The organism is Vicinamibacterales bacterium, from assembly GCA_035699745.1.
Classification (GTDB): domain Bacteria; phylum Acidobacteriota; class Vicinamibacteria; order Vicinamibacterales; family 2-12-FULL-66-21; genus JAICSD01.
Genome location: DASSPH010000070.1, coordinates 1 through 57671 on the forward strand (window position 1 = coordinate 1; position 57671 = coordinate 57671).

Here is a 57671-nt window from a genome sequence, read left to right on the forward strand (position 1 = left end):
GGATGGCGGTCGAGGATGTCGCCGCCGCGCACCTGGCTTTCGAACGGGCGTCAGAGCGGGGTCTGGGACGCGGCTTCGTGCTCTGACCCGCGTCCCATTGGCGATTGCCGATTGGCGATTGCCAATCGCCAATCCGTCGATCGCCAATCGCCAATCGCCAGTTGTCGATCGCCAATCGCCAATCGCCAATCGCCAATTACATGAGCCCCAACCGCCTCGCCCTGAGTGCCGCCTGGGTGCGATCGCGAACGTCCAGCTTGCCCAGAATGTTCGTGACGTGATTCTTGACGGTGCCCTCGGCGAGATTCAGCCGGTCGGCGATCTCCTTGTTCGATGCGCCGGTCCCGAGCAGCGCCAGGATCTCGCGCTCGCGCGGGGACAGCGGCAGCACGAGCGCCTCGGCGCGCCCGTGCCCCTCCTCCATCAGCCGCGCGAACGCGGCGACGACGCGTCCGGTGACGGTGCTCTGCAGGAACGATTCGCCGCGGGTCGCCGCCTGCAGCGCCGCGACCAGCGTCTCCGACGAGACGTCCTTCAGCAGATATCCCGCGGCGCCGGCGCGCAGCGCGCCGAACAGGTTCGCGTCGTCGTCGAACGTCGTGAGCACGAGGACCGGAATCCCGGGGTGGCGGTCGCGCATCCGCGCGGTCGCCTGGATGCCGTCCATCTGCGGCATCTGCAGATCCATCAGCACCACCGCCGGCTGCAGGTGCGCCGCCATGGCCAGCGCCTCGAGGCCGTTCGCCGCTTCGCCGACGACCTCGACTTCCGGGCGCGTCGAGAGCAGCGTGCGCAGCCCTTCGCGGAACAGCGCCTGATCGTCGGCGATCAGCACGCGGATGCGCGGCGCGCCGCCGCTCATCCCGGCAGCTCCATCCGGATGGCGAACCCGGCACCCGGCGCGGTGCGATAGGCCACGGATCCGCCGAGCTGCTCGGCGCGCTCGCGGATGCCGACGAGGCCGAATCCGCCGTCCGTGCCTGCCGCCCCGCGGCCGTCGTCTTCGACCAGCAGCTCGACGCGGCCGTCGTCGCGATACGCGAGCGTGAACGCGACGCGCGCCGCCGCGGCGTGGCGGCGGACATTGGTCAGCGCCTCGAGCGCGGTGCGGTGCAACGCGAGGGCCACGGCGGCGCTGACCGGACGCGGCTGTCCCGTGCAGGTGAAGGTGGCGCGAAACGTCTCGTCGCGCGAGGCGTCGACCAGCGAGGCGAGCTGCTCGGCGATGCCCTCGACCCGCGCGTCCTCGCGGAGCGCCTTCACCGACTGCCGCACGGCGGTGAGGCCGTCCTTGGCGAGGGTCTGCGCCCGATTGATGGCGAGCAGCCCGCGCTCCGGATCGGACCGGACCAGCGCGCGCGCCGCCTCGAGCTGCACGTGAATCACCGTGAGGTAGTGCCCGAGGGTGTCGTGGATCTCGCGCGCCAGGCGGTTGCGCTCGTTCGCCGCGGCCAGCTGCGCGACTTCCCCGGACAGCTTCTCGACGCGCTGCCGCGCTTCGCGCTCGCGCGCCGCCACCCCGACGTAGACGACGACGAACACCACGGCGGCGGTGGCGGACGCGAGATTGCGAAACCAGATCGGCCAGGTCGGGACCCACGACAGGTTGCCGCTGACGCCGGCGATCACCAGCATGCACATCAGCGCCGCCCACGCGCGCGGCAGCAGCGCCACCGCCTGGGCCGCGAGCGGCAGCAGGATCAGCGGCAGCAGACCGCCGGGCGCCATGCCGGTGAGCCGCATCCCGATGCCGAACTCGATGAGGAGATAGGCGAGCGACACGGGCAGCCGTCGGACGCGCTGCGCGAACTCGAAGCCCCAGATGCCGAGCGCGAGATACAGGACGCTGAGCGCCGCGAGCGGCCAGAACGACGGGCGCGCGCCCCACGTCCGCGGCGTGAGCGCGATCAGCGCGAAGTAGTTCACCGCGACGATGGCGACGAACGTGCGGTAGCCCGCGATCGCTCCCGCCTGCGGCGAGGGATGAACGGTTTGACGAACGGCGTGATGAGCGTCGGGCACGTGTGGCCAGTATTGCAACCGGCGGCGCGATCGGCAAGACGCACGAAGCCACGGTGACCACAACGTGACCTGCGGCACATGCGCGGCGCGAACCGCTTCCGTAGCATCCGCACCATGACATCACGTGCGGCGCGGCGGCTCGCACTCGCCATCGCGGTCACGGCCGCCGCCGCGCCGCTCGCCGCGCAGGAGGCGCCGCTCGAGCTGCCCCGCCTTCCCGCGCCGATCTCCGTCGACGGCCGTCCCGACGAAGAGGTCTGGCAGCGGATCCCGGTGCTGCCGCTCACCATGTACACGCCGGTGTTCCGCGGCCAGCCGACGCAGCGCACCGAGATCCGCGCCGCCTACGACGACGAGTACTTCTACGTCGCCGGCTGGTTCTACGACACCGATCCCGCCGGCATCCGCGTCAACTCGCTCTATCGCGATCGCTGGAACGGCGACGACGCGCTGGCGATCTACATCGACGCGTTCAACGACAACCAGAACGCGAAATGGTTCGGAACGACGCCCAGCGGAATGCGCTTCGATCTGCTGGTCTCCGACGACGGCAACACGAGCAACGAGAGCTGGGACACGTTCTGGACGTCGCGGACCTCGATCACGGGAGAAGGCTGGTTCGCCGAGGTGCGGATTCCGTTCTCGAGCCTCGGCTTCCAGGCCGGCCCGGACGGCCGCGTCGTGATGGGACTGACGGTGACGCGGCTGGTGTCGCGGCTCGACGAGCGGGTCACGTTTCCCGCCATCGATCCGAAGTTCCCCTTCCGGCGCCCGTCGGTGGCGCGCGATGTGGTGCTGCGCGGCGTGCACAGCCGGACGCCGCTGTACGTCACGCCGTACCTGCTTGGCGGCGGATCGGTTGCGGCGCTGCCGGCCGTCCCGGCGGTCAGCGGACCGGCGGCGCCGTTCCGCCGCCAGCGCGACGCGTCGCGCGAAGCGGGCCTCGACGTCCGCTATCCCGCCACCGGAAAGCTGACGCTCGACTTCACCGTGAACACCGACTTCGCACAGGTGGAAGCCGACGGGCAGCAGGTCGCGCTCGATCGCTTCCCGCTGTTCTTTCCCGAGCGGCGGCGGTTCTTCCAGGAGGGCAGCAGCCTGTTCGACTTCAACAGCGCGAACGGCCTTCGGCTGTTCCACTCCCGGCGCATCGGCCTGACGCCGGACTTCCAGCCGGTGCGCATTCTCGGCGGCGCCCGCGCCGTCGGACGCGTCGGCGCGTGGGACGTGGGAGCGCTGGAGATGCAGACCGACCGCCACGGCACCACGGCGGCGGAGAACTTCGGCGTCCTGCGCATGCGCCGTTCGATCCTCAACGAGAATTCGACGGCGGGATTCCTCGCCACCTCCTACGTCTCCGCGGACGGGCGATCGAACGTCGCGCTCGGCGCCGACACGTCGCTGCGGGTGTATCGCGACGAGTACGTGGGTGTGAAGTGGGCCGCCACCGCCGGCAGCGGCGAGCGCGGCGGCCTCGGCCTGGCCGACCGCAGTCTCTTCGACACCACCTGGGAGCGCCGCAGCCAACGTGGACTGTCGTACACCTGGCAGGTCTCCCGCGCCGGCGAAGGGTACCGGCCGGAACTGGGCTTCCTGCCCCGGCGCGACTTCACGACCGCCAACCTGGTCGGCAACTACTTCATCTACACCGACAAGCACCGCTACTTCAAACGCGTGTATCCCGGCGCGCTGGCCTTCTCGACGTTCCGGAACCGCGATCGCGTGCTGGAGTCCGGCACCTACGCGTTCTGGGTCCAGTGGGACACGAAGGCGGGCGGCGGCGGCTGGATCGAGCCGAAGTGGTTCCGCGAGAACGTGCTCGCGCCCTTCGTGATCGGCAACAAGGTGCACGTTCCCGCCGGGTCGTACGACTTCGCGGATCTCCAACTGGTCTACCTGATGCCGAGCGGCGCCCGCATGCGGACCAGCGCCGACTTCCGCACCGGGTCGTATTTCGACGGCCGGCGGACCCAGTTGATTCTCTCGCCGACCTGGAACGCATCGCGGCATCTCGAAGTGGGCGGCGACTACCAGATGAGCCTGCTGCGCTTCGGCAGCCGCGGCGAAGCCGCGAACATCCATCTGGCGCGCCTGCGCATCCGCACGGCGCTCGACGCGCAGGCGTCGGGCAACGCCTTCGTCCAGTACAACTCGACGACCAACCGCCTCGATGTCAACGTGCGCTTCCGCTACAACGTGGCGGAGGGGACGGACCTGTGGGTCGTCTACAACGAGGGGCTCGACACCGATCGCGCGTTCGAGACCGTCGCGCGTCCCGCCGCGCCGCTGTCGGTCTCCCGCGCCGTGATCGTCAAGTACTCGCACACGTTCGCCTTCTGAGCGCCGTCGTGCCGTCGGCCCGGTCAAGCACGCTGTGGGCACGCGGCCGGTCACGGCGCTCGTCACGAAAAGTGTCCGCACGTCGCAAATCCGCACAGACTCAAACCTTTAGCGCGATCGCCCGTCTAACGTCCCGAGGATGCGTGAGAGGACAGCCCGGACGGGAGGTCCCATGCTGCCGATCGCGCCATTGCTTCTGGCCGGCCTGCTCTTCTCGCGGCCGTCGCTACCGTTCGAACCGCTGACCGAGGCGCACGTGCTCGACGCACCGACGCGCCACATCCGTGCGAGCGATACCGGCGTGCGCAGCCTGCTGCGCCGCGGCTTCCGCAACTCGCCGACGTTCGCCGCGCTGATCATGCGGCTGCAGCGCAGCGACGTCATCGTCTACGTCGAAGGGGTGCCGCGGCTGCCCGGGGCGCTCGAGGGGCGGATGATGATGCTGCCGCGCGTCAACGGCTATCGCTACGTGCGCATCCAGATCGCCCCCCGCGGCGCGCCCGAGGATTCGATCGCCGTGCTCGGCCACGAGCTGCAGCACGCCGTCGAAATCGCCGACGCGATGGAGGTGATCGACAGCGACGGGCTCGAGCGGCTGTACGCGCGCATCGGGGTGCGCAGCGGTCCGCAGGTCTACGACACCAACGCGGCGCAGCAGACCGGCCGGGTGATCCGCCGCGAGCTCGGCGTCATTTCATGATGCCGAGGAAGAACAGCACCAGCTCGAACAGCAGGATCAGGACGATGACCAGCTCGAGGAAGTGGCCGCGCGCGATCGACACCTGCTCCACCGCGAAGCGATAGACGTCGTCCAGCGTATCGAGCTTGTCCTCCACGCTCTGCTTCCAGCGCGCCAGCCCGAGGCGGGAGGCCGCGAGATCGAACACCCGCGCGGCGTAGATGTCGCCGACGATCTTCAGCGCGTTCTCGGTGCGATCGGTCAGCTCGTTGACGTCGATGAACAGCGCATGCACCTGGCCGGCGGCGCGCACGTAGCCGCGGCCGAACAGGCTGGTCCACCAGCGCGAGCGCTGCAGCAGGCCGTAGATCCGCCCCAGCTCGCTGTCGAGCAGCGCCTCGTAGTAGCGGAACTCGAGGAGCTGCGAGTTCGCGAACTCGAACAGCTCCAGCGCGGCGGCGGCGCCGGGCTCGGCGTCGTAGATGAACGCGCAGTTCCAGGTCGGCACGATCAGGTCGCTCCGCAGATACGACAGGCGATGCGCCAGCACCGACGCCTGCTCCTGCGCGCTGAGCGGCTGCCGCTCGCCGCGGACGATGCGCGCGATCGCCTCGCCGTGGTGCGCGAGCAGCTCGTCGGCCGTCGACGGCGGGTCGACGGCGGTGACCGCAATGGCGAGGTAGTCCTCGGAAACGAACGGGCCGCGCCGCTTCGTCATCGCCGCCGCGCAGCGCTCGACCAGCCCGAGCACCGCCGCTTCGGCGCGCGACTCGAGCGCGTCGTTCTCGATGTAGGTCTGGCTCGCCGCGATCAGGTCCGCCCACGACCCGTGAAACGGGCGGGTGAGCGCCAGCGAGACCACGCCGTAGTCGAAGAACTTGAGCCTGGCGGTGAAGCCTTCGACCGCGGCCAGGCCGACGTGGTCCCCTTCGACGACGAGCGGCGGCACCTGGTACTGCAGGTAGGACGGCGTGATGGCGGCGGGCTGCAGCCTGGCGGAGGCGCCGGTCCGGAGCGTCGCGCGCAGCGCCGCCAGATCGATCTGTTCGGCGACGTCGTAGAGATAGAAGGCGGTGACGGAACCGGTGATCTGCACGCGGTCACCGCATCGGCATCATTCGCCGAGCTTGCGCAGCATCTTGGGCGTCAGGAACCAGCGCAGCATGCCGCCCCCTTTCGGCGGCAGCATGTCGAAGTCGATGCGGCAGACGCCCCCCTTCTTGAACTCGAGGGGATTGCGCGCGCCGATCAGCTGCGCCGCCAGCTCGCCGAGATTCGGCTCGTGGCCGACGAGCGCCACCCGCGCCTTGCGGACGTGCCGGGTGATCTCCTGGATCACCAGCGCCGGGGATCCGGCCGGCGCGAGCGCGTCCGACGTGACGATCGGCGGCCGGGTGTTGAGATCCTCCGAGAACACTTCCGCGGTCTGGCGCGTGCGGACCAGCGGGCTGGTCACGATCTGATCGAAGCCGATCTCCATCGCGTTCAGGCCGCGCGCCGCCTTGTGCAGCCGCGCGATGCCGTCGGGCGTGAGCGGCCGCTTCGAATCATCCGGCCATTCCTTGCCGCGCTCCTCCGCCACTCCATGCCGGATCAGGTACAACTCGAGCATCGCCATGCGTTACCTTCGCCCTGTCTAGCCGTCTGCCGCGCGGCGGCGCCGGGCCGCCAGCGTCATCTTCGCCGATCGCTTCCGCGCCGTGAGGCGCACCGGGATGTCGCGCCGCGCCGCCGCGGCCGCCGTCGCGAGATCCGGCAGCGATGCCACGTAGCGGCCGTGCAGGTGCCGGCACTCGTCCTCGATCAGGCGCGACAGCACCGCCAGGCCGGCGTCGGGCGTGCTGCGTCCTTTTCGCGGGGCCGCACCGACCGCAGCCACATGATGCTGCAGGACCTGCAGGTCGTGCAGCCGCCCCAGCGTATCCTGCACCCGTTTGATCGTGCGAAGCGCCTCGGCGCACGGAGCGGCGCCGCTCTCGTCGGCGATCTCGAGCGCGTAGCGCAGCTTCTTCGAGGCGATGCGCACCTGGTGCAGACCCTCGGGCTCGTAGATTTGCCCCGCGGCGGCGATCGCCCGTTCGAGCCGCCGGCCGCGCCGCGCCACCCGTGCCGCCAGCGCCGCCCGCCAGGCGTGCGTCGGCGACGGCTTCAACAGCGATTGCCGCACCGCTTCGAGCCGCCGCGCGAGCTTCGCCGCGTCGACCGTGTCGAGCCGTTCCAGCATCAGGCGCCGCCGCTGCTCGCGCTCCTCGATGACCAGGGCCCGCACCTCCGCGAGCGCGCTGCGCGGGATCGCCGGGCGCTCGGCGAGCTCATCAATCATGTGCAGCGTGACGTCGAGCTCGCGGACGGTGCCCAGCGCCTGGGTGAGCCGCCGCACCTTGCGGTTCGCCTTCCCCGCCTTCGTGTGGTGCAGCCCCTCGGTCAACACGGGCAGCGCCTCGCGCAGGCGGCGCGAGGCGACGCGGGCCTGGTGAACGCCGGTATCTTTCCCGGCAACGGCGGCGGCGAGCTGCCGTTTGAGCGCTCGCGTGCGGCGCAGCAACAGACGGACGAGGGCGGGGGCGGACGGACGGTTCATGGTAGGATTCGGCCCGGTTCGACCGAACGCGCAGTATATAACGGTGATGTAACGCAAATCTTTCGCCAGCCCTGCCGTTCCTCCCGCCCCAGCAGATGCGTATTGCCGCGATCGACATCGGCACCAACTCGATCCATATGATCGTGGTGCAAGTCCGGGCCGACCTCTCCTTCGAAGTTGTTGATAGAGAAAAGGAAATGGTTCGCCTGGGGGCCGGCGGCCTGGACGGCCGCAGCCTGACCCCCACCGCCGCCACCGCCGCGCTCCAGACCCTGACCAAGTTTCGCCGGCTGGCCGATTCGCACAAGGTGGACGAAATCGTGGCAGCCGCCACCTCCGCCATCCGCGAGGCCGACAACGGTGGGGATTTCATTGCCGAGGTTGCGCAAAAAACCGGCATCCAGGTCCGGGTCATTTCCGGCAGCGAAGAGGCCCGCCTCATCCACATGGCGGCGGTCTATGGCGTCCAGCTCGGCGGCAGCCCCGCGGTGGTCATCGACATCGGCGGCGGCAGCATCGAGGTCACGCTCGGCACCGGATCGCACCTCTCGCATGCGCGCAGCTTCAAGCTCGGGGTCATCCGGCTGACGGAGCGGTTCGTCCGCACCGACCCGCTGGCGGATCGGGACGAGCGGCGCATGGTCAAGCACATCAACCGCGAGCTCGGCGACTACCTCGACACCATTGCCGAGAAGCGCTTCGACCGCGTGATCGGCACCTCGGGAACGATTCTCAGCCTCGGGGCGCTGGCGCTCAGCGAAAGCGGCGTCGTCCGCGACGATGCGCTGCGGAACCGGCGGGTGCCGGCCAAGGCGATCCGCAGGCTCAGAAAACGGCTGAGCGGCGCGGATCTTGAAGCCCGGCTGCATATGGACGGGCTCGACCCACGCCGCGCCGACATCGCCGTGGCCGGATCGATTCTGCTGGACTGCGTGCTCCGCCGGCTCGGCGCGGACGACATCACGCTGTGCGACCTCGCGCTCCGCGAAGGGCTCGTGCTCGATTACATCAACCGCAACACCGCGACGATCCGCAAGATCGAACGCTACCCGGACGTCCGGCGGCGGAGCGTGATCGAGCTCGGCGAGCGCTGCGGCTACGTCCCCGCGCACGCGCGGCACGTGTCGCAGCTGGCGCTGTCGATCTTCGACCAGACCCGCGCCGTCCACAAGCTGGGCGACCGCGAGCGCGAGTGGCTCGAGTACGGCGCGCTGCTCCACGACGCCGGGGTCCACATCAGTTACGAACGTCACCACCGCCACTCGTATTACCTGATCAAGAACGGCGAGCTGCGGGGCTTCGATCCGCAGGAGATCGAGATCATCGCGCTGCTGGCCCGCTACCACCGGCAGGCGACGCCCAAGAAGGGGCACGAAGGGTACGGGACACTGAAGGGGAGCCTGCGCCGCACCGTGCGGACGCTGGCGGCGATGCTCCGTCTGGCCGAGGGGCTCGACCGGAGCCATGCGCAGGTGATCACCGCTCTCGACGTCGTGCCGAAGGGGGACGCCTACGTCATCCGCCTGCGCGCCGCGGGGGACGCCGAACTGGAGTTGTGGGCGGCCAGCCGGCACGGCCAGCCGCTGCAGAAGATGCTTCGCCGGCCGCTGCAGTTCGAGGTCTCGGGACGCCGCGTCAAGAAGGAACGCGCATCACATGCTGAACAACCTCACCACGCCGCACGAGTATCCGGGAAAGCTGTTCGTCGTGGAGGGCATCGACGGCTCCGGAAAAACGACGCAGCTCGCGCTGCTGGCAAAGTGGCTTAAGAACGCGGGGCATCCCGTCTTCCAGACCGAGTGGAACTCGTCCGCGCTGGTGAAGGCGGCGACCAAGACCGGCAAGAAGAAGAACGCGCTCACGCCGATGACGTTCAGCCTGCTGCACGCCACCGACTTCGCCGACCGCCTGCTCTACAACATCATTCCGCCGCTCAAGGCGGGGATGATCGTGCTGGCCGATCGCTACACCTACACCGCCTTCGCGCGCGACACCGCCCGCGGCGTCGATCGCCGGTGGGTGCGGGAGCTGTACAGCTTTGCCGTGAAGCCCGACCTGGCGGTCTATTTCCGCGTCCCGATCGACGTCTCGCTCGATCGCCTGATGGCGCGCCGGGTGAAGCTGAAGTTCTACGAGGCGGGCATGGACATGGGCTGGAGCTCGCAGCCGCTCGAGAGCTTCCGCATCTTCCAGGGGAAGGTGCTCGACGAGTACGATCGGCTCGTCGACGAATTCGGCCTCAGCGTGGTCAACGCGTCCGGCAGTATCACCGATCAGCAGCGCGTGTTCCGGCGGCTGGTCTCGCAGCACCTGGAGATCGAACACCATGACGAGCTCATCGATGAATCTGCCTGAAGACACCGGCGCGAACGGCGGCGGCAAGCCCGGGCAGTACTACAGCTACGGCATCCCGTATCTGAACATCTCCAACTACCCGGGCAAGCTGATTGCGGTCGAGGGCACGGACGGCGTCGGCCGTTCGACGCAGATCACGCTGCTGCGCGAGTGGCTCGAGGTGCAGGGCTACGGGGTGATCGAGACCGGGTGGACCCGCTCGGAGCTGATGTCGCCGACGATCGATCTCGCGAAGTCGAGCAACACCCTCAACAAGCTCACCTTCGTGCTGCTCTACGCCACCGACTTCGCCGACCGGATGGAGAAGGAGATCATCCCCGCGCTCAAGGCCGGCTTCATCGTCCTCTCCGATCGCTACATCTTCACCGCACTGGCGCGCGCCGGCGTCCGCGGCGTCGACCGCGCCTGGATTCGCAACTTGTACGGCTTCGGCATCGCGCCGCACCTGGTGTTCTACCTGCGCATCGACGAGAAGACCCTGATCCGCCGCGTGCTGCAGTCGCGCGGGATGGATTACTGGGAATCGGGCATGGACATGAAGCTCGGCGACGACATCTACGAGAGCTTCCGCGCCTATCAGCGCGCGCTGCTGAAGGAATATGCGTCGATGGCCGACGAGTTCAACTTCCGCATTCTGGACGCCCGGCGCAAGGTCGAAGTGATCCAGGACGAGCTGCGCCGCCAGATCGCCGCGTTCCTGGCCGAATCGGAGGCCCCCGCCCCGCTGCCGGCCCGAGTCGAATAAAGGATCGACCCTCGACCCTCGACCCTCGACCCTCGACCCTCGTTACACAGACGTTACACCGCAGAAACGGCCGCGAAACCGCCGCCCGGTAGCATCGGCCCATGGCTTCCCTGGCCTCGGTGCTGCAGTCGAGACCCGCCCCGCCCGCGGCGCGGCCGGCGGCCGATCGCGCGTGCAAGATCGCGGTCCGCGGTCTGAATTTCTATTACGGACCCAAGCGCGCGCTCGAAGACATCTCGATCGAGATCCCGGAGCACGTCGTCACCGCGTTCATCGGTCCGTCCGGGTGCGGCAAGAGCACGTTCCTCCGGACGCTGAACCGGATGAACGACATCATCCCGGGCACGCGGGTCGAGGGAGAGATCCGGATCGACGGGCGCGACATCTACAAGGGGCAGACCGATCTCGTGTCGCTGCGGCGCCGTGTCGGCATGGTGTTCCAGAAGTCGAATCCCTTCCCGAAATCGATCTTCGACAACATCGCCTACGGCATCCGGATCAACGGGCTGGCGGACAGCCGCGCCGCGCTGCGCGACCGCGTCGAAGAGAGCCTGCGCCAGGCGGCAATCTGGGATGAGGTGAAGGATCGGCTGCACGAGTCGGCGATGGCGCTGTCGGGCGGACAGCAGCAGCGCCTGTGCATCGCCCGGGCGCTGGCGGTCAGACCGGACGTGCTGCTGATGGACGAGCCGGCGTCGGCGCTGGACCCGATCGCCACGCAGCGCATCGAGGAGCTGATCTACCAGCTGAAGGCGCAGTACACGATCGTCATCGTGACGCACAACATGCAGCAGGCGGCGCGGGTCTCCGACCTCACCGCCTTCTTCTGGCTGGGACGCCTGATCGAGACCGGTCCGACCGATCGCATCTTCACCAACCCGGCGGAGAAGCTCACCGAGGACTACGTCACCGGGCGGTTCGGATGAACCAGGTCCCCCACTTCCAGGAGGAGCTGGATCAGCTCAAGGCGCGGCTGCTCGAGATGGGCGGCCTCGCCGAAGAGCGCGTCCGCGCCGCCGTCCGCGCGCTGGTCGAACGCGATCCGGGGCTGGTCGACGCGGTCCTCACCGGCGACGCACCGATCAACAGGCTGCACATCGAGATCGACAGCCGCTCGGTCAAGCTGCTCGCGCTGCACCAGCCGATGGCGGTGGATCTGCGCGTCATCCTTTCTGCCGTCAAGATCAACACCGACCTCGAGCGCGTCGGCGACCTGGCGGTGAACATCGCCGAAGCGGCGGTGCGCTACCTCGCGCATCCGCCCGTCAAGCAGCTGATCGACATCCCCCGCATGGCCGACATCGCGCACGGCATGCTGCGGGACGCGCTCGACGCCTTCGTCCGCCGCGACACCGCCCTCGCCCAGCAGGTCCTCGACGCCGACGACGCGCTGGATGCGCTGAAGACGCAGGTCTTCCGCGAGCTGCTGACCTTCATGCTGCAGGACCCGGGAACCATCGAGCCCTCACTCGACCTGATCCTGGTGTCCCGCCACCTCGAGCGCATCGGCGACCATGCCACCAACATCGCCGAGGACGTCATTTTCATGGTCTCCGCCCGGGACGTCCGACACCACGCCCAGTGAATTTGGAAATGTGCGAATTTGGGAATGTGGAAATCTGACGTCCTCTAAAGCGGGGCCGCCAGGCCGCGCCGGCCAGATTTCCAGATTTCCAAATTTCCAAATTTCCAAACTACAATTGGGGGGTTTGGGCACCTCCGAAGACGCGCGGTGCGTCTACTGCCGGACCAAGCCGGTCGACCCGGCGTGGCGTCCGTTCTGCAGCGAACGCTGCAGGATGGCGGACCTCGGACGGTGGCTCGGCGAGGAATACCGTGTTCCTGTCGAGCGGCGCGACGCTCCGCCAGACCCGCCGGGCCCGCCGGACGCCGATCCGCGGGACGGGTAGCGTCGGCGCCGGCGAGCGAGACGACATGGCTGACACTCTCACGATTACCGACAACCGCACCGGCAAGACCTACCAGGTGCCGATTCAGGACGGCACCATCAAGGCCACCGACCTGCGCCAGATCAAGGTGACCCAAGACGAGTTCGGCCTGATGACGTACGACCCGGCGTTCATGAACACCGCGGCCTGCAAGAGCCGCATCACGTTCATCGACGGCGACAAGGGGGTGCTCCTCTACCGCGGCTACCCCATCGAGCAGCTCGCGGAACAGAGCGACTTCCTCGAAGTGGCGTGGCTCATCCTGTTCGGCGAGCTGCCGACCGAGAAGCAGTACCAGGAATGGACGCGGCAGGTCACCCTGCACACGATGCTCCACACCAATCTCTCGAAGCTGATGGAGGGGTTCCGGCACGATGCCCATCCGATGGGCATGTTCATCAGCACGGTCGGGGCGCTGTCGACGTTCTATCCCGACGCCAAGGACATCTTCTCGCAGGAGTCGCGGCGCCTGCAGACGATCCGGCTGATCGCCAAGGTGCCGAGCATCGCCGCCTACGCCTACCGCCACTCGATCGGCCGCCCGTTCAATCTGCCGGACAACGACCTGACCTACGCCGGCAACTTTCTCAGCATGCTGTTCCGGATGACGGAGCTGAAGTACAAGCCCAATCCGGTGCTCGAGCGCGCCCTCGAGGTGCTGTTCATCCTGCACGCCGATCACGAGCAGAACTGCAGCACCAGCACGATGCGCGCGATCGGCAGCTCGCACGCGGATCCGTACTCGGCGCTCGCCGGCGCCGCCGCGGCGCTCTACGGTCCGCTGCACGGCGGCGCGAACGAAGCGGTGCTGCGGATGCTGCACGACATCGGATCGATCAACAACGTCCCGGGCTTCATCAAGCGGGTCAAGGGGGGCGAAGGGCGGCTGATGGGCTTCGGCCACCGGGTGTATAAGTCCTACGACCCGCGCGCCAAGATCATCAAGCGGATGGCGGACCTGGTGTTCGACGTCACCGGCAAGAACCCGCTGCTCGAGATGGCGCTGGAACTCGAGCGCATCGCGCTCGAGGACGAGTACTTCGTCTCGCGCAAGCTCTATCCGAACGTCGACTTCTACTCCGGCCTCATCTATCAGGCCATGGGCTTCCCCGTCGACATGTTCCCCGTCCTGTTCGCGATTCCGCGGACCGCCGGCTGGATCGCACAGTGGGAAGAGATGCTCAACGATCCGGACCAGAAGATCGCGCGGCCGCGGCAGATCTATCTCGGGGCGGCGACGCGCGACTATGCCCCCCGGGACCGGCGCCAGCTGGGCTGACCTGCGAAGGGGATCATGAAGATCGCCGTGGCTGCCCTCATCGGCGTTCTGGCGTGTGCGACCCAGGCGCCGCCGCCGGCGGCGCCGAAGTTCGATGGCACGCGCGCCTTTGCCGATCTGACCCGCCTGGTCCAGATCGGGCCGCGGCCGGCCGGCTCACCCGCGCTCGACCGCGCGCGCGACTACATCCGCAAGGAACTGAAAGCGGCCGGTCTCACCGTCGAGGACCAGCCGTTCGAGGCGCGGACTCCGCTCGGCGCGGTGCGCATGGTGAACCTGCGCGCCACGCTGCCCGGCGCCGCCGCCGATCGCGGCCGCATCGTGATCGGCGGCCACTACGACACCAAGCTCGAGAAGACCTTCCGGTTCGTGGGCGCCAGCGACGGCGCGTCGAGCGCCGCGTTCCTGCTCGAGATCGCCCGCGCCTTGAAGGGCCGGTCCAACCCGCTGCCCATCGAGCTGCTCTTCCTCGACGGCGAAGAGGCCGTCGTCGACTGGCACCACCCGAGCCGCACCGATCACACCTACGGCTCGCGCTACTACGTCGAGCAGTTGAAGCAGGCCGATGCGGTGAAGGACGTCCGCGCGTTCATCCTCGTCGACATGATCGGCGACAGGGATCTCGGCATCCGTCGCGAGCAGCATTCGACCGGCTGGCTGAAGGACATCATCTGGGAGACCGCCGCCGGTCTCGGACGCGCCGAGTTCATCGCCGAAGAAACCGCGATCGAGGACGATCACCTGGAGTTCCTTGCCGCCGGAATCGATTCGGTCGACATCATCGATCTCGACGACGCGGAGTGGCACACCGCGGCGGATTCGATGGACAACGTCTCCCCCCGCAGCCTGCAGGTCGTGGGCGACGTCCTGCTCGCCGCGCTGCCGCGGATCGAACAGCGGTTGAAATAGGCCCGCCTACAACTCCACCTGCACGCCCAGCTCGACGACGCGCTCCGGCGGCAGGCGGAAGAACGCCGTGGCGCGGCCGGCGTTGCGCGCGATCAGGACGAACAGGCGCTCGCGCCAGGGCGCCATGCCTGGCGCGCGGGTCGCGATCAGCGTTTCCCGGCCGAGGAAATAGGTCACGTCCGACTGGTCGATCACCAGCCCCCGATCGGACGCCTGCAGCAGCGCGGCCGGCACGTCCGGATCTTCCATGAACCCGTAGGTCAGCGTCAGCTCGAAGACGCCCGCGCCCAGCTCGCGCACGGCGCAGCGGTCCGTTTCCGGCACGTGCGGCACCGGCTTGGTGACCACCATCAGGATCACCACGTGCTCGTGCAGTACTTTGTTGTAGCGCAGGTTGTGCGCCAGCGCCGCCGGCGTGCCCTTCGGCTGCGCCGTCATGAACACCGCGGTGCCGGGCACGCGCGCCGGCGGATGCTCGACGATGTGCGTCATGAACGTCTCGAGCGGCACCGCGCGGGCCATCAGCCGATCCGCGACCAGGCGCCGGCCGGTCTTCCAGGTCGTCATCAACGTGAAGATCCCCCACCCGATCACCAGCGGCAGCCAGCCGCCGTGCGCGATCTTCAGCACGTTCGCGCCGAAGAACGCCAGATCGATGACGAGGAACGCGCCGGTGACCGCCGCGGCGACGGCAGCCGGCCAGCGCCAGCGCTCGACCGCGACGACGTACAAGAGCACCGCGGTGATGACCATCGTCAGGGTGACCGCGATCCCGTACGCCGCCGCCAGCGCGGTCGACGATCCGAAGCCGATGACGATCAGAATCGTGCAGATCATCAACGCCCAGTTCACCTGCGGCACGTAGACCTGTCCGATCTCCTCCGACGACGTGTGCGAGATGTCGAGGCGCGGCGAGAAGCCGAGCTGGATGGCCTGGCGGGTCAGCGAGAAGGCACCCGAGATCAGCGCCTGGGAGGCGATGATCGCCGCGGCCGTGGCCAGGCCGACCAGCGGATACAGCGCCCATGACGGCGCCAGCAGGAAGAACGGCTGATGCGCTGCGGCCGGGTCGAGGATCAGCAGCGCGCCCTGGCCGAAATAGTTCAGCAGCAGCGCCGGCAGCACGAGGCCGAACCACGCCAGGCGGATCGGCCGCTTGCCGAAGTGCCCCATGTCCGCATAGAGCGCCTCTCCGCCGGTGACGACCAGGAACACGGCGCCGAGCACGGCGAAGCCGTGCAGCCGGTGCGCCTCGAAGAATCCCACCGCGTGTCGCGGATCGACGGCGGTCAGCACGATCGGCGCGCGCACCAGCCACACGATGCCGAGAATCGCGATCACGACGAACCAGACGACCATCACCGGGCCGAACAGCGTGCCGACCCTGGCGGTGCCGTGGCGCTGAATCGCAAACACGGCGACGAGGATGGCGACGGTGACGGGCACCACGAACCGGTCGAACAGCGGCGTCGCGATCTTCAGTCCCTCGACGGCGCCGAGCACGGTGATCGCCGGCGTGATCATGCCGTCGCCGTAGAGCAGCGCGGCGCCGAAGATCCCCATCATCACCAGCAGCGGCCACTTCGGCTGGTTCGGCGACCGCTGCGGCAGCAGCGCCGTCAGCGCCAGGATCCCCCCCTCGCCCTGGTTGTCGGCGCGCATCACGATGGCGATGTACTTGATCGAGATGACGATCAGGAGCGAGTAGATGATGAGCGACAGCACGCCGAGGACGTTCGCCGCGGTCGCCGGCACCGAGTGGGAACCGAAGAAGCATTCCCGCATCGCGTACAGCGGGCTGGTGCCGATGTCGCCGTACACGACCCCCACGGCAGCGAGCGTCAACGGCAGGAGTGGACGGCGGACGCCGGTCGACACGAGGACCCTCCAATTCCGCCGCCGGGGTTAGCTGACGGGCTCGAGGTTGGAAGTCCTCTACCAGCTTACCCGTCCGCGCCCGCGGCGCGCCGGCGGAACGGCTGGATACGCCCCACTAGTGGGTCCCCCGTGGCGCCGCGCGGCGCCCTAGGCGTTGTCGTCCACTATCGTAGCGCCGATTGGCGCCCGGCGTGCAAGGGGAACTCAGCAGGAGGTCGTGTCGGGCATGTTCAAGGCGAACGGGCTCTCGATCGTGCTCATCGCGCTGTTTCTCGTCACCATGGGCGGCCAGGCGGTGACCGGCTGGAAGGCGCACAACCAGGATCTGCTGGATCACGGGCGGGCGCCGGCCCCCTTCGCAGCCTATCTCGGCAGCGGACACTTCCTCGAAGCGACGGGCGAGAACTGGGAGAGCGAGTTCCTCCAGATGGCGCTCTTCGTCCTGCTGACGACGTTTCTCTATCAGAAGGGATCGGCGGAGTCGAAGCGTCCGTCGGTAGTGGAAGAGGTGGATCTGGATCCGCGGCGCTTCCAGGACGACCCGGAGGCCCCCTGGCCGGTGCGCCGCGGCGGGTGGCTCCTCCGCGTCTACGAGCACTCGCTGGGCCTCACGTTCGTGATCCTGTTCTTCCTCTCGCTCTGGATTCACGCCGCCGGCGGCCTGCAGGAGCTCAACGAGGAGCAGCGCGCGCACGGCCAGCCCGCCGTCTCGATGACCGAGTACGTCGGCGGCGCGCAGTTCTGGTTCGAGTCGTTCCAGAACTGGCAGAGCGAGTTCCTCTCGCTGGCGGCGATGGTCGTCGGCACGATCGTCCTGCGCCAGCGCGGGTCGGCGGAGTCGAAACCGGTCCACGCCTCGCACCGCGACACCGGTCGGGCCTAGCAGGGTATCCTAGGGGCATGAAGCTCCTGATTCTTGCCGTCGCGCTGGCGTTGGCCGCGCCCGCGGCCCCGGCGCAGCAGAAGGCGGCCGCGCCCGCGAAACCACACCTGCTCGTCTACAAGAGCCCGACCTGCGGCTGCTGCGCGAAGTGGGTCGAGTACATGGAGGCGCACGGCTTCACCGCCGCGGTCACCAACATGCCGGACGTCACGCCGGTCAAGATCACGCACAAGCTGCCGCCGAAGCTGGCGTCGTGCCACACGACGCTGGTGAACGGCTACGTGATCGAAGGGCACGTGCCGGTCGAAGACGTGCGCCGGCTGCTCAAGGAAAAGCCGGCCGACGTGGCCGGCCTCGCCGCCCCTGGCATGCCCGCGGGGTCGCCCGGCATGGACGTGCCGAATTCGCCGCCCTACGACGTGATGGCGTTCGACAAGGCCGGCGGCACCCGGGTGTTCGCCACGCACCGGCCCCGGTAGGATCCGCTCGCGTCAGAACGACGCCGTGAGTCTCACCCCGGCGCTGCGCGGCGGCGCGAGCGCGGTGCCGGAGAACAGGCCCGCGAAGTTGATCACGTCGAACCGGTTGGTCAGGTTGCGGACGTCGGCGTAGAGGCGCAGCGATCGCCGCGCGCCCTCCGCGAGCGCGACACCGCCGGCGACGTCGAGGCTCGCGGCCGGCTTCACGCGGCCGGTGACGAAGTCGACGCGCGCCACCGTCCGCGCGCCGTACTGCTCGAGCGACTCTTCCAGCGAGTCCGCCTCTTCGAACGGCAGCCCGCTGCCAAACGACGCCGACACCGCGATCCACGAGCGCGGCAGCGCGAGTCGCAGGCGGCCGCGCAGCGTGTGCCGCTGATCCTGCGAGATGGGAAACGCCTGCCCCTCCGTTCCCGCGTCGTCGTCTTCGAGCAGCAGCCCGCCGGTGACCGGGAACTCGCCGGTGGCGCGCATGTAGGCGTAGGCCAGCGAACCGGACCAGCGCGCTCCTTCCCGGACCTCGAGCTTCAGCTCCGCGCCGTTGATTCGCGCGCGGCGAAACGCCATCGGGAAGCTCACGCCGGTGTTCAGCAGCAGGTCGTCGTCTGCGAAGTTGTCCAGCCGCCGCATGAAGTAGCTGGCGTCCAGACGGCCGCGGCCCCGCAGGGCTTTCGAGAGCCCGGCCTCGACGAAATGACCGCGCGACGGCCTCACCGGCAGCCGCACCGCTTCGTCGCTGAGATCGGCGGTCTCGGCGGAACTCGCCAGCAGCAGGTTCTCGACTGCCGGCGTCTGGAAGATGCGATCGTACGAGGCCCGCACCAACAGTCCGCGAGCATCGAACGCGCGCGCGGCGGCGAGCCGCGGGCTCCATGCCGATTCGTGGACCAGAAAGCGGTAGCGGTCCCAGCGAAGGCCGGCATTCAGCGTCCACGGGCCGCTCCGGATCTGATCCTGAACGAAGAACGCCTGCTCGCTCCCGGTTGCCTCGTCCGCGAAATCGAACGTCCGCGGCGTCCCGTCGTCGAATCGATCCGGATCGGTAATCGCGTAGGCAAGCGCTTCGCGCGCGCGCGCCAGATCGGCGTCGGCGCCGGCCTTCAGCTCGTGGACGCCGTGGTTCAGGGCGACGGTCGCCTTGACGTAGCCGTTCGTCAGCGATCGTGACTGATCGACGATCAGCGGCGTCGCCAGCGCGTTCGACTCGAGGCCGGCCGACACGCGGCGTCCCATGCCCACCACTTCGGCGACGGCGCGCGGCGACAGGATGCTGCGGTACGAGAACTGCGCCGCGGTCTCGCGGCCGGTCCGGGTCTGTTCCTGGCCGGCGGCCTGCTGCACCAGCTCGTTCGGCACCTGAAAGTCGAGGCGGCCGTGGCGCGCGATGAGGCCAATGCGATCGGCGCCGGCGACATCCGCTTCCCACCGGGTCGACGCGCGCGACGACGTCCCCCGGTTGGTGAAATTGCGCTCGACCGGCGGATCGAGGAACCGATTCGTCGACGACGCGCCGGCGCTGACCTGGACGGTCTGCGCATCGGTCGCGTAGCCGGCGGCGCCCTCCGCTTCGCGCGTCGCGAAGCTGCCGACGGTCAGCGCCGCGCTGCCATGCGCGCCGCGGCGCCCGCCGGCGTCGGTCACCACCTCCACCACGCCGCCGAGCTTTCGTCCGTACTCCGCCGGATAGCCGCCGGTCAGGATCGCGAAGCTGCGGACCGATTCGGCCCCGAGCGGCGGCGCGAACGCCGGCGATCGGTTGTCGGTGAGCGGCAGCCCGTCGATCACATACTGCGTGTCGTACTCGGATCCGCGGGGATGCAGCACGCCGTTGGCTTCGAGCAGCCAGCCAGGTTCGGCGTTCACGAGGTCGACGAGGGCGCGGGACGCCGTCGCCGCCGGCCGCTCCTCGATGCGCTCGCGACCGATCCGCTGGATCGCGCCGGCCTGATGCGGATCCAGGAACGTGTCGGCCGCGACGGTGACGGACGCCTGCACCGGCGCGATCGTCAGCCCGATCCGCGCCTCGGCGGGGACCGCGGAGCGGATCTCCACGGTCACCGTCGACGCGGCGAAGCCGGCGGATGACGCGGTCACGCGATAGGTGCCGTACGGCAGCCGTCTGACCGTCGCGACGCCGGTCTCGTCGGTGTCGGCGCGTTCGCGCACGTGGACGCCATCGCTCGACACCTCGATCGCCGCGCGCGCGACCGGCAGACCGGCGGCATCGGTGACGGTGACGCGCAGTTCGCCGGTGTAGCTCGCGGAAAACTGCGCCAGCGCGAGGAGCAGGGCCGGAATCATCCCCCGCTAGAATGCCACAGCCGTGAGCGGGGCCGGACCGGCGGCTGTCAACCGTCTCGCGGGGACCGCTGTATCTCTGCCAGAGGTCAACATGCACATCGGGATTCCTGAGCTCATTCTTCTCTCGGTCGCGTTCGTGGCGGTCGCCGGGACGATCGCCGGTGCGGTGGTGCTGATTCGTGCCTTCGCCGGCAAGGCGAAGCGGTTCGGCTACCCCACCACCCGCGCGTACCTGAGGGCGGTCCCGCGAACCGACGCCGAGAAGCAGGACGCGACCGACCTGGCCCTCAAAGGGGGAGTGTTCTGCATCCTCGGGGTGCTCTTCCCTCCTTTCATCCTGATCGGTCTCGTGCCGCTGTTCTTCGGCGCGCGGAAGATCGTATGGACGTCGATGGGGTTGGGCCTCGTGGACGACGCCGACCAGCGTGAGGCGTGAGCGATCCGGATCGTGGCGCGATTCGCGAAGTACGCGCGGGCGACCGTAACGCGTTCGGCCGTCTCGTCGAGCGTTATCAGGGACGGCTGTTCGGCCTGGTCGTTGTCGTGCTGCGCGATCGCGCCGCGGCCGAGGAGGTGACACAGGATGCGTTCGTCCGCGCGTATATGCGGCTCGATCGCTATGACGAACGGCTGCCGTTCTATCCCTGGTTGGCCACCATCGCGGTCAGGCTGGCGCAGAACCGCCTGCATCAGCAGGGGCGGACGCTGCGCCGGGAGGGAACGCCCCTCGACAGCGACGCCGGACCGGGCGCCGAACGGTCTCCCCTCAGCACGCTCATCGCAGAGGAACGCAGCCGCCGCCTCCGCCGCGCCGTCGGCGCGCTGTCCTCGGGAGAGCGCACGGCCGTGATGCTCTATTACGCCGACGAGTTGCCGGTGCGCGAGGTCGCTCGCGCGCTGGGCGTCAGCACTGGAACGATCAAGACGCTGCTGTTCCGCGCCCGCCGCCACTTACGGGAGATGTTGACATGACCTGCGCCCACGTCCTCGATTTGATCGATGCCGGTCCGTTTGCCGTTCATTCCGCGGCACACCTGGCCGCAGCCCGCGCGCATGCGCGCAACTGCGCGACCTGCGGGCCGGCCCTCGCGGCGCTGCGGCAGATCGAACCAGAGCTGAAGGCGCTTGGAGATCAGTCAGGGGCGCCGGATGTGAGGATGGCTGTGCTGGCGCGGATTGAAGGCATCCCGCGGGTCGAGGCCCGGCCGCTCGAACGTGAAACGGCGTCACCCGCCCGGCAGCCATGGTTGGCGTGGGCCGGCGCATTCGGCGCCGTGGCCGCTGTCGTCGCCACTCCGTGGACCGGCTCCGCGCTCGTCGACACTCTCGCGCCCCGAACCGGCACGTTCACCGCGAGCCTCGTCGGCCTGCCGCCCGCGGGGCCGGCGGCGCTCGTCGTCGCGCTCGGGCTGTTTCTGTATGCGAAGGGGCTGTTCTCGCTGGCCGCTACCGCGGCGCCAGCTCGCCGCGCCGGAGACGTCGATAGAGATTGAGCGCCTCGTTGATGATCTCCACCGCCGCCTCGGGCCCGAGCAGGTCTTCCACGATCACCTGCTTGTGCTCGAGGACCTTGTAGTCCTCGAAGAACCTGCGCAGCATCCGCAGGACGTGCGCCGGCAGCTGCGCCTTGTCGCGGTAGTCCGCGTAGGCGGGGTCGCGGACGCTAATCGCGACGATCTTGTCGTCCACGCCCTTCTCGTCCCGCATCCGCATCACGCCGATCGCCCGCGCGTCGACGATGGTCAGCGGGAACACCGGCTCCTGGCCGAGCACCAGCACGTCCAGCGGATCGCCGTCGTCGCAGAACGTCCGCGGGATGAAGCCGTAGTCCGCCGGGTAGTAGACGGCGCTGTAGAGCACGCGGTCGAGCCGCAGCAGCCCGGTCTCCTTGTCCAGCTCGTACTTGTTGGTGCTGCCCTTCGGAATCTCGATGATCGCCGGAAACGCCGTCGCGACCTGCGTGTCATCGACGTAGGTATCGTGCCAGGGATGCATCGATCAGGATCCCGCGAGCGACGCGTCGATCTCGGCGACGATTTCGTCGGCCGTCAGCACCGTCGCGGAAGACTTCGCCTTCTGGAAAATGCGATCGACGAGCTCGTCGGTCGCGGTGTAGCCGTGGCGCTCGAGCCAGAACACGACGTTGGATTTCCCCGACATCGGCCCGACGTCGATCTGCTGCTCGCGGCCGACCAGACTGGCCGGCACGCCTGAATACACCGCGTCGATCAGCGCCCGGTCGTTCTTGCGGAACGCCTTGATGACGGCGGCGGCGTGGACCCCGGTGGCGGTGCGGAACGCATCGCGGCCGACGACGGGATAGTTGGCGGGGATCGGAACGTCGGTGGCCGCGGCGACGGCGTCGCAGTACTCGCAGAGCGCCGAGAGATCGCGGTCGATGCAGCCCATCAGCACCAGGTTCATCAGCAGCAGCTCCATCGGGGTGTTGCCGACGCGCTCGCCGAGGCCGATGGCGGCGCCGTGCAGCCGGGTCGCGCCCGCCTCGAGCGCCGCGAGGGTATTGATGACGGCCAGGTCGCGATCGCGATGCCCGTGCCAGTCGATCCCGACCCCGCCGCCGCAGTCGTCGATCACCGACTGGATGAAGCGCACCACGGCGGCGGCGCCGTGGGGGGTGGCATGGCCGACCGTGTCCGCGATGCAGACGCGCCTGGCGCCGGCGCGGATCGCGGTGGTGTACAGCGCACGCAGCGTGTCGGGATCGGCGCGGGTCGTGTCTTCGGTCACGTACATGACCGGCAGCCCTTCTCCGACCGCGAACGTGATCGCCTCGTCGGTGAGCCGGAGCAGTTGCTCGAGCGTCCATCCCTCCGCGTACTGGCGCAGCGGGCTGGACCCGATGAACGCGCCGACCTCGATCGGAATGCCGGCGCGCTGCGAGATCTCCGCAATCGGCCGGATGTCGGCGATCAGCGTCCGCGCCGCGCAGTTCGCCGCGACCCGCAGCCGCCCATCCGCGATCTCTCGGGCGAGCCGCTCGACGTCGCGAACCACGTGCGGCCCGGCGCCGGGCAGGCCGATGTCCGCCGTGTCGATGCCGAGGCGATCGATCAGATGCAGGATGCGCAGCTTCTCGTCGATCGACGGACAGCGCACCGACGGCGACTGCAGGCCGTCGCGCAGCGTCTCGTCGTCCAGCATGACGACGGGCGGCCTGGGGCGGTCGGTCCGGTTCCAGTCGTGGATCAGCGGGTGCACAGATACCTGCGATAGGTGTACATCGTCGCCAGGCCGGCAAGGAACACGCCGCACGCCCAGGCCGACGAGAACGCGATCGCGTCGACCCGGCCGCGGGCGAGATAGGTGCGCATGTCGACGCCGCGGCCGAGCCCGGCGTCGGCCCGCGTGGTCTCGATCAGGTAGCCGCGGACCGTATCGTGCTGGCGCATGTCGTAGACGCCGTTCCAGACGACGAAGCCCAGCGCGAACCAGAGAATCAGCAGACGCTTTTCGATCCGGGTCATGGTTGCATCCGCCTTCAGGCGGCCGGACGCGGTCAGGCGGCAGGTCCGTACCGCAGCACCATCGCGGTGATGTCGTCGCTCTGGGCGGCTCCTTTGGAGAACTCCCGGACGTCGGCGAAGATCGCCTGCAGCAGGTCGGCCGGGGTGGCGCCGGGATGCCGCCCGGCGGTGGCGATGATCCGCGCTTCGCCGTACTCCTCGCCGTCCGCCGACAGCGCCTCCGAGACGCCGTCGCTGAAGACGAGCAGCACGTCGCCGGCCGAGAGCTGCACCGTCTCTTCCTCGAATGACGCCGCCTCGAACAGCCCGACGATCGGGCCGCCGACTTCCAGCCGGCGGACGCCGCCGGCGCCGAGCACGAGCGGCGGATTGTGGCCGGCGTTGCAGTAGGTCAGCCGGCCGTCGGGTTCCAGCGTGCCGTACATCAGCGTGACGAACCGCGACTCGATGCCGCGCTTGTAGAGGGCGTGGTTGACGCGCTTGATGGTCTGCGACGGCGTGTCGCTCGCCGCCGCCTGCGCGGCGAAGATGCCCTGCATCATCGCGCTGAGCAGCGCCGCCGGCGGTCCCTTGCCCGCCACGTCTCCGAGCGCGAAGCCGAACGCGCCGGTCGGCAGGTCGACGTAATCGTAGAAGTCGCCGCCGATCGAGCGGCACGGAAGCGACGAGGCGGCGGTGCGGAAGAAGCTGCCCGCGTGGCCGGCCCGCGGCAGGAGCGCCTGCTGGATCTCGGCGGCGATGCGCATCTCCTGCTCCATCTTCGCCTTCTCCATCGTCTCGCGATAGAGCCGGGCGTTCTCGATCGCGACCGCCGCTTCGGTGGCCAGCGTCTCGAGCGCGCCGCGCGTCGAACCGGAGAGGAACGAGCCCTTCTCACGGCTGTCGAGATAGAGCACGCCGATGCGCCGCTCCCCCGCCACCTCGTCGGCGCGATCGACGTAGCGCACCAGCTTCAGCGGCACGCACTGCACGTTGCGGATGCCGAGCGCCACCGTGCCCATGTGCACGTTCGCCAGGTCGCCGTCGAGCAGGTCGGCGAGGATGGCCGGCTCGCCGGTGCGGAAGACTTCTTCGGGGATCTTGCGGCTGGTCGCGAAGCTGGTGCCGGAGAGCGTCTGCGCGCGGCGGCCGCGGGCGAGCTTGAACTCCAGATCGTTGGAGCCGGTCGCCATCATGATGAACCCGCGCTCGGCGCCGGTCACCTCGATCGCCGAATCCAGCACCAGCGCCAGCACGTCGTCCAGCACGCGGCCGCTGCCGAGGGCGCGCAGGCCGTCGAGCAACGCCGCGATCTGGCGCAGGTCGCCGATCGCCGTGGTCGTCGCCTTGTCCTGGTTGGGCGGGTTGTCGGCGAGCAGGAACACCAGTTCGGCGCCGCCCGTCCGTCCCAGCCGGATGCGGTCGCCGTGCGCCAGCACCCGCTCGGTCACCTGCTCGTCGTTGACGTAGGTGCCGTAGCGGGACTGCTTGTCCTTGACGACGAAGCCGCCGGTGGCGGCGACGATTTCGGCGTGATCGCGCGAGACTTCGCTGCCGGCGAGCCGAAGATCGTTGGTCTCACGCCGGCCGATGCCGAACGCCTCCTTCGAGATCGGCACGATCCGCCGGCCCAGCGCGTCGGTGACTTCGAGACGGGCGTCGGGCATGTGCGACCCAGCAGTGTATCAAAATGGCAGAGGAACCAGGCCGAGGTAAACCCCGGCCAGCACCACCAGGATGATCAGCAGGAGCAGCAGGATGAGGGGCGTGACCTTCCGCCGGCGCCGGACGTTGACGGGTTGCCGCACCGGATCGGTCGTCGCCGTGCCGCAGCGATAACAGACGATGGCCTTGTCGGCGATTTCGGTTCCGCAGCTGCGGCAGATCACGCCATCGATTCTAGGTCACCGCGCGGCGGCGAAACAACGGCCGCACCGCCGCCATCGCCACGAGCACCAGCCCGAAGGTGCAGACGATCGTCGCGCCGGTCGGCAGATCGAGGTGCAGCGACAGCCAGACGCCGAGCGCCGACACCACCGTCCCCATCGTCCAGCCGATCGCCAGCCGCGGCCCGATGTCCTCGGCGTAGAGCATGGCGGCGACCGACGGGACGATCAGGTAGCAGAACACGAGGAGCACGCCGGCAATCGCCACCGAGGAGGTGACCACGAAGCCGAACGAGGCGTAGAACAGGAAATCCCAGAGCCGGTAATTCAGGCCGGTCGCCTCCGGGTTGCCGTGGCTGCGCGAGATGGCGAGGAACTGCCTGCGGAAGACGTAATGGAAGATGCCGATACAGCCGTAGAGAATCGCCGTCTTGATCACTTCCGGCCACGACACCGCCAGGATGTTGCCGACCAGCATGTCCTTCAGGTGCTCCGACTCGGAGGTGGACTTGCTCATCGCCAGGATCGACGCCGCCGAGGCGACGGCGTAGCAGATGCCGATGAACGCTTCCTGCGGAATCCGCGCCGTCTTTACCCGCACGTTGGCGAAGATGGCGGCGCCGATGAAGGTGAACACCAGGCTGACCCAGTAGACCTGCGGCGAGTGCGGATCGCCGCCGGAGAACGGGAGCAGCAGCGCGATCGTCGCCCCCAGCGCGGCGATCTGCGCCAGCGACAGGTCGACGAAGATCACGCCGCGCTCGACGACGTGCACGCCGAGATAGGCGTGGATGCCGGTCAGGATCAAGCTGGCGACGAACGGCGCCGCCAGGAACTGCAGAACGGTCAGCTCGCTCATCGCGCTACTTCGCGCCGGCGGCCTTGATCGCCTCCAGCAGCAGCGCGATGTCGGTGTCGAACAGTTTGAAGTAGTCCGACGCCGCCGGCACGCCGCCGACCGAGGGGGGCAGCACCACGACCCGGCCGCCGGTCTTGTCGGCGATCGAGTTCGGTGTCTTGAGGTCGAAATAGGGCTCGACCAGGATCAGCTTCACGTTCTGCGCCTTCATCGCGTTGATCACGTCGAGCGTGTGCTGCGGCGTCGGCGGAATGCCCGGCTTCGGCTCGACGTAGCCGATCACCTCCAGCCCGAACGCGTCGGCGAAGTTCGCCCACGAACGGTGGTAGGTCACCACCTTCAGCCCCTTGTACGGCGCCATCTGCGCCTTCCAGCGCTGCTGCGCTTCGGTCAGGCGGCGCCCGAAGTCCGCCTCGCGCTGGGCGTAATACGCCGCGTTGGCGGCGTCGAGCTGCGACAGGCGCGCCTTGATCGCCTGCGCGATCCGCCGGCCGTTCTCGGGATCCAGCCAGTAATGCGGGTTGCCGAGCGGATGGACGTCCCCCATCGCGCGGGTGATCGTCCCGGTGGGCAGCTCGAGAATCTTCGCCCCTTGCGACGGATCGAGATACCCGTTCGAGCCCGGCTGGATCCTCGCGTTGCGGCTCTGGGTGATGAGCGGCGGCAGCCACCCGAGCTCGAGGTCCCGGCCGACCACGATGAGCAGGTCGGCGCGGTTCAGCGTCAGCACGAAGCTCGGCTTGGCTTCGACGAAATGCGGATCCTGATAGCCCTTGGCGAGCGGCGTGACCTTGATCCTGTCGCCGCCGATCTCCTGGGCGATCGACGCCAGATCCTGCGTGGTGGCCACGACGTTGAGCGCGGCCCGGGCGGGCGCCGCGGCGAGCAGGATCGCCGCGGCCGCAAGTGCGAGACGGATGAATTTCATGATGATGCCACCCCTAGAACACGTGCGCGCCGTGCGCGCCGATCGAAAACAGGAACTGGAACAGCAGCTCGTTGCCCTTCACCCCCTCGGCGTACGACGTCCGCCGGTACTGCGCGCGGACCTGGCTGAACTCGCTCGGCCAGAACGTCAGCAGCAGCGATCCGCTCTTGTCGCCGAGCGCCGTGTCGATCGCGCGATCGGAGAAGTCGTACCGGCCGCCGGCGAACCAGCGCCGGGCGAACTGGTATTCGCCGCTGACGTAGGCGCCGAACGCCTTGCCGCCGTCCAGCCCGTCGTCGCGCTTGCTCCAGAACAGCTCGGTCCGGCCGAGGAACCGCCGGTAAATCGCGCGCCGCAGCGGCCGGTAGCGGAACGTCGCGTCGATGCCGAACACCCGCGTCATCGAGTCGGGACCGCCGTCATTGCGCCCGTAGACGAACGACGTCCCGAGATCCACGTTGGTGGACTCGGTGATGTCGCGATAGCCGCGCAGCCGGCCGAGATAGGCGAGATCGCTCCGCTTCTCCCCGGTGAACAGATCGTTCGTGCCGTTGTAGATCTCGCCCGTCGCCTCGAGGAAGAGCGCCGGGTTCGGGATCAGCTTCGAGACCGACACGCCTGAATCGTTCAGCCCCTCGTCCCCCCCGAGCAGGTTGCGAATCGGCAGCGGTGTGTCGACCCACGGCAGGTTGTGGCTGTGGAACGTGTTCGCCTTGCCGAACTGCGCCTTCATCTTTCCTACCTTGGCGAGCAGGCCGCCCGGCAGCGTCGGGAACGTCAGGAAGCCCTCCTCGATCTCGAGCCCCTCGGGAGACGCGGCCAGGAAGAAGTCGGCCCTCGCATACGGATCGACGATCGCCTGCAGGCTGACTTCGGCTTCGTTCAACTGGAGCGCCGGCAGCGGCTCGACGTCGTTCTTTCCCGCCGCGCCGATGAAGTTTCCGATGACGGCGATATCCGGGTTGAAGATCTTCGACAGCGCCGACACGTTGCCGTAGACCGGCAGCGCGCCGGCCGGACCTGCCGCACCGGCCGCTCCGGGCGGCGTCTCGACCGTGGGCGGCTGGGCGCCGGCGGGAGCGGCTCCCGGGGGCGCGGCGGCCGGCGGCTGGGCCGGCGGCGCGGCGACCGGCGGCTGGGCTGCTGCCTCGAGCGCCGCGACCTTCTGCTGCAGCGCGTCGAGCTGCTGCTTGAGCAGCGCAATCTGCGCCCGCAGGTCTTCCTGCGTACCCTGCGCGTACGCCGGTGCGGCACACCCCAGCGCCGCGAGCACGGCGATCGCCGTACAGGTCTCCCTGAACGAATGCAACACGACTGACCTCCTCGCCGGAGCCCGGCGAAAACGAATGAACTGACGGTTAGATCGCGGGGTCAGCCGAGGGGGGAGGCGCGCGGCCGGACGAGGGAGAAAGCGTGCAGGACGGCGGGATTCGGGAGGCCGCCTCGACGGCGGCGCCGGCGTCCGCCAGATCGGCGGAGGACACGGACGGACGCGTTCCGCCGGGATCGGTCGAGGCGCCGACGTGGCAGGTCGAGCAGTGCGTGCTCGACTTGAAGTGGCACACGACGTCGTGGTGCGCGAACGGCATCGCCGCGAGCGCCACGAAGTACGCCGCAATGACCCAGCGGAGCGTTGCGCCCAGCCGGGGCCGGGTTGGTGCCACACCTGATTATACTGCCGCGCCGCGGGACGCCGTTTACGGCTCCCGTATACTCGAATCGATGATCCCGCTCAGCGACGTCATCCCCTCCCGCACGGTGCCGGTGGTGACGATCGCGCTGATCATCGTCAACACGCTCGTCTTTCTCTACGAGCAGCTGCTGCCCGAGCCGCTCCTGCAGCAGTTCGTCGCCGCCTACGCCCTGATCCCCGCGTGGTTCAGCGTCCCGGCGCTGTTCACCAGCCAGTTCCTGCACGGCGGCTGGATGCACATCATCTCCAACATGCTCTATCTCTGGATCTTCGGCGACAACGTCGAAGACCGGCTCGGTCACGTTCGCTACCTGATCTTCTATCTCGGCGCGGGCGCCGCCGCGGCCGTCCTGCAGACCCTGTTCGATCCGTTTTCGCGCATCCCGATGGTGGGCGCGAGCGGCGCGATCGCCGGGGTGATGGGCGCGTACTTCGTGCTCTATCCGTACTCACGGGTGCTGACCGCGGTGTTCCTCATCATCTTCTTCGACATCATCGAGATCCCGGCCGTGTTCTTCCTGGGTCTGTGGTTCCTCCTGCAGCTGCTGAGCGGCGTGGGCTCGCTGGCGGCGAGCGGCGCCGGCGGAGGGGGGATCGCCTTCTGGGCCCACATCGGCGGCTTCGTCGCGGGAGTGCTGATCGGCCTGGTGCTTCGATCGCGCGACAACCGGTGGGCAGCGATATGATGCGTATCCACATGTCCATGCGCACGCTCGTCCTCGCCGCAATCGCCTGCACCGGGTTGGCTGTCGCTCCGTCGGGCCAGTCGCAGCCCCCCTGGACTCTCGACGTGAAGCCGCTGACCCTCGCCGCGCAGCCGGGCAGCGGCCAGCCCCAACTCAACGTCTCGACCCGGGGGACGATGCTGAGCTGGGTCGAGCGTACCGGCGAGACGGCGACGCTCAAGTGGGCGGAACGCACCGCCACCGGATGGTCGGCGCCGCGGCAGGCCGCGTCCGGCGCCAACTGGTTCGTGAACTGGGCCGACGTCCCCTCCGTCGTACGCCTGCCCGACGGCTCGCTCGCGGCGCACTGGCTCCAGAAGAGCGGCAGCGGCACCTACGCCTACGACGTCCGGCTCGCCTTCTCCGGCGACGACGGGAGGACGTGGAGCAAGGACGTGACGCCGCATTCGGACGGCACGCAGACAGAGCACGGATTCGGCTCGCTGTTCGCCATGCCCGATCGCGGCGTCGGACTGGTGTGGCTCGACGGCAGGGCGATGACGCCGGGACACGGCGAGCACGGCGGCGGCGACATGTCGCTGCGCTTCGGCGCGTTCGGGCGGGATCGCGCGCAGAAGATCGAGGCGGCGGTGGACACGCGCGTCTGCGAGTGCTGCCCCACCGCATCCGCCGTCACCGCCGACGGTCCGATCGTCGCCTATCGCGATCGCGCTCCGGACAACACGCGCGACATCTACGTGGCGCGGCTGGTGAACGGCAAATGGACGGAAGGGGCGCCGGTGCACGAGGACGGCTGGATCTTCCCCGCCTGCCCGGTGAACGGACCGGCGCTGAGCGCGCGCGGACGCGACGTCGCGATCGCGTGGTACACCGGCGCCAACGGCGCGCCGCGATCGTTCGCGGCATTCTCCAGCGACGCCGGCAAGACGTTCGGCCCGCCGATTCTGCTCGACGGCAACGGATCGCTGGGCCGTGTCGGAGTGGCGCTGCTGCCCGACGGCTCGGCGGCGGCGAGTTACATCGCCGTGACGCCGGACAAGCGCGCCGAGTTCCGCGTCCGGCGGATCGAGCGCGGCGGCGCCGCGTCGGCGCCGGTGACGATCGCCGCGATCGATGCCGGGCGCACCAGCGGCTACCCGCGCATGGCGCTGTCCGGCAACGAGCTCGTGTTCGCGTGGATCGAAGGGACCCGCCCGACGCAGGTCCGGACGGCGGCGGCGCAGGTCCGCTAGGCGAGGCTACGTCTTCTGCCGGTTGCGGATGTCGCGGGAGACGCGCGCCAGATCGATCATCAGCTTCTCGAACTCCTCGCGGTATTCCTCCGGCGTCATCAACTGGCGCCGCATCTTGAGATCGTCGACTTCGATCTGAAGCGTCGTGCGCTTCTGCAGCAGGCGCAGCAGCTCTTCGTCGGTCGGCGCGGCGCCGGGCACGTCGGGATCCAGATAGAGGCGGCTCGCGGCGGAGCCGTCCTTGCCGTCTTCCCCCGCCTCCCTCCCCACGCCATCGCCGTCGTCATCGATCAACGATCGCTCGGTCGCGAGCTGACCGCGCTGCGCGTAGTACCGCCGGACGCCGAGGCTCGCCGCTGCGAACGCTTCCCAGATCGATACCCGGCCGTTCTTGTCGAGATCGGCGGCGGTATCGGTGAGGGCGCGGATGAAGTACTCCGGGAACACGGTGTCGAACCGCTGCGCGGCGGAATCGGTGGCGGTGATCACGATGCGGCGCGCACCGGAGAGGTGCTCGAGAAACGGGAAGCTGGAAGCGGTGGAGTTGACGATCACGGTACGCGCCTGGATCGGCTTGAGCAGCGCGCCCCACTCGCCCGACGTGAGGTCCGGCCCGACCAGGTTGAACTTGGCTTCGGCGCCGTCGAACGAGCCGTGCCCGATGAGCAGGACCATCAGCAGGTCGTCCGCCGTGAGCTGGCGACGAAGATCGGCCAGCGTGCGGCGGACGTTGTCGCTGGTTGCGGCGTGGGCCGCATCGCCGCCCTCGAACAGGGTGAGGATGTGCGCGGCGTCGAACCCGAGCCGTTCGAGGAGCGCCGTCACCGCCGACTGCCGCCAGCGTGCGTACTGGTCCGCGTAGGTCGGCTCGCCGTGCGCGCCCGTAACGATCAGGGCATAGCGCTCCGCGGCCGATGCCGGCGCGGAAACCGTCAGAACCGCCAGGAGCACGAGCCCGGCGAGCCCTCTCATCGCAGCCCCGATGCGCGGCGGAACAGCCATTCCGCCGCGAGCAGCCCGGTGAGCAGCGCGAACGACCAGCCGGTGTGCCACAGGTCCCTGCGCGACTGTGCGCCCGCCGCCGGCAGCGCGGCATCCAGACGCGCCGGCAGATCCCCGGCGTTCGCGGCGGCGACAATCGCGCCCCCCGAAGCGCGCGTCACGCGCTGCAGCGTGTCCTCGTTCAGCCGCGGATCCGTCATCTCCGGATCGACGCCGCCCACCAGCATCGACCCCGCCGAGGCGCCGAGAGGCGCCTGGCCGCGGCGAGCCTGCACCGCGACGCGGTACACGCCCGGTTCGGCGGCGCGCACCAACGCCTGGAATCGCGCACCCTGCCCGGCCGACGGAGCGGCCTGAACCACGTCGACGCGGCCCGTGGGCGACGTGACGCGAACCTCGACGGCCGCGTCCGCCAGGGGCGCGTAGGCGCCGTCCCGTGCGTCGACGACGATCGGAATGCCTTCTCCGGGCGCGGGGGCGGCGGGAAGCGTGAGGCTCACCGGGTCCGGCGCGCTCTGCACCAGCCAGCGCACCGCCTGCCGCCAGAAACGCTCGTAGGACTGATCGCTCGTCGGCAGCAGCATGCGCCACCGCCACGATGCCTCGCCGGTGAAGACCATCGATCGGCCGACGCCGAACCGCTGGACCGCGACCAGCGCGCGCGGCGCGCCGCCCGGTCCGCCGGTGACGGCGAGCACCTGCGCACCAGGCTTCGCGGTTCCGAGCGGAGAGATCGACGCCAGCGGCGGCACCGCGGCCCAGCGCTTCTCGTTGCTCTCGGCGCCGGTGCCCAACTGCATCACCGGGTGGGACTCGCCCGCCGCGGTCAACAGCACGCGGTTGCGCCCGGGAGAGGCGGCCGACTGCACGACCCCGCCGCCGGGGCCGCCGCGATCGGTCGAGTCGAGCGGCAGCACGTCCTCGAGCGGCGTATCGCGCAGCCCCTGGCGTTGGAAGGCGCGCGCGCCGAGCACGAGCACGCCGCCGCCGCGCTCGGCGACGAAGGCCCGGGTCAGCGCCAACTGCCCGCTGGTGAGGAGATCGGGATCGACGTTCGCGAGCACGATCGCGTCGTAGGCGAACAGCGCGTCGCGCGTATTGGGATAGCCGCCGAGCAGCGCGCCGGCGCGCGACTGCGCCGCCTGGACGTAGAACGTCTCGGCGCCGGAATCGTCGCGTCCCTTGCGGACGACGGAGTCGATCTCGAGGCCGCGATCGGCGGCCCAGGCGCGGCGCAGAAAGCTGTGCTCGAAGCCGGGCGCTCCCTGGACGAGGAGCACCCGCCGCGGCCGCCCGGCGGCGGGAACCAGCGTGCTGCGGGCGTTGTTCTCCGCCACCGGCTCGTCGGCGGCGGCAGGGATCTCGACGGTGTAGACCGTGGGCACGTCGCGGTCGGGCGCGACGCGGAACACTTCGCTCACCGGCGCGCCGTCAGCCGCGGGGGTGACGCGGCGGTGATCGATGGCGCGGCCGTTCTCGAGCAGCCGCAGCTCGAGCGGCGCCGCGCCGAACCCGTGCGAGACCGCCGACACGGCGATGTCGACCATCGCATCGCTCAGCACGGAGTCGGCCGCCGTGACGCTGACGATTTCGCGATCGCGCGCCGCCGCGCGCGGACCGAGGCCGATCGCATACACCGGCGGTCCGGCGGCAGCCGCGGCGGCGGCGTCGACGGAGCCGTTGTCGCCGCCGTCGGTGATCAGCACGATTCCGGCGACGGGCCGGCCGCGATACCGATCGCGTACCGCCTGCAGCGCGGCGCCCAGCTCGGTGCGTCGATCCGTCGCGGTGAGGCTCGCGGCGTCGACCGGCGACAGCCGGTCGCCGAACCGCAGCAGCTCGGCGCGGAATCGGGACGACAACGCGGGCAGCAGCTCGCCGGAGACCAGCTGGCGGGCGCGATCGATCCGCCGCGCGCCGTCCACGTCCGCCAGTCCCATGCTGCGCGAGCCGTCGACCATGACGGCGACGAGTGCGTCGTGAGGGTTGCCGTCCGCCGACCGCACCATCGGACGCATCAGGCAGACGGCGATCCACATCAGCGTCACGAAGCGCAGCGCCGACAGCGCGGCGCGCCGGGCGGGTGCGATCGGGACGTCGCGGTACGCGAACCAGGCGACCGCGGCCGCGGCCGCGGCGAGGCCGGCGATCGCCCAGACGGGAAGCGGATTAGCGAACGTCACCGGGATTCTTCTTGACCGCGATCGCCTCGAAATACTTCGAGACCCGCCGCTGATATGCGTCGGGCACGCGCTCGCTGCCGCCGGCGCGCAGGCGGTCCTTCTCAACCGCGCCGGCGAGACGGCCGGCAACCGCCGACTCGGTGCGCTCGAGCGCGCGGGCCACATCGGAGGCAAGCGCCTGCCACGCGGCATAGTCCTGCTTGAATGCCTCGGTGCCGGGGGCGGATCGGCTCCACTCGTGCTGCTCGGGCGTGGCGGTGCCGGCGCCCGACTGCGGCGTGCTGCCCCGGGCGCGATCCATCAGCTCACGGGTGCGCTGGAGCTCGCGGTTGTACGCCTGCTGCAGCTGCTGGAGATCGCCGCCGCTGCCGCCGCCGCCCGATCCGCGCTCCCCCTGACGCCCTTCGGGCCCCTGCCGGCCGGCGCGGCCCGGCTGGGACGGCGTGCTGCCGCGGCCGCGGGACCCGTCGGCGGCGCGCGCCGCCTCGGCGATCTGCTTCTCGAGGCGGGAGAGACGCTCGCGCGCATCGCGCAGCTCGTCGAGCTGGCCGGCGAGCTGCTCGGTGTCTCCCTTCGCGCCGCCCGCATCGGCGCCGTTCAGCTTGCGCGCGACCTTGTCGAGCGCGTCCGCGATCTGCTGCTCCGCCGGCGCCAGCCTGCCTGGCGTCCCTTCGCGCATCCCGCCGGCGCTCGCCCGCATCCGCTCCCCCAGCTTCTGCGCGGCGAGATCCCGGGCGCCTTCCGCGCCGATCCGCTGCGCGGCCTGCTGCAGCGCGTCGACGCGATCCGCGAGCCGCTCCTTCTCGCCGGCGAGCCGCCGCCGCGCGTCCGACGCGCCGCCCCCCTCACGGTCGAGCCGATCCGCTTCGCTGGCGATGCGGCGCTGTGCGTCGGCGATCTGCTGCGACTCGAGCTGCACGTCGCCGAGGGCGCGGCGCCGCGCGTCGGGCGACCCGTTCTGCATCCGCGATTCCGCCTGCCGGAGCTGCCGCGCCGCTTCCTCTCCTTTCGCGGCCGCCCCCGCGGCATTCCCGCTGTTCCCCTGTTCGGCGGCCTGGCGCATCTGCTCCAGCGCCCGGCTCAACTCCTGGCTCGAGCCGCCGGCCGCGTCCGCGCCGGCGCCCTTCGCCCCCCTGGCGCCCTCGGCGCCTTTCGCGTCCCGCGAGGCCTGCTCCGCCTGCCGCCGCAAATCCTCCTGCTCGCGCGTGAGCTTCTCCAGCTCGCGCCGCCGCTCTTCCTCCGAGAGCTGGCGCCCGGCCAGCTCGCGCTGCCGGCGACTGAGCTCCTCCTGACGGCGCGCCAGGTCGCGGATCTTGTCCATTGCCGCATCGCTCCCCGTTTCGGGCTGCGACTCGACCTGCGCCTTGGTCTCGTAGTTGGTCTTCTGCTGCCGCTTGAGCTCGCGGTCGAACAGGTTCGACAGATCCTGGCTCTGGCGGTTGCCGCCCGCCCCGCCGGCGTTGTTCTGCTGCTGCGACACTTCGCGCTTGCGGATCTCCGCCTGCGCCTGCAGCAGCGCGTTGAGCGCCGCCATCTCGTGCGGAATGGCGTCTGCGGTCTTCTGCGTCTGCAGGTGCTGCAGCGCGCGCGACATGGCCGCCACGGCAGCGGACACCGGATCGCCGGAAGCGGGCGCCGCCGGAGGCTGACCGACGGCGATCTGGAGGAACCCGCCGAACCGCCGGCGCTGACGGGCGGCGCCGGCCGCCTGCTCGGCGCGCGCCTTCAGCTCCGCCTGCGCGTCGGCGACGTCCTTCACGTCGGACGGCGATCGTCCCGCCGCCGCGCGGCGCTCGAGGTTCCAGGTCGCGCTGATGATCTCCTTCTGCGCCGCGATCAGTCCTTCGAGCTGCGCCCCCGCGGCCGACTGCATCCCCGCCTGGCTCTGCGCCAGCGAATACTCCTCGTTGAACGGCTTCACTTCGAGGAAGAAGATCTCGCTCCGCGCCAGCGTGGACCGCTTGGCGCGGGGCACGTCGCGCGCTCGCGCGTAGTAGGCGATGACGTCGCCCGGCTTGACCTTCAGGTCCTCGGCCGCCAGCATCCGCGATCCGATCCGCGCCACGTCCGTGCCGCCGAGGCTGGTGAACGGCACGGCCTGCTCGGGGCCGCCGGCGACGGAATACACCATGTCGAGACTGGCAATCCCGAAGTCGTCGTCGGCCCGGGCTTCGATCGGCACTTCCTCGAGCGGCGTGATCTGCTGGTCTCCGGTCGGGCGCAGGATGTGAACGGTGGGCGGACGATCGTCCATCACGCGGACGAAGTACTCCACCCCCTCGGACGTCAGGCCGTCGACGTCCTGCAGACGCACGCGGTAGGACGCTTCCTCCTTCAACGTCAGCGTCGATTCCAGCGCCCGTTCGCTCACCTTGGCGAGCTCGACGGCGGTCCCGGCCTCGGCGAACGCGAGGCGCCCGCCGCTGATCGGCTTGTCGCTGTGCACCACGAGCGTGACCCGCGTGCCGGCGGGGCCGAACACGTCGCCGCCGTCGGGCTCGCGCCGCGGCGCCAGGCCGGTGAACGTCGGGTACTCGTAGCGCAGCTCGATCCGCTGCACGCGCGCGGGCAGCAGCGCCGTCACCGAGTACTCGTTCGATCGCGCCGGACCGGCGGTCACGCGGTACTTGAACGAACGCTCCAACTGCGGGATGCGGAGCTCGTAGCCGCCGCCGGCAGCCTGCATCGGCACCGTGGTGGCGCCGCCGGCGGACTCGAGGATCACCACCGGCGCGATCCGGCCGAGCGCGATGCGCCGTCCCGCCACGCTCGCCGCGATGGTCACCGATCGGCCGGCGGGAATCCGCATGTCGCCCGACGCCACGTGCACGACCACGGAGGACGGAAACAGCTTCACGTAGGCGACCTGCGCGCTCTTCTCGACGAACGGACGCGCCACGGCCAGCGCGAGCAGCAGCGCCGCCGACGCGCCCGCCGCCCGCCGCATCCCCCGCGCCATCCGCTCGCGATCGACGATCTGTTCGGGATCGATCGTCCGCAGCCGCGCCGCCGCGCCGGCGACGACGAGCGGCGCAAAGGCCGTCCCTTCCGCGCCGCGGCGCATCCGCTGCTGAATGTCCACCGCGGTGACGATGGCGTCGTCCAGCTCCGGCACGCGTTCTTCGATGAACCGGGCGATCTGGCGATCGTCGAAACGCCGGCGCAGCGGCCACAGCGTCCAGGCCGCGCCGGCCGCGATCGACAGCGCGGCCGCGGCGGCGAGGAGCAGCAATGGGACGTCGGATGGCTGCAGCAGCCGTTCGGCGATGGCGGCGGCGCCGAGGATCGCCGCCGCGAGCGCGAGCGCGCGCGCGACCGCGTCGAGCGCCGCGCACCGCTGCCAGCGCCGCCGGATGACGTGCAGGACGCTATCGAGATCCAACGAACGCCTCCACGACGAGCGTCGCGAGCAGCAGCATCAGCCCGTAACGCCAGTAGTTCTGCAGCCCTTCGCTCTCGCGTGCCAGCCGCTGCGCCTTCGGCAGCGTGTCGGCGCCCGACCGCGCGACCAGCTGCTGGAATTCGGCGGGCGTGACGCGATCGAGAGCGCTCTCGCGAGCATCGACGTTCACCGCGACGGTGCGACCCGCGATCTGCGCGAACCCGGGACGCGGGGCGGTGCCTGCCGGCACGTCGGCGACGAGATACGCGGATGGCGGCGCCGGCCGGGCCCCGAGATACCGCGCCACCTCCTGCGTGAACGGCACGAACGCCGGATGCAGCGGTAGATCGTTCCAGCGGCGATCCACGTCGGACGTGAACAGGAGCACGCGTCCGGGGCCGGAGCGCTCCACCAGCGCGGGGGCGCCGGTCGTGAACCGGGCGGCCACCCGCCAGGCATCGCCGTCGTCGATCCGCCAGGTGCGATCGAACGCGACCTGCCCGAAGTTGGCGGCGACGGCGTCGAAGGGCTTGAACACGGGATGCCGCAGATCGGTCACGGCCATGACGCCGGCCTGCCGGCCGTCGCGCGGCGCGAGCGGCGGACGCCAGTCCAGCAGGGTCGACAGCACCGCCGCATCGACGTCGGGACCGGCAGCGATGAAGATGCCGCCGCCGCGCTGCAGATGCGCCCGCAGCAGGTCCCCGGCGCGCCGATCGAGGCCGTGGGTGGCCAGAATCGCAATCACCGCGTAGTCCTGCACCTGCGCTGGCGTCATCGTCGACAGCGCGCCGCCGGTGACCGCCTGCGCGATGAACTCGGGCCCGTCGTCGTCCTGGGCCTCGAGCGCGCGCGATAGATAGAACCCGGTCTGCGAGGCCGGACCGCCGGTGGCGATCAACACCCGCGGAACCGACCGGCGTTCGACAATCGCAAACCGCTCGTTGTCCGCCGCGAGCCCCTCGCCATCGTCAATCGCGGCGTGCAGCGACGCCGCGTCTGCCGGGATGTCGAACGCGACGTCAGCCGCGTCGCCGGGCGGCACGGTAACCCGCTTCACCGCCGGCGCGCCGCCGCCCGCCGACAGGCGGATGTCAGTGGTCCTGGCCGAGCGCGCGCTGTTGCGGACGGTGGCCACGGCCCGTCGCCGGGCGGGGTCGCCTGCCAGGCGGCTGACGGCGAGATTTGGCGGCGGCGCGCCCGCATCGCGCACCGTCAGTTCGACGCCTTCCGGCAGCACGGCGCCGGCGAGGTCGAAGCCGCTGCGCTGCAGGTCGCCGATGAGCACCACCCGTCCGGACGTCTCGTTCGCCAGCAGCTCTGCGGCCTTGTCGAGCGCCGCAGCGTAGCGCGTGCCGCCAAAGCCGGCCTGCACCTCGGCGACGGCGGCGCGCGCGTCGGCCGCGGGTCCGGGCGCCGCCAGGACGTCGGCCCTGTCGTCGAACCCGATGACCGCGAGACGATCGCCGGCGGCGGCGTCGATCGCGTCCCGCGCCAGCGTCCGCGCCCGGTCGAGCAGCGCCGGCGATCCCATGCTGAACGACCGGTCGATCGCGATGACCGTCGTCCGCGTTGTCGCCGCGGCGCCGGCGCGGTAGGGACGCGCGAACGAGGCGGCCAGCAGCAGCAGCGCCGCCACGCGCGCCGCGAGCAGCAGGAGATCGCGCAGCCGATGACGCCGCGAGCGGTCCACCGCCGTCTTGCGCAGGAGCCGCACGGCCGTGAACGGCACCGGCGGCGCCACGTCGCGGCGCAGCAGGTGCAGCACGATGGGCAGCGCGATCAGCGCGGCGCCGGCGAGATACAGCGGCGTGAGAAACGACATGCTCACTTCCGCCTGCCGCGGGCGTCGAGGTACGCCAGCAACGCGAAGTCGAGCGGCTTGGACGTATCCAGGGTGAGGAAGTCGATGCCGGCGCCGCGCAGCTCCTTCTCATACCGCGCGCGCAGCGCTTCCATCGCCTCGAGATATCCCTCGCGGACGCGCGCCGGGTCCGCCGTGATTTCGTCCTGGCTCTCGACGTCGGTGAAGCGCGAGGCGCCGCGGAACGGAAAGCGGATCTCGTGGGGATCGAGCACCTGGAAGACGATCACGTCGGTGCCGCGGAACCGGAGGTGCTTCAGTCCGCGGATCGCGGTGTCGGGCTCGTCGAGCAGGTCCGAGATCACGACCGCGAGACTGCGCTTGCCCAGCGCCTCGGCGAGCTGGTGCAGCGGACGGCCGAGATCGGACTTCGATCCGGGCGCCACTTTCTCGAGCGCGAGAAGGATGGCGTGCAGGTGCCCGGGCCGGGCGCTCGCCGGCAGCCGCCCCTTGATGCGCTCGTCGAACTCGATCAGCCCGGTGGCATCGCGCTGCCGGTGCATCAGGTAGGCGAGCGACGCGGCGAGCACGCTGCCGTATTCGACCTTGCTCATCGCCGCGCCGCCGCGGTACGCCATCGAGGCGCTGACGTCGAGGAGGATGTGGCACTCGACGTTGGTCTCTTCCTCGAACTTCTTGACGTAGTGCCGGTCCGAGCGCGCGTAGACCTTCCAGTCGAGCGTCGAGAGATCGTCCCCCGGCAAGTACTCGCGGTACTCGGCGAACTCGACGCTGAATCCCTTGTAGGGGCTGCGGTGCAGGCCGGAGAGGAAGCCTTCCACCACCGTACGCGCCTTCAGCTCCATCGACCCGAGCCGCGCGATGACGGCGGGATCGAGAAAGCGCAGATCGCGGGAGGCGGAAGCAGGCGGCATGGCTACATACCGCTGTGCGGCGCGGGCACCGCCTCGATCAACCGATCGACCAGCACGTCGGAGGTCACCTTCTCGGATTCCGCGTAGAAGTTCGGGATCACCCGGTGCCGGAGAATCGGGTGCGCCAGCGCGCGGATGTCCGCCACCGACACGTGGTACCGGCCGCTCATGAGCGCCCGCGCCTTCGACGCGAGAATCAGCGACTGCGAGGCGCGGAGCCCGGCGCCCCACTTCACCCAGTCCTTCACGAACGGCAGGTCCTGCTGCCGCCCCGGCCGCGACGAGTCCACCAGCCTGACCGCGTAGCGCGCGACGTCTTCCGCGACGACGACCTGCCGCACCAGCTGCTGGTACTCGAGGATCTCGGCGCCGTTCAGCACCCGCGCCGGCGCCGGACGCTCGGTGCCGGTCGTCTGGGTGACGACGCGCACCTCGTCGTCTTCGCTCAAGTACGAGACGACGATGTTGAACATGAAGCGATCGAGCTGCGCCTCGGGGAGCGGGTACGTGCCCTCCAGCTCGATCGGGTTCTGCGTCGCGAGCACGAAGAACGGCCGCTCGAGCGGATAGGTGCGCCCCGCCGCGGTGACGTGATACTCCTGCATCGCCTCGAGCAGCGCCGCCTGGGTCTTCGGCGGCGTGCGGTTGATCTCGTCCGCCAGGAGGATCTGCGCGAAGATCGGCCCCTTGACGAAGCGCAGGCTGCGATGGCCGTGCTCCTCGTCCAGCACCTCGGTTCCGGTGATGTCCGCGGGCATCAGGTCGGGGGTGAACTGGATGCGCTTGAACGAGAGATCCAGGATCTGCGCCAGCGTCTTGATGAGCAGCGTCTTGGCGAGCCCGGGCACGCCGGTGATCAGGCAGTGCCCGCCGGTGAACAGCGCCATCAGCACCTGATCGATGACCGCGTCCTGGCCGACGATCACCTTGCGAATCTCGGCGAGAATGCGCGCCCGGCCGGCGGCGACGCGTTCGGCGACGGCGGTCAGCTCCGCCTGCGGGGTCATATGCATCAGTGGGTCAGGGAGTAGATGATTTCGTTGATCTGCATCCGGTACGCCATCGCCGTGTACTTCACGAAGCCCGGATAATCGGCGGCGTTCGACCACTCCCAGCCGTCGCCCATGTCGACGTTCCAGTTGAACAGCACCATGGCGCGGCCGTGGTCGTCCTCGATCGCGCGGAGCGTCGGCACGTAGCCGCCCTTCTCCCACGTCCGCCCTTGCAGGAACGAACCCAGTCCGGGCATCGCCGGATAGCCGTCGAGCTTGTAGAAGCAGCTGAAGATCGGGTGCTCCTTCGGCAGGTCGATGATCCTGCGCTCGGGAAACACGCGCTTCATCTCGCGCTCGGTGTGGGCCCACTCGATCGGCCCGTGGAAATCGTCGAACGTCAGCGTGCCGCCGCGCAGCAGGTATTCGCGCAGGATCGGCACCTCGGTCTCTTTCAGCCGCATGTTGCCCGGCTCGACGATGTAGATCCACGGATGGTTGAACAGCTCCGGATCCTCGATCGTCAAGTCGATGGGATCGTTGACCTGGATGTTGGTGGCGGTGCGGACCCGCCGCGAGAGATTCCACTCCGCCGCCGGCGCGTCGATATACCACGGCTCGTCGATGTAGCTGAGGCCGACCCGCGGCAGCGTCCAGGCGGTGTACTTGATGCGGACGAAGGTCCACTGCAGCCCGGCGAACCGTGCGTCGGGCGCCGCGGGAACGGGCGGCGGCTGGGCGGCGACGCCCACCGGCGCCAGCCCGGCCAGGCCGGCAGGCGCAGCGAGCCAGAGGGCTGCGCCGAGCAGCCCGAGGGCCGCCGCGCCGCACACCTTCCTCATTGCCTGCTGCCTGACTGCCCTCCGACCGCGTTCAGCAGCAGCTCCTGCGCGCGCTCGTAGCTGGGTGCGATCTCGAGCGCGGCGAGCGCTTCCTTCTTGGCTTCGGCCCGCATCCCGGCGAGCAGATAGCTCTCGCCGAGATCGCAGTGCGCCGCCGCCTTGTCGGCCGCGCCGGTCTGCAGCGCGGCGCGGAACTCGCGCATGGCAATCGCGTGGTCCTTGCGCTTCATCGCCAGCCGTCCGGCGCCGGTATGGGCCGCCGCGTCGAACGGATCCAGCGCCACGACACGCTCGAGCCCGAGGTTGAGCGCCCGGTCGTCGCCGGCGGCCGCCGCCAGGTCGACCAGCTTGCGCGCCGCGTCGACGTTGGTGTGATCGGCGGCGAGCACGGCTTCGTACTCCTTGATCGCGCGCGGCCGATCGTTCAGCTTCTCCGCCAGCTGCGCCATCACCGCGTGCGGACTCTCCGGGCCGATCGCCGTCGGCGCCAGCACCGCCGCCCGCTGCAGCGGCGCGTAGGCGGCGGCGTCGCCGCCGGCCGCGAGCGCCTTGCCCAGCGCGAGCTGCGCGACGAAGCTGTCGGGCCGGGCCGCCGCGGCCGCCTTGAGCGTGTCGATCGAACTGCGTTCGGCCGGCTTCTCCAGCACCGCCACGCCCGCCGGCGTTTTTGGCGCACCGGGATCGTGGAGCGCGCGCCGCATGGCGCCGAACCGATCCTCGAGCGCGTTGTCGAAGCTGACCTGCAGGGTGTCGATGTTCACCCCGAGCGCCCGCTGCAGCGCCGCGTCGTTGTCGATGCCGCCGGCATACGACTTCACCAGCGCGTTGAGCGCCCCCTGCCCTTTCGTCGCGACGATGTGGTCGACGAGCAGCGACGCCTGGTAGTAGGCCAGCGCGATGGTGTCGGGACGGGTGAACCCGGAGTTCAGGTCGCGCAGCTTGAGGACCTTGTTGCGATCCATGGCGCGCGCGAACGTCACTTCCATGTCGCGCCCCCACTCGGCGCGCTTCTTCGCTTCCTCGTGCACCGAGATCCCCTCGGTCAGCCAGCGCGGGATCCGCTGTTTGGAGAGCTGCAGCGTGACCACGTGCGCCATCTCGTGCCAGAGCGTCGCCTGCCAGCTGAACGTCCCGGGATCGCGCGCGCGCGGCGAATCCATCGTGACCACCCGGCCGAAGCAGGCGCCGAGCGCGCCGATCATCCCGGGCAGCCCGAGATTGCGCACCGCGAAGTCGTCGTGATCGGGGAAGATCTCGACCAGGATCGGACCGGCCGGCGTCACGCCGTACTTGGCCGACAGCGTCTTCAGCGCGTCCTGCGCCAGCGGCATGGCGTACTCGCGGAGCACCGGACTCTCGTCCCGGTGCATCTTGAGCACGATGTCCCCTTCCTTGACCGCGACGAACTGCTCGAGGTTGTCGAGCATCTTCAGCAGGTTGAAGGTGACGACGTCGAAGGGGTCGGCCTTCCACGATCGCTCGAGCGCGCGGCGCGCCCCGGTTTCGTCGCCGGTGCGCAGCAGGTGCATGCCGAGGTCGGCGGCGGCGCGGCTGTTCGACGGATCGAGCGCGAGCGCCTTCTCGGCGAGCGCCGCGGCCTCGTCGAAGCGGTAATGACTCGCCGCGTGCTGCCCGGCGAGGCGATACACCTCGCCGTACGCCGGATTGATCGCGAGAACCGTGGCCACCTGGCGGTCGTACGCCGCCTTGTCGTCCTTGACGTACGCCACGGCGGCGAGCATCGCATGCGCGTCGAGGTGCGAGGGGTTGAAGGCCAGCACCTTGTCGATCTCGGCGCGCGCCTCCTTGTCGCGATCGTCGTCGAGGTGGAGCCCGGCGAGGAGCAGCCGCGCGTCGGCGAGATCGGGATCGATCGCCAGCGCCCTGGCGGCCGCCATCGCGGCCTTTGGCGGATCCTCGTTCTCGAGCACGCGGGCGAGGCCGGCGTGCGCCGGGGCCCATTCCGGATCGATCTCGATCGCCGCTTCGAACGACTTCAGCGCCTCGGGGCTGTTGTACTTCTCGAGGAACAGCCGCCCCCACGCGGTCTCGACGATCGCCTTGTGCGCGCCGGCGCGCTCCGCTTCGCGGAAAAAGACGTTGGCGTCGCGCGGCCGGTTCAGCGCGTGCGCGGCGCGCCCGGCGCGAAAGAGCGCGTAGGGTTCCGAAGCCGTCTGCCCGGCGCGGAATACGGCGTTCAGCAGCGGCTGCGCGTCGGCCGACCGGCCGATGCTGCGATACAGCAGCGCCAGCTCGAGCGCCGCCTCGCCGGCCGGCTCGCGCGTCGCGATCGGTTCGAGCAGCGCCTGCGCCTCCTTGTACTGGCCGCGCGCCGCCGCGAGCTGCGCCAGCACGGCCGCAGCGGCCGCGTCAGCCGCCCCGCGGGCGTTCGCCAGCCTGGCGGCCTCGTCGCGCTTGCCGTGCGCGATCGCGGCCGCCGCCGACAGCGGGAACTCCTGCGGCGCGGCGGCGGACTGGGCGCGGCGGATGGCCGAGCCGGCGGTCGCGAAACAGACGAGCAGCGCCAGTGCGATCAGCAGCGCTGAGGGAAGGCGACGAATCATCGAATTCGCTCGATTATAGACCACGGCAGACGGCTCTCCGGGCGCGGTGAAGCAGGGTCCGTGCCGGTTAAGACGCCTCGATCAGAAGAGTGGCCGCCAGGTGAAGAACAGCGCCGCGGCGAGCCCCTGGCCAATCGCGAACGCGGTGACGACCTGCGGGACGGCGCGCGGCGGGACCATCGCCGCGAGCGCGATGAACAGGGGAAACAGCGTCGACGTCAGGCGTCCCATCGACAGCACGCCGCCGGCGAGCAGCGGCGGAATCACGGTGATGACGACGAAGAGCGCGAGCGCCCATCCGAGGCGCCGCGCCACCGGCCACACCATCGCGAGCGCGAAGATCAGGCCGAGGCTGTTCATCGTGTCGTAGGGCACGTTCTGCACCACCGTCAGCAGCCCCTCGTCGATCAGCCAGCCGTAGGCGCGCCCGACGGGCGCGAGGCCGGCAAACGACCGGCCCCACGTTTCCTGCAGCCGCGCCCACCCGAAGAAGTCCCCGGTGAGCTGGTGGATGTACGCGGAATACAGCAGCATGCCGAAGCCGGGTGCGGCGGCGGCAAGCACCGCCCTGGCGGCGTCGGCGCGCGGCGCTCTCGCCAGCTCGCGGTACCGCTCGATCAGCATCACCGCGAGCACGACGCTCAACAGGCATCCATTCGGGCGCGTCAGGCCGACGAGCAGTCCCCACGCGGCGGCGATCGACAGCTCGCGGCGGCGGAAGTGGTACACGCACCCGAGACAGCCAAGCAGGAACAGCGATTCGGTGTACGGCGCGCTGAAGAACACCGCGAAGGGATAGGACGCGAGCAGCGCCACGGCCGCCGGCGCCCGCGCTTCGCCGACGGTCTCGGCGGTCAGCCGCCACAGATACACCGCCGCCCAGCCGAACGCGGCGAATGAAATCAACACGCCGGCCCACAGCAGGCGTGCGATCCGCACGTCGTGCGGCACGCGCGGCGCGAACGCGCCCAGCGGATAGCCCGCGATCCTGGCGAGCATCGGAAACGCCGGAAAGAACGCGATGTTCTGCTGGCGGTCCCACCGCCCCTGGAACGAGTAGCCGTCGAGCGCGATACCGCCGTACCAGCCGGCGTCGAAGCGCGCGGGCAGGTTCAGCAGCGGCCGCGGCGAGAGCGTGAAACCCGCCAGTTCCGGCGCCACGCCGATCGTGTTCACCGCCATGTAGCCGACCAACAGCGCCGCGACGCGGGTAGCGACGGCGGCGGGGACGATCGCCGCCGCCGTGCCGTCCCGGCGGGCGCGATAGCCGCGAAGCAGCCGCCGATGCAGCGGATCCGCCGGGTTGGCGGCGTGGCGGATCGCGACCAGCGCGAGCGCGATGAAGAGCAGCCGGCCGGCCCCGTGCACGCTGATCGGCAGCGGGCCGAGCTGCAGGTTGAAGCCGCCGAACACGGCGACGAACGACGCGAGGCACAGCGCGACGACGGCAGCGGCGTCGGCGGCGGCGGTGAGGCGGCGCTTCATCTCTTCTCGGAAGGGCCCCGCCCCTCGGGCTCTCCTGCACGCACTCGTGCGGGCCTCACCGGCGCGCTCCGTTCGCGTGGTCACTCGCTGCCGCTCGTTCGCTCGCCGGGGCCTCCGTGCCGCTCATTCTACTCTGCCGCAACGCGGCCTCCTCGACGAGGACGCGCCGCCGCATCAGCAGGCAGAACCCCGCCACGGCGAACGGGCCGGTGAGAAGCGCGCTCATCGCGATGGCGACGCCGAGCAGCTCGCCGGCCACGCCGGCATAGTTGGGATGCGCCAGCCAGCGATAGGGCCCGCGGCGGATGCGCGCACCCCCCGGCGGGACCAGCACGCGAAACGTCCAGCGGGGGCCGAGCGTGACGATGGCCCAGTACTTGAGCGCCTTGCCGGCGGCGAAGACCGCCGTGCCGATGGCGAACCCGGCATCGGCGCCGACCGATCGCGCCGCCCCTTCGGCGAGCATGGCGAGAAAGCAGGCGGGATACGCAAGCTGCATGATCCGGTAGACGTCGCCGGCCGGCTCGATCGCGCCCGCGGCGCGGAGCGCGCGCTCGTTCGTCGAGGCGAGCAGCGCCTCGACGATCATCGCCGCGAAGATGACGGCGCCGGCAACAGCGATCATCGGATGGCCGGCAGGTCCGCGGCGAACGCGATCGTCCGCTGGAGGATCCACGGCGCGGCGTGCGCGACGCGGCCGGCGAGCGCCACGGTGAGGTCACGGCTGACCAGCGCCCGCAAGGTACGGTTGAAGCGCCACTTCGCCGCGAATTCGCGGCGGCGCAGCCGCGCGAGCGTCAGGTGCGGCGCGCCGGCCGTCCCGGCCAGCGCCGCCAGGGCAGCCGTCGCCGCCAGCTCTCCCCCGCGGACCGCGAAGCGGAGTCCGTCGCCCGTCATCGGATCGATGAACCCCGCCGCGTCGCCGGCGAGCAGCAGCCCCGGCGCGCCGGCGCCGCGTGCATCGACCGCAAGCGGACCGAGCACGGCCGGCGGCGCGATCATCCGCGCGGCGTCGAAGCGGTCGCGCAGCTCGGGATCGCGCGTCACCGCCTCGAGCAGCAGCGAGGCGGAATCGTCGTGCGCCGCGTCGCGTTCGACGACGAGGCAGACGTTCGCGTCGCCCGACGGCAGCGGCGCCACGCCGATGTAGCGCGCCGGGCGGACGTGCATCTCGCCGAACCGCGACAGGCCGGCGACGCCGGTGAAGTAGGCGCCGATCGCCCAGCGCCGCGGCCGCCGCGGATGGCGCAGCAGCCCGGCGCCCAGCGCGACGCGCGATCGCCGGCCGTCCGCCGCGATCACCAGCGGCGCCGGCACGCGGACGTCGCGGCCGTTCCGTCCCGCGATGACGACGCCGCGGACCGTGCCGTCCGCGCCGAGCAGCGGACCACGGACGACAACCCCTTCCTCGATCCGCGCGCCGGCCTGCGCGGCCGCGGCGGCGAGCGCCGCGTCGAGATCGCGCCGCAGGAGCGACAATCCGCGCGCGCCGCTCCCGTACTCGCACCGCACGCGGACGCCGTGCTGCCCGGTCACCACCATGCCGTCGATCGGCAGCGCGGTCTGCTCGAACGACGCCGTCAGCCCGAGCCGGCGCAAGACCGCGAGCGCGCCGGGGTTGATCGTGTCGCCGCACAGCTTGCCGCGCGGGAACCGCGCGCGATCGACGATCAGCACGCGCGCGCCGCCGCGGGCGAGAACCGCTCCCGCCACCGACCCGGCGGGTCCCGCCCCGGCAACGATCACGTCGAACATTTGCGAGGGGGGAGGTGGCCGTTCATTGGGCGTTGGTACCTGGGCGATGGGCCGTTGACCGCGGCATCAGCGGGGAGCGCCCAGCACGATGGCGCTGTTCTTCGACCCGAAGCCGAGACAGTTGCACAGCGCTGCCGCCGGCGCGGCCGCGCGGCCGGTATTCGGGATGAAGTCCAGGTCGCACGCCGGGTCGGGCGTGTGCTGGTTGATGGTCGGGGGGAGGAAACCGCGTGACAGCGCCAGCGCGCTGGTCACCACCCCGGACGCGCCGCTCGCGCCCTGCGGATGGCCGATCATCGACTTGGTCGACGAACCGGGCACGGCGTCGGCGCGCGCGCCGAACAGGCGGCGGACGCATCGTGCCTCGACCGCGTCGTTCAGCACCGTGGACGTCCCGTGGTAGTTCACGTAGCCGATCTCGTCGAGCGCGCGTCCCGAACGGTCGATCGCCAGCTGCATGGCCCGCACGATCTGCTCGCCGTCCGGATCCATCTGCACGCGGTGATAGGCGTCGCACGTCGAGCCGTAGCCCTCGACCGTGGCGTAGATCGGCGCGCCGCGCGCCCGCGCGCGCTCCTCGCGCTCGAGCACCACCATCCACGCCCCCTCGCCGAGCACGAACCCCTCCCGACCGAGATCGAACGGCCGCGACGCTTCCGCGGGGCGATCGTTGTAGCTCGTCGGCACCGCGCGCATCCGGCCGAAGCCGAAGATCATGCCGGGGGTGACGCACGCGTCGGCGCCGCCGGACAGGACGACGTCCGCATCGCCCGATCGGATGAGCGATGCCGCGTAGCCGATCGCGTCGGTCGAACTCGTGCAGCCGGTCGAGAGCACGTGGCTCATGCCGTGCAGCTCGAGCGCGATGGAGATCTCGCTGGAAATCATCCCGACGATCGACACCGGGATGGCGTAGGGCGTCACCCGTTTCCAGCCGTCCGTGAAGAACTCGTAATACTGGCGCTCGGCGACGTCGATGCCGCCGGCGCCGCTGCCCACGAGCACGCCGGCGCCGGGTTCGTTCAGCCGCAGCCCCGCGTCCGCCCACGCTTCGTGCGCCGCGAGGACGGCGATGAGCGAGGCGCGCGAATAGCGCCGCGGATCGGGGCGGCCGTTGCCGTGCCCGTTGCCGTTCCCCGCGTGCGCGGCGAGCGGCACGGCATCGTCGATGGAGCAGCCGGCGGGCACCGGGGCCGCCACCTGGCAGGGAAACGGCGAGGCGTCGAACGCCGTGATCGCGCGTGTCGCGCTGCAGCCCCGCGACACGCCGGCCCAGAACCGCTCGCGGCCGACGCCGTACGGGGACACGACGCCGATGCCGCTGATCGCCACTCGATTCGTCAATCACCACTCGACAGTCAGTGACTCGCCAACCGGCAGTCGCCAGTCACCACCTCGGATCATACCCCCGCGGCTGCGCTATTCTTGATGGGATGCCGCTACGTCGAACAGCCGCGCTTCTGGCGATCTGGTGCGCATGCGCGGCGCCGGCGGCGCGGCCGGCGCCCGCCCGCGTGCCCGACGCGGTGGTCCGCGCGATCGACGCCGTCTCGACCGCGGATCTCCGGACCTACGTCGAAACGCTCGCCAGCGACAGGCTCAAAGGGCGCGGCGTGGGTGAAGCGGGCAACCGGCAGGCGGAAGAGTTCATCTGCGACGCGCTGCGCAGGAACGGCGTCACCCCGGCGGGGGCCGACGGCAGCTGCTACCAGCCGGTGGAGATCGCGCAGCCGTCGCTCGGCCCGCGCTCGCGTCTGCTCGTCACGCGCGGGGACGGCTCGACGCTGCAGGAGATCCGCGGCGGGTCGGACTTCTATCCGCTGCCCGACACCGGGAGCCGCGCCGCCAGCGGACCGCTGGTGTCCGCCGGCTACGGCATCACCAGCGCGGAGCGCAGCCACGACGACTATGCCGGCGTCGATGCCCGCGGCGCCATCGTCATGATTCTGGACGGCGCGCCGGAACCGCTGCGCGGGGACCGTCAGACGGTGTTCGCGTCCAAAGTACAGAACGCGACCGCGCACGGCGCCCGCGGTCTCCTCGTGGTCACCGAGAATCCCGCGGCTGCCGACCAGGTGTGGCCCGAGCGGGGCTCGCGGAGTGCGACCTACCGGCTCGCCTCGGACCTGCGCAGCGCTCCGCCCCTCGCCACGCTGTCGGCGAAAGCGGCGCAGCCGCTGCGCGATGCGCTCGCGCGCGGAGCCACCCTCGAAGCCACGCTGGCGCCCGACGTGGAAGAGCGGACGGTCACGGTGCGCAACGTGCTCGGGCTGGTCGAGGGACGCGACCCGGCCAGGCGCGGCGAGATGATCGTCGTCGGCGCGCATCTCGATCACGACGGGACCGACGCGCAGGGACGGATTTACAACGGCGCGGACGACAACGCCTCGGGTACCGCGGCGGTGATCGCCGCGGCCGCCGCCATGGCCCGCGCCGCCGCGGCCGGCGAGCGGCCGGCGCGCTCCGTCCTGTTCGCACTGTGGAACGGGGAAGAGAAGGGCTCGCTCGGCGCGTTCGCCTTCGTCGCCGCGCCGCAGCCGGCCCGCCGCGTCGTCGCCAACCTGAATCTCGACATGGTCGGCCGCAACGAAGAGGTGCCCAATCCCGCGGACTGGCGCTTCGCCGGCATGCCGAAGGTTTCGGCGGCGAGCAGCGTCAACACGCTGCACGTGCTCGGCTACAGCTATTCGCCCGACCTGGCCGCCGACCTGCGCGAGGCGAACGAGGCGATCGGGCTGACGTTGAAGGAAGACTACGACTACGGCATTCACAATCTGGTGCAGCGGTCGGACCAGTGGCCGTTCCTGTCGCGCGGAATTCCCGCGCTGTTCCTCACCACCGGTCTGCACCCCGACTACCACACGCCGGACGACGACGCGGCGCGGATCGATTTTGGCAAGCTGACCCGGGTGGCCCGTCTGGCGGCGCGCGCCGCGTGGATCGTCGCCGACGACGCTGCCGAGCCGGCTTTGAAGAAACGCTGATGGCTGAAACGACGCAGACTCCCCCGCTCCCCAACGAACTGCCGGTCGTGCCGCTCCGCGGCGCGGTCGTGCTGCCGCTCACCGTGGCGCCGCTCGGCGTCAGCCGGCCGCCGTCGGTCGAGGCGGTGAACAAGGCCCTCGCGGGCGACCGCATGGTCCTGCTTCTCCTCCAGAAGAACGACCACGACGAGCCGGGTATGGACGACCTCCACCGCACCGGCACGGTCGGCATCGTCCGGCAGATGGCGAAGGGCCAGGGCGGCATGCGCGTGCTCGTCGAGGGGGTGGCGCGCGCCCGCGCCGAGTTCCTGCAGAACGGCAAGGGGCATCTGACCGCGCTGATCAAGCCGCTCCCCGAACCATCCGAGCGCTCGCTCGAGATCGACGCGCACGTCCGCAGGCTGCAGGAACTGGTCGACAAGGCGCTCTCGCTCGCCACTGGCCTCTCGCCCGACATCCGGACGCTGGTCACGTCGCTGGACGATCCGCTGCGCATCGCGTATCTGCTCGCCAGCCTGCTCGACATGAAACCGGAGGACAAGCAGCGGCTGCTCGAAGAGAACAGCGTCGCCGTCAAGCTCGACGCGGTGTCGAACGCGCTCGCGCGCGAGATCGACGTCCTCGAACTGAAGGGGCAGATCGAGTCGCGCGCCGAGAAAGAGATGACCGACGCGCAGCGGCAGTATGTCCTGCGCCAGCAGCTCAAGGCGATTCAGAGCGAGCTCGGCGAAGGGGACGGCGAGGCCGCCGAGCTGCGCAAGCGCGTCGCCGACGCCGGTCTGCCCGACGCGATCGCCGCGGTGGCGAACCGCGAGGTCGATCGTCTCGAGCGGATGACTCCCGCCGCGCCCGAGTACCAGATGATCCGCACGTACCTCGACTGGCTCCTCGAGGTGCCGTGGGCCAGGCGCACGGACGACCGCCTCGATCCGGTCGAGGCGCGGCGCGTGCTCGACGAGGATCACTACGATCTCGACAAGGTCAAGGAGCGCATCGTCGAGTACCTGGCCGTGCGGAAGCTGAAGGGGGACATGAAGGGTCCCATCCTCTGCTTCGTCGGCCCGCCCGGCGTCGGCAAGACGTCGCTGGGCCAGTCGATCGCCCGCTCGATGAACCGCAAGTTCGTGCGCATCTCGCTCGGCGGCGTGCGGGACGAGGCCGAGATCCGCGGGCACCGCCGGACCTACATCGGATCGATGCCCGGACGCCTGGTGCAGGCACTCAAGACCGCGGGATCGATCAACCCCGTGCTGATGCTGGACGAGATCGACAAGGTCTCGGTCGGCATCCAGGGCGATCCCGCCGCCGCGCTCCTCGAGGTGCTCGATCCGGCGCAGAACCACACGTTCCGCGACCATTACCTCGAGGTGCCGCTGGATCTCTCCAACGTCCTCTTCATCGCCACCGCCAACCAGCTCGGGACGATCCATCCGGCGCTGCTCGATCGCATGGAGATCATTCACCTGAGCGGCTACACCGAGGAAGAGAAGATCCACATCGCCAAGATGTACCTGGTGCCGCGGCAGCGGGAGGAGCACGGTCTCAAGCCGGACCAGCTGGCGATCGACGACGACGCGCTGCGGCGGGTGATTGCCGAATACACGCGCGAGGCCGGCGTTCGCTCGCTCGAGCGCCAGATCGGAACGCTGGCGCGCAAGGTGGCGGCTCGCGTCGCGACGGACGCCTCGTACGTCGGTCACGTTCGCGTCAAGGACGTGCCCGACTATCTCGGTCCGGCGCGCAACCGCTCGGAAGGATCGTTCCGCCTGTCGCGTCCCGGCGTCGCCACCGGACTCGCCTGGACGGAGGTCGGCGGCGACGTGCTCTACATCGAAGCCGTGCTGCTGCCCGGCGGCAAGGGACATCTCACCCTGACCGGACAACTGGGCAACGTGATGCAGGAGTCGGCGCGGGCGGCGCTCAGCCACGTGCGGCAGCAGGCGGCGGCGCTGGGGATCACGCCGGAGACGCTCAGTCACCAGGACATTCACATTCACGTGCCCGCCGGCGCCATCCCGAAGGACGGACCGTCGGCCGGCGTCACGATGGCGACCGCGCTGGTCTCGGCCGCACGCGGCGTGCCGGTCCGCGCCGATGTGGCGATGACCGGCGAGATCACGCTGTCCGGGCTGGTGCTCCCGATCGGCGGCGTGCGCGAGAAGTCCCTCGCCGCGCGCCGCAGCGGCATCAAGACGGTGATCCTGCCTCAGGGCAACATGCAGGATCTCGTCGAGCTGCCGGAGGAAGTGCGCAAGGACATGACGTTCGTCGCCGCGAGCACGCTGGACGACGTGCTGAAGGTGGCGCTGCCCGACGTCGCCGGTCCGGGCGCGGTGGGCAGCGTCGCCGACGCGGGCAGCGCGCCCGCCGCGGCCAGGGCGTGACGGTCGCCTTCTATATCAGCGGTCACGGCTTCGGTCACGCCTCCCGTCAGATCGAGATCATCAACGCCCTCGCGGCGCGCCGCCCGGACGCGCGGGTCCTCGTCCGCTCCACGGCGGCGCGCTGGCTGCTCGAACGCACGATCGCAGCCCGCTTCGACCTGATCCCGGATCCCACCGATACCGGCGTCATCCAGATCGACAGCCTGCGCCTCGACGCCGCCGCGACGATCGCCGCGGCGCGCGAGTTCTACCTCACGCTGGAGGCGCGCGCCGATGCCGAGGCCCGGCTGCTGCGCGCGCGGCGCGTCGATCTGGTGATCAGCGATGCGCCTCCGCTGGCGTGCGCCGCTGCCGCCAGAGCGGACCTGCCGGCAGTCGTCGTCTCGAACTTCACGTGGGACTGGATCTACGAGGGCTATCGCGAGCACCTCGCGGCCGCACCCGATCTGATTCCGACGCTGCGGGCGGCCTATCGTCACGCCGCTGCCGCGTGGCGGCTGCCGCTGCACGGGGGGTTCGAGACGTTTGCCGGCGCGTCGCGGCCCGACACGTCGGCGGCGCGAGGCCTCACCGACGTGCCGTTCGTGGCGCGGCACTCGTCGAAGGCGCCGGCGGAGACGCGCGCGCGACTGAAGCTTCCGCCGGACAAGCGGCTCGCCCTGCCGTCGTTCGGCGGTTATGGTCTGCCCGGCCTCGACCTCGATAGCGTGAGCCTGCCGGAGGGATGGGAAATCGTCCGCGGACTGGGCGGCGCCGAGGTCTACGACGCGGGGCTCAGCTATCAGGATCTCGTCCGCGCCGTCGACGTCGTCGTCACCAAGCCCGGCTACGGCATCGTGTCGGAGTGCATCGCGAACGGCACGCCGCTCGTCTATACCGAGCGCGGCGTATTTCCCGAGTACGACGTGTTCGTGCGCGAGATGCCGAAGTACGTGCGCTGCGCGTATCTGGACAATTCGTCGGTGCTCGCCGGCCGGTGGTCCGCTGCCGTCGAACGGGCGGCGAACGCGCCGCCGCCGGCGGAGCGCCCGCGCACCGACGGCGCCGAGGTGATTGCGGCGATGATTGCCGGCTTCCCCCGCGGCGGCTGAGATTCAGAACGGCGTGCCCAGCGACCTCTGACTGCGGGGTGAAGAGTTCCGCGCCGTTCTCGGTGATGTGGAGATCGGCGCCGCGGCGGCGCGCATCGATGTCAGCGACTCGAGGGGAGCCGGAGTCTGTGTGGCGGCGAGCGCGGCGGACGACGACCAGAGAAAGTCGCGTCGGGTGCGCATGCGGTCATCATGACCGCGCCGCTCACTTCACACAGGTGACGAGCGACCAGATGCGCGGCCAGTTCACTTTCTCGATCGAGACCGGCTCCAGCCCGGCCTGCGCGAGAAACGCCGGCAGGTCGAGGTCCGACTTGAAGCCGATGTGAATGGTGGCCGGGGAAATCAGGCGTTCGATGCGGGACAGGATCGGGTTGGGGCTGAGGAAGTGATTCAGGAAGATGATCCGCCCGCCGGGACGGCAGACGCGGCGCATCTCCTGCGCGACCTTGACCGGATCCGGGACGACGCTGATGAGATACGGCGCGTAGACGATGTCGAACGAATCGTCGGCGAAGCGCAGGTCCGCGGCGTCCATCTGCAGGAGCCGGACGGGGGCCGCGTCGGGCCGCGCGGCGCGCTCCCGCGCCTTTTCGAGCATCGACGACGAGAAATCGATTCCCGTCACGTCCGCTTCGCGCGGATACAGCGAGAGGTTGATGCCGGTGCCGACGCCGACCTCGAGCACGCGCTCCCCCGCCTGGATGTTCATGCGGTTGATCGCCTGCAGCCGCCCCGGATGGAGCGTCGGCCCGAAGAAGAGGTCGTAGACCTTCGCGAGCTTGTCGTAGACGTTCTCGACGAAGGCGTTTTCGACGGCCGCGACCGAGAGTGCCCGTGTCGCCGCGTCTCCTGTGACGTTATCGCTATCGGGCTTTCGGTCGAATAAGGCCATAGGCTCGGACTATATCCCGTGTCAGACCGGACGGGCAAGAAAATGGACCAGCCGCGATCTCAGGCGCCGACGGCGTCGATCACGGCCAGCGCCATGCCGACGGCCTTCGGCGCGGTCGAAATTTGCACGCCCTGTACCAACGATCGGACCTCGGCGGCGATCTCGCGCGCGATGGCCAGCCCTTCGTCGGCAGCGCGCCCGGCGGTGTCGGCGCGCCGCATCCGTTCGACGACCGCGTCGGGAACGCGCACCCCGGGCACTTCGTTGGCCATGAACTCGGCGTGGCGCACGCTCTCCAGCGGCATGACGCCGGCGATCACCGGAATGCGCGGCTCGCCGATCCGCGCGAGGAAGGCGCGCAGCTCGGCGACGTCGAACACCGGCTGGGTGATCGCGAACTCGGCGCCGGCGTCGACCTTGTAGGCGAAGCGGCGCAGCTCCTCGTCGACGTTCGGCGCGCCGGGATTGACGGCGACGCCGATGTGGAACGCCGTCGGCTGGCCGATCGGCTGGCCGCCGATGTCCAGCCCGCCGTTCAGACTGTTGACCATGTTGGTCAGCCCGATCGAATCGACGTCCGCCAGGGCGGTCGCGTCCTGGTAGTCGCCGACGCGCGGGGGATCGCCGGTGACGAGCAGCAGGTTGCGGACGCCCATCGCGTGCGCGCCCAGCAGGTCGGTCTGCATCGCGATCAGGTTTCGATCGCGGCAGGCGTAGTGCAGGATCGTCTCGACGCCGCACTGCTGCTCGATCAGGAACGCCGCCGCCAGCGCGCTCATCCGGGCGTTGGCCTGCGCCTGGTCGGGAATGTTGACGAGATCGACGCCGTGCTTCTTCAGATTGCGCGCCTGCGCGCAGAGCACGTCCGTCTGATAGCCGCGCGGCGGGGTCAACTCGACGCTGACCACGAAGCCGCCGCGGGCGAGCGTGTGCGCCATGCGCGACTTCTCGCCGCGGGCAACGCGCGGCACCGCGGGAGCGGCCGGCGCCGGCGCGCTTCCCCTGGCCGTGACCGCCGCGCCCGGCGCCAGCGAGCGCACCGCCGCTTTGATCGCGCGGATGTGATCCGGCGTCGTGCCGCAGCAGCCGCCGACCAGGCGCACGCCGGTGTTGATGAAGCGCCGTGCGTACGACGCCATGTATTCCGGCGACGACAGATACAGGTTGCGCCCTTCGACTTCCCGCGGCTTGCCGGCGTTCGGCTGCGCGGCGAGCTTGACGTGCGCGACCTGCGCCATCCGCTCGAGCGCCTCGAGCATCGCCGCCGGCCCGACGCTGCAGTTGAGGCCGACGACGTTGGCGCCGCGCGCCTCGAGTTCGGGGACGAAGATCTCCGGCGCCACGCCGTCGAGACTGTCGCCGTCCTCCTCGGTCGTCATCTGGGCGACGATCGGCAGGTCGCACACGCCGCGCACCGCGCGGATCGCGGCGCCGATCTCGTTCACGTCGCGGAAGGTCTCGAGCACGAACAGGTCGACGCCGCCGTCGAGCAGCGCCTGGGCCTGCTCGCGGAAGTACTGCTCCGCCTCGTCGACGCCGGTCTTCCCCCACGGCTCGACGCGGACGCCGAGCGGCCCGATCGCGCCCGCGACGTAGGCCTGATCGCGCGCCGCGTGCCGGGCGATCTTCGCGCCCTGCACGTTGATCGCGTGCACGCGATCGGCAAGGCCGAAGGCGGCGAGCTTGACCCGATTGGCGCCGAAGGTGTTGGTCTCGATGACGTCGGCGCCGGCGCGCGCGTATTCCTTGTGCACTTCCGCGACGAGATCGGGCTGGGTGAGATTCAGCTCGTCGAACGACCGGTTGAGGAAGATGCCGCGCGCGTACAGCATCGTCCCCATCGCGCCATCGCAGACGAGAACGTGCTGGTCCAACTCTTCGAGGAAGGGGGTCCGCATGTGTCGATCTGTCAATATTTTACCGTATTGATTCGAAGCGACGCGGTCTCAATCAGCAGGTAGCCCCGGGTGACGAGATCCAGCCCGATCGAGGGGACCCCCTCCCGGACCTGCTCCGAAAAGCGGTGATGGTGCCCGAAGAGGTGCAGCCGCGGCTTCATGGCCGCCAGGATTTCGTTGATCTGCGGCTTGCCCGCATCGGGTCCGCGCCCGTGCGGAAACGGACGGAACGGCCTGGCCGCCTCGTGGGTCAGGAGAATGTCGATGCCGCGGAGCGCCTTGCACGCGTCGACCTCCTCGCGGACGAAATGCCGCCGCTTGTCGGCG

General features: G+C 70.1%; 50 protein-coding genes and 1 riboswitch (1 of these 51 running past the window's edge). Of the genes, 19 read left to right on the top strand and 31 right to left on the bottom strand.

Annotation, left to right across the window (positions count from 1 at the left end; genetic code table 11):
- Positions 1-196: 196 nt before the first annotated feature.
- Positions 197-862 (bottom strand): response regulator transcription factor, encoded by a 666-nt coding sequence (locus VFK57_16790; protein HET7697374.1) that lies wholly within the window; start codon positions 860-862, stop codon positions 197-199.
- Positions 859-2022, bottom strand: coding sequence for a sensor histidine kinase (locus VFK57_16795; protein ID HET7697375.1), 1164 nt, complete (start codon positions 2020-2022; stop codon positions 859-861). The genes VFK57_16790 and VFK57_16795 overlap by 4 nt, the downstream gene beginning before the upstream one ends.
- 114 nt (positions 2023-2136) lie before the next feature.
- Between VFK57_16795 and VFK57_16800 the strand changes: the two genes are divergently transcribed.
- Positions 2137-4362 (top strand): carbohydrate binding family 9 domain-containing protein, encoded by a 2226-nt coding sequence (locus tag VFK57_16800; GenBank protein ID HET7697376.1) that lies wholly within the window; start codon positions 2137-2139, stop codon positions 4360-4362.
- Positions 4363-4534: 172 nt separating this feature from the next.
- Complete coding sequence (locus tag VFK57_16805; GenBank protein ID HET7697377.1) at positions 4535-5062, top strand: hypothetical protein; 528 nt, start codon at positions 4535-4537, stop codon at positions 5060-5062.
- Here the strand turns inward: VFK57_16805 and VFK57_16810 are convergent.
- Genes VFK57_16810 through VFK57_16820 form a run of 3 tightly spaced genes read right to left on the bottom strand, consistent with a single transcriptional unit; the run spans position 5052 to position 7622 of the window.
- Positions 5052-6137, bottom strand: a complete 1086-nt coding sequence (locus VFK57_16810; protein HET7697378.1) for a hypothetical protein — start codon at positions 6135-6137, stop codon at positions 5052-5054. The genes VFK57_16805 and VFK57_16810 overlap by 11 nt on opposite strands.
- A gap of 18 nt (positions 6138-6155) precedes the next feature.
- Entirely contained in the window at positions 6156-6659 is a 504-nt protein-coding gene (gene sixA / locus VFK57_16815) for a phosphohistidine phosphatase SixA (protein HET7697379.1), read from the bottom strand.
- Positions 6660-6677: 18 nt separating this feature from the next.
- On the bottom strand, positions 6678-7622 hold the full coding sequence (locus VFK57_16820) for a CHAD domain-containing protein (protein ID HET7697380.1): 945 nt from the start codon (positions 7620-7622) through the stop codon (positions 6678-6680).
- A gap of 95 nt (positions 7623-7717) precedes the next feature.
- Between VFK57_16820 and VFK57_16825 the strand changes: the two genes are divergently transcribed.
- From VFK57_16825 to VFK57_16855, 7 genes are all read left to right on the top strand, one after another.
- Positions 7718-9391, top strand: a complete 1674-nt coding sequence (locus tag VFK57_16825; protein ID HET7697381.1) for a Ppx/GppA phosphatase family protein — start codon at positions 7718-7720, stop codon at positions 9389-9391.
- A complete protein-coding gene (gene tmk, locus VFK57_16830) occupies positions 9279-9977 on the top strand; it encodes a dTMP kinase (protein ID HET7697382.1) in 699 nt (232 codons plus the stop codon). The genes VFK57_16825 and tmk overlap by 113 nt, the downstream gene beginning before the upstream one ends.
- On the top strand, positions 9964-10722 hold the full coding sequence (locus tag VFK57_16835) for a thymidylate kinase (GenBank protein ID HET7697383.1): 759 nt from the start codon (positions 9964-9966) through the stop codon (positions 10720-10722). The genes tmk and VFK57_16835 overlap by 14 nt, the downstream gene beginning before the upstream one ends.
- A gap of 101 nt (positions 10723-10823) precedes the next feature.
- Positions 10824-11648 carry a phosphate ABC transporter ATP-binding protein PstB gene (gene pstB, locus VFK57_16840; GenBank protein HET7697384.1) on the top strand — a complete coding sequence of 275 codons (825 nt, stop codon included), beginning with the start codon at positions 10824-10826 and terminating at the stop codon, positions 11646-11648.
- Entirely contained in the window at positions 11645-12307 is a 663-nt protein-coding gene (phoU, locus tag VFK57_16845) for a phosphate signaling complex protein PhoU (GenBank protein HET7697385.1), read from the top strand. The genes pstB and phoU overlap by 4 nt, the downstream gene beginning before the upstream one ends.
- Positions 12308-12657: 350 nt before the next feature.
- Positions 12658-13950 carry a citrate synthase gene (locus tag VFK57_16850; GenBank protein ID HET7697386.1) on the top strand — a complete coding sequence of 431 codons (1293 nt, stop codon included), beginning with the start codon at positions 12658-12660 and terminating at the stop codon, positions 13948-13950.
- Between the two features lie 15 nt (positions 13951-13965).
- Positions 13966-14859, top strand: coding sequence for a M28 family peptidase (locus VFK57_16855; GenBank protein HET7697387.1), 894 nt, complete (start codon positions 13966-13968; stop codon positions 14857-14859).
- 6 nt (positions 14860-14865) lie between these two features.
- Here VFK57_16855 and VFK57_16860 read toward each other — a convergent pair whose 3' ends face one another.
- Positions 14866-16737, bottom strand: coding sequence for a potassium transporter Kup (locus VFK57_16860; protein ID HET7697388.1), 1872 nt, complete (start codon positions 16735-16737; stop codon positions 14866-14868).
- Position 16738: 1 nt separating this feature from the next.
- Positions 16739-16901, bottom strand: a riboswitch (cyclic di-AMP (ydaO/yuaA leader).
- Positions 16902-16963: 62 nt separating this feature from the next.
- Here VFK57_16860 and VFK57_16865 point away from each other — a divergent pair.
- Positions 16964-17620 (top strand): DUF6766 family protein, encoded by a 657-nt coding sequence (locus tag VFK57_16865; protein HET7697389.1) that lies wholly within the window; start codon positions 16964-16966, stop codon positions 17618-17620.
- 17 nt (positions 17621-17637) lie between these two features.
- Positions 17638-18099: a DUF411 domain-containing protein gene (locus VFK57_16870; GenBank protein ID HET7697390.1), complete on the top strand. Its 462-nt coding sequence runs from the start codon at positions 17638-17640 to the stop codon at positions 18097-18099.
- Between the two features lie 12 nt (positions 18100-18111).
- On the opposite strand, the gene VFK57_16875 is transcribed toward VFK57_16870, so the two are convergent.
- Positions 18112-20400, bottom strand: coding sequence for a TonB-dependent receptor (locus VFK57_16875; GenBank protein HET7697391.1), 2289 nt, complete (start codon positions 20398-20400; stop codon positions 18112-18114).
- 91 nt (positions 20401-20491) lie between these two features.
- Between VFK57_16875 and VFK57_16880 the strand changes: the two genes are divergently transcribed.
- Genes VFK57_16880 through VFK57_16890 form a run of 3 tightly spaced genes read left to right on the top strand, consistent with a single transcriptional unit; the run spans position 20492 to position 21893 of the window.
- Complete coding sequence (locus tag VFK57_16880; protein HET7697392.1) at positions 20492-20836, top strand: hypothetical protein; 345 nt, start codon at positions 20492-20494, stop codon at positions 20834-20836.
- Positions 20833-21372 carry an RNA polymerase sigma factor gene (locus VFK57_16885; GenBank protein ID HET7697393.1) on the top strand — a complete coding sequence of 180 codons (540 nt, stop codon included), beginning with the start codon at positions 20833-20835 and terminating at the stop codon, positions 21370-21372. The genes VFK57_16880 and VFK57_16885 overlap by 4 nt, the downstream gene beginning before the upstream one ends.
- A complete protein-coding gene (locus tag VFK57_16890) occupies positions 21369-21893 on the top strand; it encodes a hypothetical protein (protein HET7697394.1) in 525 nt (174 codons plus the stop codon). Before VFK57_16885 ends, VFK57_16890 begins: the two co-directional genes overlap by 4 nt.
- Here VFK57_16890 and VFK57_16895 read toward each other — a convergent pair.
- From VFK57_16895 to VFK57_16935, 9 genes are read right to left on the bottom strand one after another with little or no spacing between them, the layout of a single operon-like run.
- Entirely contained in the window at positions 21847-22395 is a 549-nt protein-coding gene (locus VFK57_16895; protein HET7697395.1) for an inorganic diphosphatase, read from the bottom strand. The two genes, VFK57_16890 and VFK57_16895, sit on opposite strands and share 47 nt — an antisense overlap.
- Positions 22396-22398: 3 nt before the next feature.
- Positions 22399-23619: a LeuA family protein gene (locus VFK57_16900; protein HET7697396.1), complete on the bottom strand. Its 1221-nt coding sequence runs from the start codon at positions 23617-23619 to the stop codon at positions 22399-22401.
- Complete coding sequence (locus tag VFK57_16905) at positions 23607-23885, bottom strand: hypothetical protein (GenBank protein ID HET7697397.1); 279 nt, start codon at positions 23883-23885, stop codon at positions 23607-23609. Before VFK57_16905 ends, VFK57_16900 begins: the two co-directional genes overlap by 13 nt.
- Before the next feature lie 32 nt (positions 23886-23917).
- Entirely contained in the window at positions 23918-25531 is a 1614-nt protein-coding gene (locus VFK57_16910) for a SpoIIE family protein phosphatase (GenBank protein HET7697398.1), read from the bottom strand.
- 18 nt (positions 25532-25549) lie between these two features.
- Positions 25550-25753, bottom strand: coding sequence for a hypothetical protein (locus VFK57_16915; protein ID HET7697399.1), 204 nt, complete (start codon positions 25751-25753; stop codon positions 25550-25552).
- Positions 25754-25763: 10 nt separating this feature from the next.
- Entirely contained in the window at positions 25764-26609 is an 846-nt protein-coding gene (locus VFK57_16920; GenBank protein ID HET7697400.1) for a metal ABC transporter permease, read from the bottom strand.
- Positions 26610-26613: 4 nt separating this feature from the next.
- A complete protein-coding gene (locus VFK57_16925) occupies positions 26614-27537 on the bottom strand; it encodes a metal ABC transporter substrate-binding protein (protein ID HET7697401.1) in 924 nt (307 codons plus the stop codon).
- A gap of 13 nt (positions 27538-27550) precedes the next feature.
- Positions 27551-28849: a hypothetical protein gene (locus VFK57_16930; GenBank protein HET7697402.1), complete on the bottom strand. Its 1299-nt coding sequence runs from the start codon at positions 28847-28849 to the stop codon at positions 27551-27553.
- A gap of 46 nt (positions 28850-28895) precedes the next feature.
- A complete protein-coding gene (locus VFK57_16935) occupies positions 28896-29201 on the bottom strand; it encodes a hypothetical protein (protein ID HET7697403.1) in 306 nt (101 codons plus the stop codon).
- A gap of 58 nt (positions 29202-29259) precedes the next feature.
- Here VFK57_16935 and VFK57_16940 point away from each other — a divergent pair, with 58 nt between their 5' ends.
- Both VFK57_16940 and VFK57_16945 read left to right on the top strand, forming a co-directional pair.
- Positions 29260-29916, top strand: coding sequence for a rhomboid family intramembrane serine protease (locus VFK57_16940; GenBank protein ID HET7697404.1), 657 nt, complete (start codon positions 29260-29262; stop codon positions 29914-29916).
- Between the two features lie 11 nt (positions 29917-29927).
- The gene (locus tag VFK57_16945) at positions 29928-31148 is read left to right on the top strand and encodes a sialidase family protein (protein HET7697405.1); all 1221 of its coding nucleotides are present in this window, start codon (positions 29928-29930) and stop codon (positions 31146-31148) included.
- A gap of 6 nt (positions 31149-31154) precedes the next feature.
- Here the strand turns inward: VFK57_16945 and VFK57_16950 are convergent, their stop codons facing one another.
- The 12 genes from VFK57_16950 to VFK57_17005 all read right to left on the bottom strand — a co-directional run bounded on the left by VFK57_16950 (position 31155) and on the right by VFK57_17005 (position 49436).
- Positions 31155-32120: a hypothetical protein gene (locus VFK57_16950; GenBank protein HET7697406.1), complete on the bottom strand. Its 966-nt coding sequence runs from the start codon at positions 32118-32120 to the stop codon at positions 31155-31157.
- Entirely contained in the window at positions 32117-34333 is a 2217-nt protein-coding gene (locus VFK57_16955) for a glutamine amidotransferase (GenBank protein HET7697407.1), read from the bottom strand. Before VFK57_16955 ends, VFK57_16950 begins: the two co-directional genes overlap by 4 nt.
- Positions 34320-37715 (bottom strand): DUF4175 family protein, encoded by a 3396-nt coding sequence (locus VFK57_16960; protein ID HET7697408.1) that lies wholly within the window; start codon positions 37713-37715, stop codon positions 34320-34322. Before VFK57_16960 ends, VFK57_16955 begins: the two co-directional genes overlap by 14 nt.
- Positions 37702-39540 carry a BatA and WFA domain-containing protein gene (locus tag VFK57_16965; protein ID HET7697409.1) on the bottom strand — a complete coding sequence of 613 codons (1839 nt, stop codon included), beginning with the start codon at positions 39538-39540 and terminating at the stop codon, positions 37702-37704. Before VFK57_16965 ends, VFK57_16960 begins: the two co-directional genes overlap by 14 nt.
- A gap of 2 nt (positions 39541-39542) precedes the next feature.
- Entirely contained in the window at positions 39543-40454 is a 912-nt protein-coding gene (locus VFK57_16970) for a DUF58 domain-containing protein (protein ID HET7697410.1), read from the bottom strand.
- Positions 40455-40456: 2 nt separating this feature from the next.
- Positions 40457-41467 (bottom strand): AAA family ATPase, encoded by a 1011-nt coding sequence (locus VFK57_16975; protein HET7697411.1) that lies wholly within the window; start codon positions 41465-41467, stop codon positions 40457-40459.
- Positions 41467-42288, bottom strand: a complete 822-nt coding sequence (locus VFK57_16980; protein ID HET7697412.1) for a DUF4159 domain-containing protein — start codon at positions 42286-42288, stop codon at positions 41467-41469. Before VFK57_16980 ends, VFK57_16975 begins: the two co-directional genes overlap by 1 nt.
- Positions 42285-44852 carry a tetratricopeptide repeat protein gene (locus tag VFK57_16985; protein HET7697413.1) on the bottom strand — a complete coding sequence of 856 codons (2568 nt, stop codon included), beginning with the start codon at positions 44850-44852 and terminating at the stop codon, positions 42285-42287. Before VFK57_16985 ends, VFK57_16980 begins: the two co-directional genes overlap by 4 nt.
- Positions 44853-44933: 81 nt before the next feature.
- Positions 44934-46337: a mannosyltransferase family protein gene (locus VFK57_16990; protein HET7697414.1), complete on the bottom strand. Its 1404-nt coding sequence runs from the start codon at positions 46335-46337 to the stop codon at positions 44934-44936.
- A 55-nt stretch (positions 46338-46392) separates the two neighbouring features.
- Positions 46393-46962: an isoprenylcysteine carboxylmethyltransferase family protein gene (locus VFK57_16995; GenBank protein ID HET7697415.1), complete on the bottom strand. Its 570-nt coding sequence runs from the start codon at positions 46960-46962 to the stop codon at positions 46393-46395.
- A complete protein-coding gene (locus tag VFK57_17000; GenBank protein HET7697416.1) occupies positions 46959-48092 on the bottom strand; it encodes an NAD(P)/FAD-dependent oxidoreductase in 1134 nt (377 codons plus the stop codon). Before VFK57_17000 ends, VFK57_16995 begins: the two co-directional genes overlap by 4 nt.
- Positions 48093-48158: 66 nt before the next feature.
- The gene (locus VFK57_17005; protein HET7697417.1) at positions 48159-49436 is read right to left on the bottom strand and encodes a beta-ketoacyl-[acyl-carrier-protein] synthase family protein; all 1278 of its coding nucleotides are present in this window, start codon (positions 49434-49436) and stop codon (positions 48159-48161) included.
- 89 nt (positions 49437-49525) lie between these two features.
- Here VFK57_17005 and VFK57_17010 point away from each other — a divergent pair, with 89 nt between their 5' ends.
- The 3 genes from VFK57_17010 to VFK57_17020 are packed head-to-tail and all read left to right on the top strand — an operon-like array spanning position 49526 to position 54551.
- Positions 49526-51076: a M28 family peptidase gene (locus tag VFK57_17010; GenBank protein HET7697418.1), complete on the top strand. Its 1551-nt coding sequence runs from the start codon at positions 49526-49528 to the stop codon at positions 51074-51076.
- The gene (gene lon / locus VFK57_17015) at positions 51076-53460 is read left to right on the top strand and encodes an endopeptidase La (GenBank protein ID HET7697419.1); all 2385 of its coding nucleotides are present in this window, start codon (positions 51076-51078) and stop codon (positions 53458-53460) included. Before VFK57_17010 ends, lon begins: the two co-directional genes overlap by 1 nt.
- On the top strand, positions 53457-54551 hold the full coding sequence (locus VFK57_17020; protein HET7697420.1) for a hypothetical protein: 1095 nt from the start codon (positions 53457-53459) through the stop codon (positions 54549-54551). Before lon ends, VFK57_17020 begins: the two co-directional genes overlap by 4 nt.
- Positions 54552-54756: 205 nt before the next feature.
- Here the strand turns inward: VFK57_17020 and VFK57_17025 are convergent, their stop codons facing one another.
- The 3 genes in view from VFK57_17025 to VFK57_17035 are tightly spaced (at most 59 nt apart) and all read right to left on the bottom strand, a layout consistent with a single transcriptional unit that may run on beyond the window.
- Positions 54757-55446 (bottom strand): methyltransferase domain-containing protein, encoded by a 690-nt coding sequence (locus VFK57_17025; GenBank protein HET7697421.1) that lies wholly within the window; start codon positions 55444-55446, stop codon positions 54757-54759.
- Between the two features lie 59 nt (positions 55447-55505).
- A complete protein-coding gene (locus VFK57_17030; protein ID HET7697422.1) occupies positions 55506-57344 on the bottom strand; it encodes a bifunctional homocysteine S-methyltransferase/methylenetetrahydrofolate reductase in 1839 nt (612 codons plus the stop codon).
- A gap of 11 nt (positions 57345-57355) precedes the next feature.
- Positions 57356-57671 carry the final stretch of a metallophosphoesterase gene (locus VFK57_17035; protein HET7697423.1) on the bottom strand. Its footprint extends 353 nt past the window's final position, so 316 of the gene's 669 nt are visible here — the last part of the coding sequence; its start codon lies beyond the right edge, outside the window — the gene reads right to left on this strand; its stop codon occupies positions 57356-57358.

Bases quoted from the DNA above. Each gene is read 5' to 3' on its own strand.
- VFK57_16790 (HET7697374.1), bottom strand. From the start codon at position 862: ATGAGCGGCGGCGCGCCGCGCATCCGCGTGCTGATCGCCGACGATCAG.
- VFK57_16800 (HET7697376.1), top strand. From the start codon at position 2,137: ATGACATCACGTGCGGCGCGGCGGCTCGCACTCGCCATCGCGGTCACG.
- VFK57_16805 (HET7697377.1), top strand. From the start codon at position 4,535: ATGCTGCCGATCGCGCCATTGCTTCTGGCCGGCCTGCTCTTCTCGCGG.
- sixA (HET7697379.1), bottom strand. From the start codon at position 6,659: ATGGCGATGCTCGAGTTGTACCTGATCCGGCATGGAGTGGCGGAGGAG.
- VFK57_16820 (HET7697380.1), bottom strand. From the start codon at position 7,622: ATGAACCGTCCGTCCGCCCCCGCCCTCGTCCGTCTGTTGCTGCGCCGC.
- VFK57_16825 (HET7697381.1), top strand. From the start codon at position 7,718: ATGCGTATTGCCGCGATCGACATCGGCACCAACTCGATCCATATGATC.
- tmk (HET7697382.1), top strand. From the start codon at position 9,279: ATGCTGAACAACCTCACCACGCCGCACGAGTATCCGGGAAAGCTGTTC.
- VFK57_16835 (HET7697383.1), top strand. From the start codon at position 9,964: ATGAATCTGCCTGAAGACACCGGCGCGAACGGCGGCGGCAAGCCCGGG.
- pstB (HET7697384.1), top strand. From the start codon at position 10,824: ATGGCTTCCCTGGCCTCGGTGCTGCAGTCGAGACCCGCCCCGCCCGCG.
- phoU (HET7697385.1), top strand. From the start codon at position 11,645: ATGAACCAGGTCCCCCACTTCCAGGAGGAGCTGGATCAGCTCAAGGCG.
- VFK57_16850 (HET7697386.1), top strand. From the start codon at position 12,658: ATGGCTGACACTCTCACGATTACCGACAACCGCACCGGCAAGACCTAC.
- VFK57_16855 (HET7697387.1), top strand. From the start codon at position 13,966: ATGAAGATCGCCGTGGCTGCCCTCATCGGCGTTCTGGCGTGTGCGACC.
- VFK57_16865 (HET7697389.1), top strand. From the start codon at position 16,964: ATGTTCAAGGCGAACGGGCTCTCGATCGTGCTCATCGCGCTGTTTCTC.
- VFK57_16870 (HET7697390.1), top strand. From the start codon at position 17,638: ATGAAGCTCCTGATTCTTGCCGTCGCGCTGGCGTTGGCCGCGCCCGCG.
- VFK57_16875 (HET7697391.1), bottom strand. From the start codon at position 20,400: ATGATTCCGGCCCTGCTCCTCGCGCTGGCGCAGTTTTCCGCGAGCTAC.
- VFK57_16880 (HET7697392.1), top strand. From the start codon at position 20,492: ATGCACATCGGGATTCCTGAGCTCATTCTTCTCTCGGTCGCGTTCGTG.
- VFK57_16890 (HET7697394.1), top strand. From the start codon at position 21,369: ATGACCTGCGCCCACGTCCTCGATTTGATCGATGCCGGTCCGTTTGCC.
- VFK57_16895 (HET7697395.1), bottom strand. From the start codon at position 22,395: ATGCATCCCTGGCACGATACCTACGTCGATGACACGCAGGTCGCGACG.
- VFK57_16905 (HET7697397.1), bottom strand. From the start codon at position 23,885: ATGACCCGGATCGAAAAGCGTCTGCTGATTCTCTGGTTCGCGCTGGGC.
- VFK57_16910 (HET7697398.1), bottom strand. From the start codon at position 25,531: ATGCCCGACGCCCGTCTCGAAGTCACCGACGCGCTGGGCCGGCGGATC.
- VFK57_16920 (HET7697400.1), bottom strand. From the start codon at position 26,609: ATGAGCGAGCTGACCGTTCTGCAGTTCCTGGCGGCGCCGTTCGTCGCC.
- VFK57_16925 (HET7697401.1), bottom strand. From the start codon at position 27,537: ATGAAATTCATCCGTCTCGCACTTGCGGCCGCGGCGATCCTGCTCGCC.
- VFK57_16940 (HET7697404.1), top strand. From the start codon at position 29,260: ATGATCCCGCTCAGCGACGTCATCCCCTCCCGCACGGTGCCGGTGGTG.
- VFK57_16945 (HET7697405.1), top strand. From the start codon at position 29,928: ATGTCCATGCGCACGCTCGTCCTCGCCGCAATCGCCTGCACCGGGTTG.
- VFK57_16950 (HET7697406.1), bottom strand. From the start codon at position 32,120: ATGAGAGGGCTCGCCGGGCTCGTGCTCCTGGCGGTTCTGACGGTTTCC.
- VFK57_16965 (HET7697409.1), bottom strand. From the start codon at position 39,540: ATGTCGTTTCTCACGCCGCTGTATCTCGCCGGCGCCGCGCTGATCGCG.
- VFK57_16970 (HET7697410.1), bottom strand. From the start codon at position 40,454: ATGCCGCCTGCTTCCGCCTCCCGCGATCTGCGCTTTCTCGATCCCGCC.
- VFK57_16975 (HET7697411.1), bottom strand. From the start codon at position 41,467: ATGCATATGACCCCGCAGGCGGAGCTGACCGCCGTCGCCGAACGCGTC.
- VFK57_16980 (HET7697412.1), bottom strand. From the start codon at position 42,288: ATGAGGAAGGTGTGCGGCGCGGCGGCCCTCGGGCTGCTCGGCGCAGCC.
- VFK57_16985 (HET7697413.1), bottom strand. From the start codon at position 44,852: ATGATTCGTCGCCTTCCCTCAGCGCTGCTGATCGCACTGGCGCTGCTC.
- VFK57_16990 (HET7697414.1), bottom strand. From the start codon at position 46,337: ATGAAGCGCCGCCTCACCGCCGCCGCCGACGCCGCTGCCGTCGTCGCG.
- VFK57_16995 (HET7697415.1), bottom strand. From the start codon at position 46,962: ATGATCGCTGTTGCCGGCGCCGTCATCTTCGCGGCGATGATCGTCGAG.
- VFK57_17000 (HET7697416.1), bottom strand. From the start codon at position 48,092: ATGTTCGACGTGATCGTTGCCGGGGCGGGACCCGCCGGGTCGGTGGCG.
- VFK57_17010 (HET7697418.1), top strand. From the start codon at position 49,526: ATGCCGCTACGTCGAACAGCCGCGCTTCTGGCGATCTGGTGCGCATGC.
- lon (HET7697419.1), top strand. From the start codon at position 51,076: ATGGCTGAAACGACGCAGACTCCCCCGCTCCCCAACGAACTGCCGGTC.
- VFK57_17025 (HET7697421.1), bottom strand. From the start codon at position 55,446: ATGGCCTTATTCGACCGAAAGCCCGATAGCGATAACGTCACAGGAGAC.
- VFK57_17030 (HET7697422.1), bottom strand. From the start codon at position 57,344: ATGCGGACCCCCTTCCTCGAAGAGTTGGACCAGCACGTTCTCGTCTGC.